Below are 42,269 nucleotides of genomic sequence, written 5' to 3' on the forward strand. Positions count from 1 at the left end.
TCGTGAAGTCAAGGAAAAAAATGTTACCTTTATCCGTCTCATGTTTTCAGATATTCTGGGAACCATGAAAAACGTCGAAATTCCTGCTACAGATGAACAGTTAGATAAGGTCTTGTCAAACAAAGCCATGTTTGATGGCTCTTCTATTGAAGGTTTTGTACGTATCAATGAGTCAGATATGTACTTGTACCCAGACTTGGATACGTGGACAGTCTTTCCTTGGGGAGATGAAAACGGAAGTGTTGCAGGTTTAATCTGTGATGTTTATACAACAGAAGGTGAACCATTTGCAGGTGACCCTCGTGGCAACCTCAAACGTGCTCTTCGTCACATGGAAGAAGTAGGATTCAAATCCTTCAACCTTGGTCCAGAGCCAGAATTCTTCCTATTTAAGTTGGATGAAAATGGGGACCCGACACTTGAAGTGAATGACAAGGGTGGCTATTTTGATTTGGCGCCTACTGACCTTGCGGACAATACGCGTCGTGAAATCGTTAATGTCTTGACTAAAATGGGATTTGAAGTAGAAGCAAGTCACCACGAGGTTGCGGTTGGTCAACATGAAATTGACTTCAAGTATGATGAAGTCCTCCGTGCCTGTGATAAGATTCAAATCTTTAAACTCGTTGTAAAAACCATCGCTCGTAAACACGGTCTTTATGCGACTTTTATGGCGAAACCAAAATTTGGTATTGCTGGATCAGGTATGCACTGTAATATGTCCTTGTTTGATGAGAATGGGAATAACGCCTTCTTTGATCCAAATGATCCAAAGGGAATGCAGTTGTCTGAAACAGCCTACCATTTCCTTGGTGGTTTGATCAAGCATGCTTACAACTATACTGCTATCATGAACCCAACTGTTAACTCCTACAAACGTTTGGTTCCTGGTTATGAAGCACCAGTTTACATTGCTTGGGCTGGTCGTAACCGCTCGCCACTAGTTCGTGTACCGGCTTCACGTGGTATGGGAACTCGTCTTGAGTTGCGCTCAGTAGACCCAATGGCAAACCCATACATCGCGATGGCAGTTCTATTGGAAGTTGGTTTGCACGGTATTGAAAATAAAATCGAAGCACCAGCTCCTATCGAAGAAAATATCTACATCATGACAGCAGAAGAGCGTAAGGAAGCTGGAATCACTGATCTTCCATCAACGCTTCACAATGCTTTGAAAGCTTTGACTGAGGATGACGTGGTCAAGGCAGCCCTAGGTGAACACATTTACACTAGCTTCCTTGAAGCTAAGCGTATCGAGTGGGCTAGCTATGCAACCTTTGTTTCACAATGGGAAGTTGATAATTACCTTGATCTTTACTAATATAGAAGAAAGATTGCCTGAGGGTGATCTTTTTTTGCATTTTATATCGAACTGTGATATAGTTTATATAACGAATCACGATATATCGAATTAAATAGGAGGTGTGGTTAAATGGAATTAACAGATAAGATTAGGCGTGTTTACCTTCCCATGACTGAAACGGGTTTTTATATCTTGTTTTGTTTACAGAAGGAGAACCATGGATATGGTATCACTCAAAAGGTCAAGGAGATGACAGATTCGCAAGTTTCGATTAGTCCTGGAACTATGTATGGGACCTTGTCAAAGATGGAAAAGGATGGCTTGATTTTCTTTGTCCGAGAAGAGGAAAAACGGAAAATTTATCAGATAACAGATTTGGGACGCAAAGTCTTAGATATTGAATTGAAACGTATTGAGCGGCTCTACAGAAACAGTCGGGAGGAAGGATGATGGGAAAGAAGGTTATTTATAGAATTGCTACCATTGCGGATTATGATAGAGAGGCTTTATATCTTAGAAAAATGCATGCTGAGGGATGGAAGCTCAAGGAAGTAACCTACTCTATCTTGTTGTTTGCAGTTAAGTATACCTTTGAAAAGTGCCAACCGGAGCAGGTGTCTTATCAGTTAGACTTTTATCCAATGAAAAAATCAGAGAGAGCCTCCTATTTGCAACTGTTTAAAGACTGTGGATGGGAGCATATTACAGACTTTAATGGTTTTTCCTACTTTAGAAAAGCACATTTTGAAATTGAATCGGATGCCGAGTTTGAAATTTATAATGACGCGGCCGGGAAGTTAGCTGTGGTCAAACGGATTTTAACGAGGCGGATGCTTCCTATTTTGCTTCTCTTTTTAGCTCTACTACCGGTTTTCTCAAAGTTTGTCAGTGGAGCTAGTTCTTTCAGTTGGGAATTGTTTTTGATTTTCATAATAGATTGTGTTTTATTGATTATTTTTGCGATTCAGATTTCTTATATTTTTTGGAGATTGTTTCAAAAGTGGAAAGAATTATCTGATAAATGAAACAATGCCTGTTTTCTAATTTGGAGGTAAGACAATGAATAGCAAGGTACAATTTCGGATGTTTGGCATTCTTGATTATGATAAGGAAGAAGACTATTTACGTGAAATGTATTTGCAAGGTTGGAGATATAAAACGAGTAGATGGTGGATTTTCTATTTTGAAGAAAGTGAGCCAGATGATGTGATTTACCTTGTGTGTGGTAAACAGTTTTTTAAGAAATATTATCATCAGCTAGAAAGTTTGAAAGATAGAGGTTGGGAGCTTGTAGAGGTTTGTCCGTCTTCTATTTTTCGGAAACCGGCTTCTGAGTTACTTCCGGAGGATCAAGTCTTCTATAGGAATCATCCTCTTAAATGGGAAATGGTGATCTCTAGACTTCGTCCTTCTATAGCTACCCTTTTGGGTGGGCTTGTTGTTTGCTTGGTTCTATATAGAGAAGATCTCTCTTCATCTTTCTTTCTTATTTTCGGTATTTACGGTCTCATGATTTCTTATCTAATCTATGGTTATTTCAGACTAAAAAGGAAATACCAAGTAGATAAAAAGTAAGATTCTAGGTCTTTAGACTGATTTTTAGCACTCTTGACAAAAGAGTGCTAATTTTTTGAGTTTTTGTCTTGACATTCTCTTCTAAGGGTGTATAATAGAATCATGAGTTAGCACTTGTGTGTATCGAGTGCTAATCAATCTGACAGAGAGGAGTGATGAGATGGTTACAGAACGTCAGCAGGATATTTTAAATCTGATTATTGACATCTTTACCAAAACGCACGAACCTGTCGGATCCAAAGCGCTACAAGAGTCTATTAATTCTAGTAGTGCTACCATTCGTAATGATATGGCAGCTCTAGAAAAACAAGGGTTGCTTGAGAAAGCTCATACTTCAAGTGGTCGGATGCCTAGTGTGGCTGGTTTTCAGTACTATGTAAAACACTCCTTGGCTTTTGATCGACTGGCTGAAAATGAGGTTTATGAGATTGTCAAAGCCTTTGATCAGGAGTTCTTCAAACTAGAGGATATTTTGCAAGAGGCTGCCAATTTACTGACAGACTTGAGTGGCTGTACGGTAGTGGCTCTGGATGTTGAGCCAAGTAGACAGCGCCTGACGGCTTTCGACATTGTCGTTCTAGGACAACATACTGCTCTTGCAGTTTTCACCTTAGACGAGTCACGAACGGTTACCAGTCAGTTTTTGATTCCAAGGAATTTCTTGCAGGAAGATTTGTTGAAACTGAAGAGCATCATTCAGGAACGTTTTCTCGGTCACACCGTTCTGGATATTCACTACAAGATTCGGACGGAGATTCCGCAGATTATCCAGCGTTACTTCACAACAACGGACAATGTCATGGATCTCTTTGAACACATTTTTAAAGAAATGTTCAACGAAAACATTGTAGTATCTGGCAAGGTCAATCTCTTGAATTTTGCCAATCTAGCGGCCTATCAGTTCTTTGACCAACCGCAAAAGGTGGCCCTAGAGATTCGTGAAAGTCTGCATGAAGATCAGATGCAAAATGTCCGTGTTGCGGACAGTCAAGAGTCTTGTCTAGCTGACCTAGCAGTGATTAGCAGTAAATTCCTCATTCCTTATCGAGGTTTTGGAATTCTAGCGATTATCGGTCCGGTCAATCTGGATTACCAGCAATTGGTCAACCAGGTCAATGTAGTCAACCGCGTATTGACTATGAAGTTGACAGATTTTTATCGCTACCTCAGCAGTAATCATTACGAAGTAAATTAATATTGGAATCATTAAAGGAGGCGAAAATGGCCCAAGATAAAAAAAACGAAGAAATGAAAGAAGAGGAAGTTGTGGAAGCAACTGAAGAAACAACTCCTGAGAAGTCTGAGTTGGACTTGGCAAATGAACGTGCAGATGAGTTTGAAAACAAATACCTTCGCGCTCATGCAGAAATGCAAAATATTCAACGCCGTGCCAATGAAGAGCGTCAAAACTTGCAACGTTATCGTAGCCAAGATCTGGCAAAAGCAATTTTACCATCGCTCGACAACTTAGAACGTGCACTTGCAGTTGAAGGATTGACAGACGATGTCAAAAAAGGATTGGAGATGGTGCAAGAGAGCTTGATTCACGCTTTGAAAGAAGAAGGAATCGAAGAAATCGCAGCTGACGGCGAATTTGACCATAACTATCACATGGCCATCCAAACTCTCCCAGCAGACGATGGACACCCCGCAGACACTATAGCACAAGTCTTCCAAAAAGGCTACAAACTCCATGACCGCATCTTACGCCCAGCCATGGTGGTGGTTTATAACTAAGATACAAAGCCCGTAAAAAGCTCACAGTAAAAATAGGAGATTGACGAAGTGTTCGATTAGGAAATTCTGACGGTAGCTAAAGCAACTCGTCAGAAAACGGCAATCGCTATGGCGTTTGCCTAGCCTCCTTACTAACTCGTAGTCGAAATAATATCGATTTCGACTCCTCGTGTCGTAACATAATAGGAAACTTGTCCGAAATGACAATAAACTATGAAGAAAGTTAAGAAAGTTGTTCAGCTTTGCAATAGTGAGCGAAGCGAACCAAAGGCGATACTCTTCGCCGTGGCGCTATTTGCGCAAACTTTGAGACCTTAGGCTCAAAGTTTAGTCAAAGAGATTGACGAGGTCAAGCTCTGACGGCGCCGCCACTTAAGAAGAGTATCAAAAAGAAAAAAGATAAATTTAAGGAGAAAAACACATGTCTAAAATTATCGGTATTGACTTAGGTACAACAAACTCAGCAGTTGCAGTTCTTGAAGGAACTGAAAGCAAAATCATCGCAAATCCAGAAGGAAATCGTACGACTCCATCTGTAGTATCATTTAAAAACGGCGAAATCATCGTTGGTGATGCGGCAAAACGTCAAGCAGTAACAAACCCAGATACAGTGATCTCTATCAAATCTAAGATGGGAACTTCTGAAAAAGTTTCTGCTAACGGTAAAGAATACACTCCGCAAGAAATCTCAGCCATGATCCTTCAATACTTGAAAGGCTATGCTGAAGAATACCTTGGTGAAAAAGTAACTAAGGCTGTTATCACAGTTCCAGCTTACTTTAACGATGCGCAACGTCAAGCGACTAAAGACGCTGGTAAAATCGCTGGTCTTGAAGTAGAACGTATCGTCAACGAACCAACTGCAGCAGCCCTTGCTTACGGTTTGGACAAGACTGACAAAGAAGAAAAAATCTTGGTATTTGACCTTGGTGGTGGTACATTCGACGTCTCTATCCTTGAATTGGGTGACGGTGTCTTCGACGTATTGTCAACTGCAGGGGACAACAAACTCGGTGGTGATGACTTCGACCAAAAAATCATTGACCACTTGGTAGCAGAATTCAAGAAAGAAAACGGTATTGACTTGTCTACTGACAAGATGGCAATGCAACGTTTGAAAGATGCGGCTGAAAAAGCGAAGAAAGACCTTTCTGGTGTAACTTCAACTCAAATCAGCTTGCCATTTATCACTGCTGGTGAAGCTGGACCTCTTCACTTGGAAATGACTTTGACTCGTGCGAAATTTGACGATTTGACTCGTGACCTTGTAGAACGTACAAAAGTTCCAGTTCGTCAAGCCCTCTCAGATGCAGGTTTGAGCTTGTCAGAAATTGACGAAGTTATCCTTGTTGGTGGTTCAACTCGTATCCCAGCCGTTGTAGAAGCTGTTAAGGCTGAAACTGGTAAAGAACCAAACAAATCAGTAAACCCTGATGAAGTAGTTGCTATGGGTGCTGCGATCCAAGGTGGTGTCATTACTGGTGATGTGAAAGACGTTGTCCTTCTTGATGTAACGCCATTGTCACTTGGTATCGAAACAATGGGTGGCGTCTTCACAAAACTCATCGAGCGTAACACAACAATTCCAACATCTAAATCACAAGTCTTCTCAACTGCAGCAGACAACCAACCAGCTGTTGACATTCACGTTCTTCAAGGTGAACGCCCAATGGCAGCAGATAACAAGACTCTTGGACGTTTCCAATTGACAGATATTCCAGCTGCACCTCGTGGAATTCCTCAAATCGAAGTGACATTTGACATCGATAAGAACGGTATCGTGTCTGTTAAGGCCAAAGATCTTGGAACTCAAAAAGAACAAACCATTGTCATCCAATCCAACTCAGGTTTGACAGACGAAGAAATCGACCGCATGATGAAAGACGCGGAAGCAAACGCTGAAGCCGATAAGAAACGTAAAGAAGAAGTAGACCTTCGTAACGAAGTAGACCAAGCTATCTTTGCGACTGAAAAGACAATCAAGGAAACTGAAGGCAAAGGCTTCGACGCAGAACGTGATGCTGCCCAAGCTGCCCTTGATGACCTTAAAAAAGCTCAAGAAGACAACAACTTGGACGAAATGAAAGCAAAACTCGAAGCTTTGAACGAAAAAGCTCAAGGCCTTGCTGTTAAACTCTACGAACAAGCCGCAGCAGCCCAACAAGCTCAAGCAGGAGCAGAAGGCGCACAAGCAACAGGAAACGCAGGCGATGACGTCGTAGATGGAGAGTTTACTGAAAAGTAAGATGCAAAGCCCGTTAAAACCTCACAGTGAAAATAGGAAATCTGACGCAGAAACTTTAGTTTCTAGGAAGATTTGTCTTTTTCACCAAGAGGTTAGGGAGTGCTCGATTTAGCATTACTAGTTTGATTTTTAAAACTCGAACGTCGTAATGATAGGAAGAAATCCAGAGGTTGCAACCCAGCCTCTGTTTTTCGGTAAAAAGAAACTGAACCTGATTTGTTGGGGTTTTGTCTCATCAATATAAAAGAAAGGAATTGAACCCGACCTAAATCGAGGTTTGATTCACAATATCAATAGAAAGGAACAAAGGTGTTCGCAACTGAACACGGGCTACGGACTGTGCCAAAAAGATAGTTTTTTCTAGGACGCACGCGTCCGTCGTTAAAACTCCTATTTTGGCTGTGTCCGTTTGACGCCCTTTGTATCTTGAATTATGAACAATACTGAATTTTATGATCGCCTGGGGGTGTCAAAAAACGCTTCGGCAGACGAGATCAAAAAAGCTTATCGTAAGCTTTCCAAAAAATACCACCCAGATATCAACAAGGAGCCTGGTGCTGAGGAAAAGTACAAGGAAGTTCAAGAAGCCTATGAGACTTTGAGTGACGACCAAAAACGGGCAGCCTACGACCAATATGGTGCTGCAGGTGCCAACGGTGGCTTTGGTGGTGCTGGCGGTTTCGGTGGCTTTGACGGAGCAGGTGGCTTCGGTGGTTTTGAAGATATCTTCTCAAGTTTTTTCGGGGGAGGCGGAGCTTCGCGCAATCCAAACGCTCCTCGTCAAGGGGATGACCTCCAGTACCGTGTGAACTTGACCTTTGAAGAAGCTATCTTCGGAACGGAAAAAGAAGTTAAATATAATCGTGAAGCCAGCTGTCGTACATGTAACGGATCTGGTGCTAAGCCAGGAACAAGTCCAGTCACTTGTGGACGCTGTCATGGCGCTGGTGTCATTAACGTTGATACGCAGACTCCTCTTGGTATGATGCGTCGCCAAGTAACCTGTGATGTCTGTCATGGTCGCGGAAAAGAAATCAAGGATCCATGTACAACTTGTCATGGAACAGGTCATGAAAAACAAGCTCATAGCGTACATGTGAAGATTCCTGCAGGTGTGGAAACAGGCCAACAAATCCGCCTCGCGGGTCAAGGTGAAGCAGGCTTTAACGGTGGACCTTACGGAGACTTGTACGTGGTGGTTTCAGTAGAAGCTAGCGATAAGTTTGAACGTGAAGGAACCACTATTTTCTACAAGTTAAATCTTAATATCGTCCAAGCTACTCTTGGAGATACTGTTGAAATTCCAACCGTGCATGGTGATGTTGAATTGGTCATCCCAGAAGGAACTCAGACTGGCAAGAAATTCCGTCTACGTGGCAAGGGAGCACCGAGCCTTCGTGGCGGTGCCGTTGGTGACCAATATGTTACAGTTAATGTCGTGACTCCGACAGGTTTGAACGACCGCCAAAAAGCAGCGCTTAAAGAGTTCGCAGCTGCAGGTGACTTGAAAGTCAATCCAAAGAAAAAAGGCTTCTTTGACCATATAAAAGATGCCTTTGAAGGTGAATAAAGTAAAAAGAGCCGTTGGGCTCTTTTTACTTATCCTCAAATTCCTGTGTTTCTTTTATCACAGCTAGTCTGGTTTGGAAATCCTTTTCCAAAACTTTGAATTTATAGGTCAAATCTTTTTGGTATTCCTTGATAAGGGCTTTTTGTTGGTCGATGATTTGTAGGCTGTTTTGGATGATATCTAAATCATCCTTGATAGCTTCGACACGGTCAGTTGTATCTAGCACTTCATCCTGAATGGCTTGGCGATTTTTTACGACAAAATAACTTCCAGCTGCAGCTCCTGCGAATAGCAGTAGATTTGATAGTTTCATGGCATCTCCTTAAGCGTTTCTAATGGTTTCAGCGACTTGGGCAAGTTTGTCAAAGTCAGGTTCGTGGGCGATAAAGTCAATCTTGAGGTCATCTTCTGCACCGTAGCGAGGTACGAGATGCACGTGAGTATGAAAGACTGTTTGACCAGCAACTTCCTCACAGTTGGCGATGATATTCATTCCGGCAGCCTTGGTAGCCTTCATGACTTTTTGAGCCACTGTTGGCACTGAGGCAAAGAGTTGGCTAGCGCTGGTAGCATCCATCTCCAAAAGATTGCGGTAGTGTTCTTTTGGTACGACTAAGGTGTGTCCAGGTGTTACTTGAGAGATATCAAGGAAGGCAAGAACCTGCTCATCCTCGTATACTTTGGAAGCAGGAATCTCCCCTGCGATAATCTTACAAAAAATGCAATCTGACATAAAATCCACCTCTACTGTATTGAATTTTGATATAATATAGCTACATTATACCAGATTCGGAGAAAATATGTTAGAAATTAAAAACCTGACAGGTGGCTATGTTCACGTCCCTGTCTTGAAAGATGTGTCCTTTACAGTTGAAAGTGGACAGTTGGTCGGTTTGATTGGTCTTAACGGTGCTGGGAAATCAACGACTATCAATGAGATTATCGGTCTTTTGACACCTTACAGTGGGGAAATCAAGATTAATGGTTTGACCCTGCGAGAAGATGCGACCAACTATCGCAAGCAGATTGGCTACATCCCAGAAACGCCTAGCTTGTATGAGGAATTGACCCTCAGAGAGCATATCGAGACGGTTGCCATGGCTTATGGTATCGATCAGAAAGTGGCTTTTGAGCGAGTAGAACCGCTTTTAAAAATGTTCCGTTTGGATCAGAAGTTAGATTGGTTCCCGGTTCATTTCTCCAAAGGGATGAAGCAGAAGGTCATGATTATCTGTGCTTTTGTGGTAGATCCGAGCCTCTTTATCGTTGATGAGCCTTTTCTTGGTCTGGATCCGCTAGCTATTGCAGACTTGATTCAGCTTTTGGAAGTGGAAAAGCAAAAAGGCAAGTCCATCCTCATGAGTACCCACGTGCTGGATTCGGCGGAAAAGATGTGTGACGCCTTTGTTATCCTCCACAAGGGAGAGGTGCGGGCTCAGGGGAACCTCCAGCAACTACGCGAGGCCTTTGACATGCCTGAAGCGAGTTTGAATGACATTTACTTGGCTCTGACCAAAGAGGAGGACCGATGAAAGACTTGTTTTTAAAGCGAAAGCAGGCTTTTCGTAAGGAGTGTGTAGGTTATCTGCGTTATGTTCTCAATGACCACTTTGTCTTATTCCTGCTGGTTCTCATCGGTTTTTTAGCCTACCAGTACAGTCAACTCTTGCAAGATTTTCCTGAAAATCATTGGCCCATCCTCTTGTTTTTGGGAATTGTATCTGCCTTGCTTTTGGCTTGGGGAGGAATCGCGACCTACATAGAAGTACCTGACAAGCTCTTTCTCTTAGTCAGTGAAGAGGAGGTCAAGTCCTATCTCAAAGGGCAGACGTCACGTTCACTGGTCTTTTGGCTCTTTGTCCAAACCCTTTTCTTGCTTTTATTTGCGCCCTTGTTTTTAGCCATGGGCTATGGTTTTCCAGTTTTTCTCATCTATGTGGTTTTATTGGGAGCTGGGAAGTACCTCCTCTTTCGCCAAAAAGCCAGCAAATTTTTCACTGAAACTGGCCTCGACTGGGACTATGTCATTGCCCAAGAAAGCAAGCGCAAGCAAATCTTACTTCGTTTCTTTGCCCTCTTTACTCAGGTCAAGGGCGTTTCAAATAGTGTCAAGCGTCGCGCTTATCTGGATTTCATCCTAAAGACTGTTCAAAAGGTGCCAGGGAAGATCTGGCAAAACCTCTATCTCCGCTCTTATCTGCGAAATGGAGACCTCTTTGCCCTCAGTCTCCGCCTCTTGCTCTTATCCTTGTTAGCTGTGATCTTTATCGAGCAATCTTGGATCGCGACGGCAGTAGTTGTCCTGTTTAATTATCTTATGCTCTTCCAGTTGTTGGCTCTCTATCGTGCCCTTGACTACCAGTACTTGACCCAGCTCTTTCCTTTAGAAAAGGGTGAAAAAGAGAAGGGTTTGAAACAGATAATGCTCGGTGTTGGAAGTGTCGTTCTTTTGTTGGAATTGCTAGTCGGAGCAGTAGTTTTGCAAGAAAAAATAGCCTTGTTGGCTCTTGTAGGAGCAAGTCTTGTCCTACAATTGTTTTATTTACCTTATCAAGTGAAAAGATTGGTTGACGAATAGACAAAAAACTAGTAGAATAGTAAGGAAACTTTATACGGAGGAAAGAAATGGACTTGGGTGATATTGAGCTAACGCTGACCCCGATACCAGGGAAGAGCGGCAAGGCTTATATGGGAAGCTACCCTGATGGGAAGCGCGTCTTTGTAAAAATGAACACCTCTCCAATCCTACCTGGCCTAGCCAGAGAACAAATCGCTCCTCAATTACTATGGACTCGTCGTTTAGCGGATGGTCGTGATATGTGTGCCCAAGAATGGTTGACGGGCAAAATCTTGACTCCCTACGATATGAATCGCAAACAAATTATTACAATCTTGAACCGTCTTCACCGCTCGCGTCCCTTGATGAAGCAGTTGAGTCGTTTGGGATATACCATGGAAAAACCGGTTGATTTATTGCGTTCTTGGCAACAAGAAGTACCAGAAATCTTGCAACAGAATCACTACTTGAATAGTGTGATTGCTGAGCTAGGTAAGACGGTTCCAAGTTTTAGAGAAGACCATGCAACGATTGTGCATGGGGATCTTCGCCATAGTAATTGGATTGAGACAGAGAGTGGACTCGTTTATCTAGTGGATTGGGATTCGGTTCGTCTGACGGATCGTATGTTTGATGTGGCGCATTTGCTATGCCACTACATTCCAGATCATCAGTGGCGTCAATGGTTGAGAGACTACGGCTATAAGTACAATCAGACAGTGTTAGATAAATTGTACTGGTATGGTCAGTATTCTTACTTGAACCAGATTGCCAAATACTGTGAAAATCAAGATTTAGACAATGTAAACCGGGAGATTTATGCCTTGCGTGTCTTCCGTGACAAGTATGGAAAGAAGAGATGAGAGTTAGAAATCGTAAAGGGGCGACAGAGTTACTAGAGGCTAATCCCCAGTATGTTGTCCTCAATCCCTTGGAAGCAAAAGGGAAATGGCGAGACTTGTTTGGAAATGATCATCCGATTCATGTTGAGGTTGGAAGTGGAAAAGGAGCCTTCGTATCAGGAATGGCCAAACAAAACCCTAACATCAACTATATCGGGATTGATATCCAAAAGTCGGTGTTAAGTTATGCCTTGGATAAGGTATTAGAAGTTGGAGTGCCCAATATCAAGTTGTTGTGGGTAGATGGTTCAGATTTGACAGACTACTTTGAAGACGGTGAGATTGATCGTCTCTACCTAAACTTTTCTGATCCCTGGCCTAAAAAACGCCATGAAAAACGTCGTTTGACCTACAAGAGTTTCTTGGATACCTTTAAGCGTATCTTGCCTGAGAATGGGGAAATCCATTTCAAGACAGATAACCGTGGCTTGTTTGAGTACAGCCTGGTGAGTTTTTCTCAGTATGGGATGAAACTGAACGGAGTTTGGTTGGACTTACATGCCAGTGATTTTGAAGGCAATGTCATGACGGAATATGAGCAAAAATTCTCCAACAAGGGTCAAGTGATCTACCGAGTTGAGGCAGAATTTTAAGAAATAGCTTAAAAACCAGCCGTTTGAGTGCTTATACTTTACATAAATTGACAAACGTGCTATACTGATAGTAAGAATATGAGAAAGAGAGGCGGGGAAATATCTTCGCCTCTTGCTTATGAGGAGGTGGACGCAATCGCAACAATCGTAGAATTAGTCAGAGAAGTTGTAGAACCTGTCATCCAAACGCCTTTCGAACTCGTGGATATCGAGTATGGAAAGATTGGCAGTGACATGATTCTCAGTATTTTTGTAGATAAACCTGAAGGAATTACCTTGAACGACACGGCAGACCTGACAGAAATTATCAGTCCTGTTCTAGACACCATCAAGCCTGATCCCTTCCCAGAACAATATTTCCTAGAAATCACCAGTCCAGGCTTGGAACGTCCTTTGAAAACCAAGGATGCCGTCGCTGGAGCAGTTGGAAAATACATCCATGTCGGGCTCTATCAAGCCATCGATAAGCAAAAAGTCTTTGAAGGAACCTTGCTGTCCTTTGAAGAGGATGAGTTGACTATGGAGTATATGGACAAGACACGTAAGAAAACCGTCCAAATTCCATACAGTTTAGTATCAAAAGCACGTTTAGCAGTAAAACTATAGAAAAGAAAGGATAGCTTTTGAGAATTCAAAAGTGAAGAAAACATGAGTAAAGAAATGCTAGAGGCCTTCCGCATTTTGGAAGAAGACAAGGGAATCAAAAAAGAAGACATCATCGACGCAGTAGTAGAGTCGCTTCGTTCCGCTTATCGCAGACGTTATGGTCAATCTGATAGCGTAGCCATCGACTTTAACGAAAAAACAGGTGACTTTACAGTTTATACTGTCCGTGAAGTTGTAGACGAAGTATTTGATAGCCGTTTGGAAATCAGCTTGAAAGATGCCCTTGCCATTAATTCAGCCTATGAGCTTGGTGACAAGATCAAGTTTGAAGAAGCACCAGCTGAGTTTGGTCGTGTAGCAGCCCAGTCTGCAAAACAAACCATCATGGAAAAAATGCGCAAGCAAACACGTGCCATCACTTATAATACTTACAAAGAACATGAGCAAGAAATCATGTCTGGTACAGTAGAACGCTTTGACAACCGCTTTATTTATGTCAATCTTGGCAGCATCGAAGCCCAATTGTCCAAACAAGACCAAATCCCTGGAGAAGTTTTTGCTTCCCACGACCGTATCGAAGTCTACGTTTACAAGGTTGAAGACAATCCTCGTGGTGTCAACGTCTTTGTTAGCCGTAGCCATCCAGAGATGATTAAGCGTTTGATGGAGCAAGAAATTCCAGAAGTTTACGATGGAACTGTTGAAATCATGAGTGTGGCCCGTGAAGCAGGTGACCGTACCAAGGTTGCTATTCGTAGCCACAATCCAAACGTGGACGCTATCGGGACAATCGTTGGGCGTGGTGGTGCCAATATCAAGAAAATCACCAGCAAGTTCCACCCAGCTCGCTACGACGCTAAGAGCGACCGTATGATTCCTGTAGAAGAGAACATTGACGTTATCGAGTGGGTAGCAGATCCAGCTGAGTTTATCTACAATGCCATCGCACCTGCAGAGGTTGACCAAGTTATCTTTGATGAAAACGACAGCAAACGTGCCTTGGTCGTTGTACCTGATAACAAGCTTTCTCTTGCTATCGGTCGTCGTGGACAAAACGTTCGCTTGGCAGCTCACTTGACGGGTTACCGTATCGATATCAAGTCTGCCAGTGAGTTTGAAGCTATGGAAGAAGCAGGTCAAATTGATTACGCAGTTGCGGATGAATTGATCGAAGAATAAAAGCTGCTAGAGGAGGGAAAGATGAAAACAAGAAAAATCCCTTTGCGCAAGTCTGTTGTTTCCAACGATGTGATTGACAAGCGAGATTTACTTCGTATTGTCAAGAACAAAGAAGGACAGGTCTTTATCGATCCGACAGGCAAGGCCAATGGCCGGGGCGCTTATATCAAGCTAGACAATGCAGAAGCCCTAGAGGCTAAAAAGAAAAAAGTCTTTAACCGTAGCTTTAACATGGAAGTTGAAGAAAGCTTTTATGACGAGTTGATCGCCTATGTGGATCACAAAGTGAAAAGAAGAGAGTTAGGACTTGAATAAGCAAAAGATAAGCAATCTCTTGGGACTGGCTCAACGAGCAGGCAGGATCATATCGGGTGAGGAATTGGTGGTCAAGGCCATTCAAGACCAGAAAGCCAAGCTAGTCTTTCTAGCCCATGATGCTGGCCCCAATCTAACCAAGAAGATTCAAGATAAAAGTGACTATTATCAAGTAGAAGTTATAACCGTGTTTTCAACACTGGAATTAAGCATAGCAGTCGGGAAATCGAGAAAGGTTTTGGCTGTGACAGATGCTGGATTTACAAAGAAAATGAGGTCTCTTATGGAATAGAAGAGGAGGACATGATTTGTCTAAGAAAAGATTGTACGAAATCGCAAAAGAACTTGGAAAAGAAAGTAAAGAAGTTGTAGCGCGTGCAAAAGAGTTGGGCTTGGATGTGAAAAGCCACTCATCGAGCGTGGAAGCTGCTGCTGCTGAGCAAATCGCGGCTAGCTTTAAACCTGCACCTGCTCCTAAGGCAGAAGCAAAACCTGCAGCACCAAAAGCAAGTGTAGAAAAGAAAGCAGAAAAGCCTGTATCAGCTAAACCAGTAGCCGCTAAGGAAGAAAGTAAACCAGCTGCACCTGCAGCTCCTAAGGAAGACAAAGTAGTGGCCGCAAGACCACAAAGTCGAAACTTCAAGGCGGAGCGTGAGGCGCGTGCCAAAGAGCAGGCAGAGCGACGCAAACAAAACAAGGGCAACAACCGTGACCAACAACAAAACGGCAACCGTCAGAAAAACGACGGCCGTAATGGTGGCAAACCTGGTCAAGGGAACCGCGATAACCGCCGTTTTAACGACCAAGGGAAGAAACCACAAGGTCAAGGAAATCGTGGCAATGATCGCCGTCAGCAACAGGACTTCCAGCCAAAACCAGCTGGACCACGTGTTGACTTTAAAGCCCGTGCTGAAGCCCTAAAAGCAGAGCAAAATGCAGAGTACGCACGCTCAAGCGAGGAGCGCTTCAAACAATCGCAAGCTGCCAAAGAAGCTTTGGCTCAAGCTAATAAACGCAAGGAGCCTGAAGAAATCTTTGAGGAAGCTGCTAAGTTAGCTGAACAAACGCAGCCAGCCGTAGCAGTAGCTCCTGTAGCGAAAGAAGCGCCAGTGGATACACGTCGTAAAAAACAAGCTCGACCAGACAAAGAACGTGACGATTATGATCACGAAGAAGATGGTCCTAGAAAACAACAAAAGAATCGAAGTAGTCAGAATCAAGTGAGAAATCAAAGAAATAGTAACTGGAATAACAACAAAAAGAATAAAAAAGGCAACAAGCAAAATAACCGCAATCAGGCACCAAAACCTGTTACAGAACGTAAGTTCCATGAATTGCCAAGCGAATTTGAATATACAGATGGTATGACTGTTGCGGAAATCGCAAAACGTATTAAACGTGAACCAGCTGAAATCGTTAAGAAACTCTTTATGATGGGTGTGATGGCCACACAAAACCAATCCTTAGATGGAGAAACCATCGAACTCCTCATGGTGGATTATGGTATCGAAGCCAAACAAAAGGTTGAAGTGGATAATGCCGACATCGAACGTTTCTTTGTCGAAGATGGCTATCTTAACGAAGATGAATTGGTTGAGCGTCCACCAGTTGTAACCATCATGGGACACGTTGACCATGGTAAGACAACCCTCTTGGATACCCTTCGTAACTCTCGTGTAGCGACAGGTGAAGCAGGAGGAATCACTCAGCATATCGGTGCCTACCAAATCGTGGAAAATGGCAAGAAGATTACCTTCCTTGATACACCAGGACACGCGGCCTTTACATCTATGCGTGCGCGTGGTGCATCTGTTACCGATATTACCATCTTGGTTGTAGCAGCCGACGACGGGGTTATGCCTCAAACTATCGAAGCTATCAACCACTCAAAAGCGGCCAACGTTCCAATCATCGTAGCTATCAACAAGATTGATAAACCAGGTGCCAATCCAGAACGTGTTATCGGTGAATTGGCAGAGCATGGTGTTATGTCAACAGCTTGGGGTGGAGATTCTGAATTTGTTGAAATCTCAGCTAAATTCAACCAAAATATCGATGAACTCTTGGAAACAGTTCTTCTTGTGGCTGAAATCCAAGAACTCAAGGCAGACCCAACAGTTCGTGCAATCGGTACAGTTATCGAAGCGCGCTTGGATAAAGGGAAAGGTGCGGTCGCAACCCTTCTTGTGCAACAAGGCACCTTGAATGTTCAAGACCCAATCGTTGTCGGAAATACCTTCGGTCGTGTACGTGCTATGACCAACGACCTTGGTCGTCGTGTTAAGGTTGCAGGTCCGTCAACACCAGTTTCTATCACAGGTTTGAACGAAGCGCCAATGGCGGGTGACCACTTTGCCGTTTACGAAGATGAAAAATCTGCGCGTGCAGCCGGTGAAGAACGTGCGAAACGTGCCCTCATGAAACAACGCCAAGCTACCCAACGTGTCAGCCTTGAAAACCTCTTTGATACGCTTAAAGCTGGTGAACTTAAGTCTGTTAACGTCATCATCAAGGCCGACGTACAAGGTTCAGTTGAAGCCCTTTCTGCCTCCCTTCAAAAGATCGATGTAGAAGGTGTCAAAGTTACCATTGTCCACTCAGCAGTCGGTGCTATCAACGAATCTGACGTGACCCTTGCGGAAGCTTCCAATGCCTTTATCGTTGGTTTCAACGTACGCCCTACACCACAAGCGCGTCAACAAGCGGAAGCTGACGATGTAGAAATCCGTCTCCACAGCATTATCTATAAGGTTATCGAAGAGATGGAAGAAGCCATGAAAGGGATGCTTGACCCAGAATTTGAAGAAAAAGTTATCGGTGAAGCAGTTATCCGTGAAACCTTCAAGGTATCTAAAGTGGGAACCATCGGTGGATTCATGGTTATCAACGGTAAGGTTACCCGTGACTCGAAAGTCCGTGTTATCCGTGACGGTGTTGTTATATATGACGGTGAACTCGCAAGCTTGAAACATTACAAAGACGACGTTAAAGAAGTTACAAACGGTCGTGAAGGTGGTCTCATGATTGATGGCTACAATGATATCAAGACTGATGATGTGATTGAGGCCTATGTCATGGAAGAAATCAAACGTTAAGATTTTTGCTCCTTTCTAGGTGGTGAGGGATGCAAGCAAACCGATGATTTCATTGCTTATTTTTGAGCCTAGAGTCTCAAAAATCCCCTGTGATGGGACTGATAAATTAGTCCCATCACTTTCACCACAGCGAAAGAAGCGGATGAGTTCAAATTGAACTTCGTTTCAATTTGAGCTGAAAATCAATAAATTTAAAAATAGCTAGGTCTGCTGGCCTAGCTTTTGGTTCAAAGTAGAGAAAGGAATATCATGGCAAATCATTTCCGTACGGATCGTGTGGGCATGGAAATTAAGCGCGAAGTCAATGAGATTTTGCAAAAGAAGGTCCGTGATCCCCGTGTCCAAGGTGTGACCATTACAGATGTTCAGATGCTGGGTGACCTATCTGTTGCTAAGGTTTACTACACCATTTTGAGTAACCTTGCTTCGGATAACCAAAAAGCTCAAATCGGGCTTGAAAAAGCAACTGGTACCATCAAACGTGAACTTGGTCGCAATTTGAAATTGTACAAAATCCCAGATTTAACTTTCGTCAAAGACGAATCCATCGAATATGGAAACAAGATTGACGCAATGCTACGCAATCTGGATAAGAACTAATACTCTTCGAAAATCAAATTCAAACCATGTCAGCGTCGCCTTGCCGTAGGTATGGTTACTGACTTCGTCAGTTCTATCCACAACCTCAAAACACTGTTTTGAGCAACCTGCGGCTAGCTTCCTAGTTTGCTCTTTGATTTTCATTGAGTATAAGAAAGAGGGGATACCCCTCTTTTTTCTTGTCAGAGTAGTCTGTTTGCTAATCATCAATATGTTGCCCTTGTAAAAGGTAGTTTAAAAAATTTGTATATTTCAAATAGTATGATATGATAAAGCTTGATATAAATGAAAAACGGAGAGACATATGCCTAAACAAGATATAGCTATGCAAGTGCTGCAACAAGTGGTGAAATTACCCGTAGTCAAAGTTGATCGAGAGAAATTTTTAGTAGAAAAGTTTTCAAAGGAACTAGACCGCAAGGATATTGCAACCTTATTAGAACAAGGGCCGACTTCTTTGTTGCCTCAGGAAAGCTTGGATCGAGTGGCCAAGGCCTGTATTAAGGACAATGTCCTGTTAGCCAGTGGGACATCGGTTTTGGCAGGTTTACCTGGAGGGATTCTCATGGCGATCACTATCCCGACAGACGTAGCTCAGTTTTATGGTTTTTCATTGAAATTAGCTCAAGAACTAGGGTATATTTACGGATTTGATGATCTCTGGGCATCGCGCAATGAGTTAAGCGAGGAAGCTAAAAACACACTCCTACTGTATCTCGGTGTCATGCTGGGAGTAAATGGTGCAGGTGCTCTGCTTCGATCAGGCGGAGTGACAGTAGCCAAACAAGTCATAAAAGTAGTGAATAAGAAAGCTTTGACAAAGACGCTCTGGTATCCTATCTTAGAGAAAATTTTGAAAATTTTTGGTGTTAATCTGACAAAAGGAGGTTTAGCTAAAGGAATGGGAAAAGTGATTCCTATCCTAGGCGGTATTATTTCAGGAGGATTAACCTTTGCGACCATGAAACCGATGGGGGAAAGCTTGCAACAGGAGTTATCTAAATTAGTTAACTATAATGAGGAGCAATATCAAGAAGACATAGAAACTATCCGAAAAGAAGCTGAAATCATCGAAGGAGAGTAACATGGGTCTCATAAAAATGTTAGCTAAAACTTACGGGAATTACTTTTTTACGATGCAGGGTTTAAAAGTGATGAAAACAATGAAAAAAGATGACAATCTTGTTGTTGGTCTAGGGAAGTTATTTCTTGTAGATAAGTTAATGGATACGGCTCACTGGTTCGCAAAACCAGATGATAAGGAATAACTTGAAATGAAAGAAACTAGCAGGAACTCCGCTGCTAGTTTTTTAATCTCTTCCCATATGGTATAATATAAGCAGTAAAATCATTTTATACTCTTCGAAAATCAAATTCAAACCACGTCAGCTTCACCTTGCCGTACTTAAGTACAGCCTGCGGCTAGCTTCCTAGTTTGCTCTTTGATTTTCATTGAGTATTAGAACATACATGGAGGTCGTAATGGACAATATCATCGATGTGTCAATTCCCGTTTCAGAAGTGGTGGACAAGCATCCAGAAGTCTTGGAAATTCTAGTAGAGCTCGGTTTTAAACCACTTGCTAATCCCTTGATGCGCAACACAGTCGGTCGCAAGGTATCGCTCAAACAGGGTTCTAAGCTTGAAGGAACTCCTATGGACAAGATTGTCCGCACACTGGAAGCGAATGGTTACGAAGTGATTGGATTAGACTAATGGCAGATGAACGGATTCATATCCTACGGGATATTTTGTTAGAATTGCACAATGGTGCCTCTCCTGAATCAGTTCAGGAGCGTTTTGATGCGACCTTTACAGGTGTGTCAGCCATCGAGATTTCCCTCATGGAGCACGAGCTGATGAACTCAGACTCAGGTGTCACCTTTGAAGATGTCATGGAGCTCTGTGATGTCCATGCTAATCTTTTTAAAAATGCTGTTAAGGGTGTTGAAGTAGAGGATACCGAGCATCCTGGTCACCCCGTTCGCATCTTCAAGGATGAAAACCTGGCCCTCCGTGCTGCCTTGATTCGCATTCGGAGACTGTTAGATACCTATGAGTCTATGGAAGACGAGGAAATGCTGGCAGAGATGCGTAAAGGCTTGGTTCGTCAAATGGGGCTTTTGGGGCAATTTGACCTCCACTATCAGCGCAAGGAAGAGCTTTTCTTTCCTATCATGGAGCGCTATGGACACGATTCACCCCCTAAGGTCATGTGGGGAGTGGATGATCAGATCAGGGAACTCTTTCAGACAGCTCTAACGACAGCTAAGTCACTACCAGAAGTGCCGATTTCCACTGTAAAGGAAACTTTCGAAGCTTTTGCGACAGAGTTTGAAAGTATGATTTTCAAGGAAGAGTCCATCCTTCTCATGATTCTCCTTGAGTCCTTTACTCAGGATGACTGGATTCAGATTGCGGAGGAGAGCGATGCTTACGGCTATGCCATCATCCGTCCGTCAGAGAAATGGGTGCCAGAACGCCAGAGTTTCGTTGAGGAAAAAAGTGCAGAAGAGCCCGTACAACTAGACACGGCAGAAGGTCAAGTGCAGCAAGTTATCGATACACCAGAAGGACAGTTCACCATTACCTTTACCCCTAAGGAAAAGGAAGCAGTCCTGGACCGCCATAGTCAACAGGTTTTTGGAAATGGCTATCTCTCCGTAGAGCAGGCCAACCTCATCCTCAATCACCTTCCCATGGAGATTACCTTTGTCAATAAAGACGATATTTTCCAGTATTACAATGACAATGCGCCAGCTGATGAGATGATTTTCAAACGGACTCCGTCCCAAGTTGGGCGCAATGTTGAACTCTGCCATCCGCCCAAGTACCTAGAAAAGGTGAAGGCTGTTATGAAAGGTCTTCGTGAAGGGGTCAAGGACAAGTATGAAATGTGGTTCAAGTCTGAGTCGCGAAGCAAGTTTATCCACATCACCTACGCTGCAGTACACGATGAGAACGGGGAATTCCAAGGCGTGCTAGAGTATGTTCAGGATATCCAGCCCTACCGAGAGATTGATACGGACTACTTCCGTGGATTAGAATAAGGAGAAGCAATGAGTTACGAACAAGAATTTATGAAGGAATTTGAGGCCTGGGTTAATACCCAGATCATGATCAACGACATGGCGCACAAGGAAAGTCAGAAGGTTTACGAAGAAGACCAAGACGAGCGTGCCAAAGATGCCATGATTCGCTACGAGAGTCGCTTGGATGCCTACCAGTTCTTGCTGGGTAAGTTTGAAAACTTCAAAGCAGGCAAGGGATTTCATGATCTGCCAGAAGGCTTGTTTGGTGAGCGAAACTATTAAAATTCAGATACTTTCTTGATTTTTTGCCAAAATCTTGATAGAATATCTTTATTAAATCCTTGTCAGAGCAGGGATTTTTTATTGAAAGGATTTTATCATGTCAAAGAAACTCCAACGTAAAAAACAATTACGAAATAGCCTTCGTCGTTCAGGTGCATTTTCAACTACAGTGACCAAGGTTGTCGAAGAGACCAAGAAAGTCGTGAAACACGCAGAAAAATCTGCCAGCCAAGCAGGAAAAGTTGTCTCTAAAAAAGTGGAACAAGCTGTAGAAGCGACCAAGGAACAAGCTCAAAAAGTAGCGAATTCAGTAGAAGATTTTGCAGCGACTTTGGGTGGCCTCTCAGTAGATCGTGCTAAGACTTTCTATGATGAAGGTATCAAGTCAGCTGCTGACTTCAAAAACTGGACTGAAAAAGAACTCCTTGCCTTGAAGGGAATCGGTCCAGCTACCATCAAGAAATTAAAAGAACACGGAATCAGCTTCAAGTAATTTTTCTTGAGCCTTGCATTTCCGTTAAAAACTTGCTACAATAAAGCCATTAGAGGTGTTTTGAATCCCACATTTTACAGAAAGTGGCGGCGCTGAGAAGTCCACAAATGTGTCAAAACTGGTTGCTGATGGATGAAAAATGAAATAATATTGTCTTTTTATTATAAAGACGAGAGTTGCGGGCTCTGCCCGAAATTGGGTGGTACCGCGGATAAACACATTCGTCCCTGTCATGTAGATGGCAGGGGCATTTTTTTATGGAAAGTGAGGGCTGAAGATGGAGCAAGCACAATTACCAGAACGATTAGAAACCGAACGGCTAGTGTTACGAGTCCGTACAGTGGCGGATGCAGTGGATATCTTTGACTATGCCAGTAGGCCAGAAGTTTCCTACCCAGCAGGCTTTCCGCCCGTCAAGACCTTGGAGGATGAGATTTATTATCTGGAGCATATCCTTCCTGAGCGCAATCAAAAGGAAAATCTCCCAGCTGGCTATGGAATAGTCGTCAAGGGGACCGATAAAATTGTTGGCTCTGTTGATCTCAACCATCGCCACGAAGATGATGTGTTGGAACTCGGCTATACCTTGCATCCAGACTATTGGGGCCGAGGCTATGTGCCTGAAGCAGCGCGAGCCTTGATTGATCTAGCTTTCAAAGAATTGGGTCTTCACAAGATAGAATTGTCTTGCTTTGGCTACAATATTCAAAGTCAACGAGTTGCAGAGAAACTTGGCTTTACCTTAGAAGCTCGAATCCGAGACCGCAAAGATGCTCAGGGAAATCGCTGTGACAGTCTGATATATGGCTTACTGAAGAGTGAGTGGGAGGTGAAACAGTAGTTAAACCGTTCGAAATTTTTGAACAGTTGAGATATATTGGAGTTAAAATAGGAGGTATTGAAAAATGGAGGTAGGTCATATTATTACTATACTTAGTGGAGCAGGTCTAGGAGCTATAATAAGTGCAATTTTAGTTTTTCTTAATAATAGTAAAAGAAATCAAATTGATTATATTACTAAGGAGAGAGCTGAGTGGCGAAAGCAACTTAAAATAATATTAGAAAATTTAAAGGATAATCAAAAGAAAGATTCTGCACTTATACAGTTAAAAAGCCAGATTAATCCATTTGGAAAAAATATGGATATTAAGTATTCTAAGCCTTATTATATGAAAGATGGTCACATTTGGGATATCTTGGATAATAATGTAATTGATTATGACAGATTGTCTTTGTATATAGCTTTACTCTTGAAATATGATTGGGAACGCTCAAAAAAGGAAATAAAATTCAATCCCTCAACATTGTTAAGAGGAATTATTTGGTTGACATTATTTATTCTATCTATTTATTCTTCAATTATTATATATAATAAAACTAATAATTTAAATAATGATTTATATGTAATACTGTTTATAATATCGATATTGTCAATTATATTTGTATCGTTACAAATATGGGTTACAAACTTAATTAAGTCAGTTCCTTCCAGACATAAAAAAGAGCAAATGTGGATATTCATTGTTTTTTATGCTTTTCCTTATGCGAATACTAGCCTAATTTTATTATTAAATATTCCGTTTTTAAATTCTCAACTTTTTGATATATTTGCACTAATAGGTTTGTTTGTGTACGAATTTTTCTATTTATCAACCATTGAATCATTAGAAGACGATTACGTTAAAGCAGTTGAACGAATTAGTGTCAAACGAAATTCTCATAGTGATAAAGTAAGCGCTGTATACAAATCAATAGATAGATTGGAGAAGAAACTTTATGAATACCCTTATAACCAAAATGATGTTGAGGCGTTGAAAAAAAAGCGTCGAAAATTACAGAAAAAGTTAATAAAAAAACTAAGACCGTCAGTCTTCATATTTCAACCGAATTTATATATTAGATATCGAAAGAAAAAATCTAGGATATCAAAGATTGTCAAATGTTTACTTACAAATACTTAAAGGAGAACACACATGTCTAAAGAACTTTCACCTAAATACAATCCAGCCGAGGTTGAGGCTGGTCGTTACCAAAAATGGCTTGATGCCGATGTTTTCAAGCCTTCAGGAGATCAAAAGGCTAAGCCTTATTCTATCGTGATTCCACCACCAAACGTAACCGGAAAACTTCACCTTGGTCATGCTTGGGATACAACTCTTCAAGATATTATCATCCGTCAAAAACGCATGCAAGGTTTTGATACGCTTTGGCTTCCAGGTATGGACCACGCTGGGATTGCCACTCAGGCTAAGGTTGAGGAGCGCTTGCGTGGTGAGGGCATTACGCGTTACGACCTCGGTCGTGAAAAATTCCTTGACAAGGTCTGGGAATGGAAAGACGAATATGCCACTACTATCAAGGAACAATGGGGCAAGATGGGGCTTTCTGTAGACTACTCTCGTGAGCGTTTCACGCTTGATGAAGGTTTGTCAAAAGCCGTTCGTAAGGTCTTTGTGGACCTCTACAAGAAAGGCTGGATTTACCGCGGTGAGTTTATCATCAACTGGGACCCAGCAGCTCGTACAGCCCTTTCTGATATCGAGGTGATTCACAAGGATGTCGAAGGTGCCTTCTACCACATGAACTACATGCTAGAAGACGGCTCACGCGCCCTTGAAGTGGCGACAACTCGTCCTGAGACCATGTTTGGGGACGTTGCCGTTGCGGTCAATCCAGAAGACCCACGCTACAAGGATTTGATCGGTAAAAACGTCATCCTTCCAATCGCTAATAAACTCATCCCAATCGTTGGAGACGAGCACGCAGATCCTGAGTTTGGTACAGGTGTCGTGAAAATCACGCCTGCCCATGATCCAAACGACTTCTTGGTTGGTCAACGCCATAACTTGCCACAAGTCAACGTCATGAACGACGATGGAACTATGAACGACTTGGCCTTCGAATTTGCAGGCATGGACCGTTTTGAAGCTCGTAAGGCAGTCGTTGCTAAATTGGAAGAAATCGGTGCCCTCGTTAAAATCGAAAAACGTGTCCACAGTGTTGGTCATTCAGAACGTACAGGTGTTGTGGTTGAGCCACGCTTGTCTACGCAATGGTTTGTCAAGATGGACCAATTGGCGAAAAATGCTATTGCTAACCAAGATACAGAGGACAAGGTAGAATTCTACCCACCTCGTTTCAACGATACCTTCCTCCAATGGATGGAAAATGTCCATGACTGGGTAATCTCTCGTCAGCTCTGGTGGGGTCACCAAATCCCTGCTTGGTACAATGCTGAGGGTGAAATATATGTCGGTGAAGAAGCTCCAGAAGGTGACGGATGGACTCAGGATGAGGACGTATTGGATACGTGGTTCAGTTCTGCCCTTTGGCCATTCTCTACCATGGGCTGGCCGGATGTCGACTCAGAAGACTTTAAACGTTATTATCCAACATCAACTTTGGTGACTGGTTATGATATTATTCCGTTCTGGGTGTCTCGGATGATTTTCCAAGGTTTGGAATTTACTGGCAAGTCGCCATTCAAAAATGCCTTGATTCATGGTCTCATTCGTGATGAGCAAGGACGCAAGATGTCTAAATCCCTCGGTAACGGGATTGATCCAATGGATGTTATTGATAAGTACGGAACAGATAGCCTTCGTTGGTTCCTTTCAAACGGTTCTGCACCAGGGCAAGACGTGCGCTTCTCTTACGAGAAAATGGATGCTTCATGGAACTTCATTAACAAGATCTGGAACATCTCTCGCTATATCCTCATGAACAATGAAGGTTTGACCCTTGAGCAAGCAACTGCCAATGTGGAAAAAGTTACCAACAAGGAAGCTGGAAACGTCACAGACCGCTGGATTCTCCACAACCTCAATGAAACGATTGGCAAAGTTACTGAAAACTTTGACAAGTTTGAGTTTGGTGTGGCTGGACACATCCTCTACAACTTCATATGGGATGAGTTTGCGGACTGGTACGTTGAGTTGACCAAGGAAGTCCTTTATAGCGATAACGAAGAAGAGAAAGTCATTACACGTTCTGTTCTCCTTTACACTTTGGACAAGATCCTTCGTCTCCTTCACCCAATCATGCCATTCGTGACAGAGGAAATCTTTGGACAAATTTCAGAAGGCTCTATCGTTACAGCGGAATACCCAACTGTTAACCCAGCCTTTGAAGACCTTGCTGCTCACACAGGTGTCGAAAGTCTCAAAGACTTGATTCGTGCTGTTCGTAATGCGCGTGCGGAAGTAAACGTAGCACCAAGCAAGCCTATCACCATCCTTGTTAAGACAAGCGATAGCGACTTGGAAGCCTTCTTTAACAGCAATGTCAACTACATCAAACGCTTCACAAATCCAGAACACTTGGAAATCGCGTCAACTATCCCTGCACCTGAACTGGCTATGTCAAGTGTCATCACTGGAGCAGAAATCTACTTGCCGCTGGCAGACCTCCTCAATGTCGAAGAAGAACTAGCTCGTCTCGACAAGGAACTCGCTAAATGGCAAAAAGAACTGGACATGGTAGGCAAGAAGCTCTCTAACGAACGCTTCGTAGCCAACGCCAAACCAGAAATCGTCCAAAAAGAACGCGACAAACAAGCCGACTACCAAGCGAAATACGACGCGACCGTCGCACGTATTGATGAGATGAAGAAGTTGGTGAAATAAACACAGAAACACGGTGATAAGCCGTGTTTTTTTGGTATAATGGAAAATAAATTAACAAAGGTAGATAAATATGTTTAAAAAGATTTTCAAAGGTTTATTGTATATACTTGTTATTGTGATTGCAATTCTTTTACCATTATTAAGTGGTCAGCATCCTATTATTACAGGTATATATAACTTTATATCCAAGGCAAATAAAGACTATTATCAAGTAGTTCTATCGGCTTTAGCAATTTTTACAACATTTTTGATTTTCAGTAGTCAAAATGAGAAAGAAAGAAACATACGTTATGAGGACGAGGAAAAAAGGAATGAACGTGAAGAAAAAGAATATCAAGCAAATCGAGAAAATCGATTTGCTTCTGCGCGTCCATATTTTATAGTCGAGAAGAATAATGCTAATTCAAAAGCAAAAATTAATATTTTTATGGAGAATGATGTTCCGTTAGAAAATATTCTTGTCTGTGAAAAAAAAATATCTGATAAAGAAGATGAAGTTAATCCTCAAATTATAGGCACAAAAAATTCTGGTGATACTATTTACGAATTTTCTTTAGGCGAAATAGAAATGATAGTCGTAAAATGTACAACTTATTTTGATGAAGATATCTATTTTCAATATTACACGGGAGATTTAACTGTTCACTATCGTATGATTCAAAATGCTGAGGATTTAGATTATAGTAAAAGTTTAAAACGCACATATCTTTCAGACTTTTTCATTGAACAAAATGAAAAAAATGAGGAAAAAAATGAAAATACTGAGATATACAAACAGAATATCTATAGTCTTTCCTGGGAAAAGATTGCAAAGAAGAGATTTTCTCAATATAGGTCTCAAATTTTAAAATCAATTGTAGAAAATAGAATTTTTACGGAGAATAAAAATTTAAAAATAATTGCTGTCATTGAGAAGGATAGAATTGGAGAAATTTTGAGTGGTTCAATTATTTACTTAAGAGCATACAAAAAAGATTTTTCAAATGAACTTATTATTGAATTATTAGAAGTGATTAAAGAATTCATTAATAATAAATGGTATACTACATGTGGAACGCTTAGTGGAGCGCAGAAAGATTATTTCATAGGAAATTTAACTGATCCTATTTTTCGAAAAAAGTATAGTCTTATTTTTGATAAATCAGTTGATGCTGAGATTATGATGAATTATATTGAAGATTTAAATTTGTTTACTAAAAAAGGAGGATTTAATGATTTTTTATTTAGAAATTTAGAAGTATATTTAGATGAAAGTGTTAGTATGGCCACTGGAAGAATTGGTTATGATACTGAAATTAATTTAGTGTATAACGATATTCGTTCAAAAATAAAACAAATACTTTTTAAAACATTATAAGATTTTAATAAAAAGGGGGCATCTTGCTTTTATAGTTACATCAAATAAAGTCGAATTATATTCTCTATTTCCAAACGATTAATTATGTTATGCTAGAAAAAGCAATATTTTTAGAAATCAATTCACTACATAACAAGTACTGTCAGTTCGAACCACCCTGAGAAGTACAGTATCAGAGCTTAATTTTCGGCATCGAATTCATCTGGATTGATACAGAAAACCCACCTAGCGACACCATCGGCTGGGTGGCAAAGAAATAAAAAGTCCTGCCACTTTCTCCCATTTAACCTTTGACTATTCCGCAAAATTATCGTACAATAAAGAGTACATGATAAAATGAGGTCAGAGTCTGTTCGCTCTGGCGATAGTAGTAAAAATGAGGAGAAACGCTTTGGAATTAGAAGTATTTGCTGGGCAAGAAAAAAGTGAACTATCTATGATTGAGGTAGCGCGTGCTATCTTGGAACTTCGTGGTCGCGATCATGAGATGCATTTTAGCGATCTTGTAAATGAAATTCAAAACTACCTTGGAACATCAAACAGCGATATCCGCGAAGCTTTACCTTTGTTCTACACAGAGTTGAACTTTGACGGTAGCTTCATCTCTCTTGGAGACAACAAATGGGGGCTTCGTTCATGGTATGGTGTAGACGAAATTGACGAAGAAATCATCGCTCTTGAAGAAAGTGACGACGATGAAGTCGCTCCAAAAGCTAAGAAAAAACGTGTCAATGCCTTCATGGATGGTGATTCAGATGCCATTGACTACAATGCAGATGATCCAGAAGACGAAGATGCATACGAAGCTGATCCAGCTCTTTCATATGATGATGAAAATCCAGATGATGAGAAAAATGAAGTTGAAGCTTACGATGCAGAGATCAACGAAATCGCTCCTGATGACTTGGGTGAAGACGTGGATCTCAACGAAGAAGACGACGAGTTTTCAGACGATGATGCTGAAACGAGTGAAGAAGAGTAAAAGACTTCACAGAGGAGATTATCTGATCTCCTTTTTTCTTACTTGGGTAGAGTGTTTAAGCGGGTCATACGTCTGGGTGCTGTCCTTTTTTGGTTTTCTGAAAACAATCTCCTTTTTTCATGTTTTACCAATTCGGGTTGACAAATGTTCTACTTTAAGGTATCATATTGTTCGGGCACCTCTTTTAGAGGTCGGGGCTCCCTAGTTACTAGGGAGCTATTTTTGTTTTTTCAGGAAGTTTTTCTTGAAAAGTCGTTATTCATAAGGGTCTTGTTTTCTATGTCCCCTCGTAGTTAACAAGACCTTGAGCATTTTAGAAAGAGGAATCTATGTCTACGAAATATATTTTTGTAACTGGTGGTGTGGTATCGTCTATTGGGAAAGGGATTGTCGCAGCAAGTCTAGGCCGTCTCTTGAAAAATCGTGGTTTAAAAGTAACCATTCAAAAGTTTGACCCTTATATCAATATCGATCCGGGAACCATGAGTCCTTACCAGCACGGGGAAGTCTTTGTGACTGATGATGGGGCTGAAACAGATTTGGACTTGGGTCACTATGAACGTTTCATCGATATCAACCTCAACAAATATTCCAACGTGACAACTGGTAAAATCTACAGTGAAGTTCTTCGTAAGGAACGCCGTGGCGAGTACCTTGGGGCAACTGTTCAAGTCATTCCTCATATCACAGATGCTTTGAAAGAAAAAATCAAGCGTGCCGCTCTAACGACCGACTCTGATGTCATTATCACAGAGGTTGGTGGAACCGTTGGAGATATAGAGTCCTTGCCATTTTTAGAGGCCCTTCGTCAGATGAAGGCAGATGTGGGTGCAGATAATGTCATGTACATCCATACAACCTTGCTTCCTTACCTCAAGGCTGCTGGTGAGATGAAGACCAAGCCGACTCAGCATTCTGTAAAAGAATTGCGCGGTTTGGGAATCCAGCCAAATATGTTAGTCATTCGTACAGAAAAACCAGCTGGTCAAGGAATTAAAAACAAACTAGCTCAGTTCTGTGACGTGGCACCAGAAGCTGTTATCGAGTCTTTGGACGTTGAACATCTTTACCAAATTCCACTGAACTTGCAGGAACAAGGCATGGACCAAATTGTTTGTGACCACTTGAAATTAGATGCGCCAGCAGCGGATATGACAGAATGGTCAGCCATGGTGGACAAGGTCATGAATCTCAAGAAACAGGTCAAGATTTCCCTCGTTGGTAAGTATGTGGAGTTGCAAGATGCCTACATCTCAGTGGTCGAAGCCTTGAAACACTCTGGATATGCTAACGACGCAGAAGTGAAGATCAATTGGATTAATGCCAATGATGTGACAGCAGAGAATGTAGCAGAAATCTTGTCTGATGCAGATGGAATCATCGTACCAGGTGGTTTTGGTCAACGTGGTACTGAAGGGAAAATCCAAGCCATTCGCTATGCGCGTGAAAATGATGTTCCAATGTTGGGTGTCTGCTTGGGAATGCAGTTGACTTGTATCGAGTTTGCTCGTCACGTTTTAGGGCTTGAAGGTGCTAATTCTGCAGAGCTTGCACCAGAAACAAAATACCCTATCATTGATATCATGCGTGATCAGATTGACGTTGAGGATATGGGTGGAACCCTTCGTTTGGGACTTTATCCATCTAAGTTGAAACGTGGCTCTAAGGCAGCAGCTGCATATCACAATCAAGAAGTGGTGCAACGCCGTCACCGTCACCGCTATGAGTTTAACAACGCCTTCCGTGAGCAGTTTGAGGCAGCAGGATTTGTCTTCTCAGGAGTTTCTCCAGATAATCGTTTGGTAGAAATCGTCGAAATTCCTGAAAATAAATTCTTTGTAGCTTGTCAGTATCACCCTGAACTTTCCAGCCGTCCAAACCGTCCAGAAGAACTCTACACTGCCTTTGTTACTGCAGCAGTTGAGAACAGCAATTAGCAAAATCAGAACCTTTGAGAACAATCTCAGAGGTTTTTTGCTTGCATATTTAGGATAAGACTTGTAAAAAAACAACATAGTGATATAATGAATTTAATAAATCCAAAAGGAGGATATGCGATGAAAAAAATCACACTATTTGTTTTGTCTCTAGCAGGTCTAGCTTTACTGACTTTTCCTCATTCAGGGCAGGCATTTGAGCTTAAAGAAGAATGGGTTATTAAGTGTGGAGTGCAGTATCAAGATGGCAAGATTCTTCGTTTTAACAATGGTCATGAAGTGGATATCAAAGTCTTGGATTTGCCAAAAACCGAGAAAATCGAGTGGACGGTTAGTCTCAATGGTCAAGATCAGACTGTCAATTTCCTAGGTCAAGAAAAGGACAAGTCTATGATTGGTGTAGAGGGGCGTTACCTGAATTTCTATGTTCCATATGGCTATAGAGGAGATATCAAGGTAGAAGCCAAGAGCGGAAATGAAGTAAAGACCTGGTCAACGAAAGTGGTTGACGATGTACATCATGAAGGTGGAAAGAGAGGCTACTACCGTATTAACGAATCAAATGATCAATACACTTACCTTGATGCTAAATGGGACTATCAAACCAAGACTTACACTGCCACCTTACCAGAGACTGTCAATGGTCAAAAACTCTTTGCTTGGGCAGACTATGATAATGGTGAGTTGAAGCTTGAAAAACTAAGAACTATCAGTCATAAATATGATAATGGAGGATCTTTCAAAGAACTTTATCCGATTGTAAAAGCAGAAGGATGGCTAAAATCAAACCAAAACTGGTACTATCAAAAACAAGGTCAATTAGTGCAGAGCGATTGGGTTTATGATAAGGGAACTTGGTACTTTATGAATGATAAAGGAGTCATGTTCAATCAAACTTGGCTTTATCAAGGTAGCAACTGGTATGCCTTTAAATCATCAGGAGCTATGATTGCTAGTGATTGGCTTTATGATCAAGGTAAGTGGTACTATTTATCAACTTCAGGAGCTATGAAAGCAAGCACTTGGGTTTATGACAAGGGAGAATGGTATTATGTAAGTTCTTCTGGTGCCATGCTAGCGAATGATTGGGTCAAAGATAATGGCAAGTGGTATTATCTAGCTTCATCAGGTAAGATGCTTCGCAATACCTACACACCTGATGGTTACTACGTTGGCAACTCAGGCGCCTGGCAATAAGAATCAGAAGTTCACTTTCCTCACCGAGGGAGGTGATTTTCCTTGCTCCTATACGGCTTCCCTATTTGTCCTAGAGCCCTTTTTGTGTTACAATGAATGGTATGAAAGCTAAGAAATTATGGATGACTGGCTTGACTGTGGCTGGTCTAAGTGCCCTCGTTTTGGGTGCCAAAAAAGCAGCAGATAACCACAAACTGATGAAGACTCAAGAAGAGTTGACCGCTATCGTGCGCGAACTTTTCTCAGATATGGGTGAGATTGCGACTCTCTATGTTCAAGTCTACGAAAGTAGTCTAGAGCGACTTGTCGGAGGAGTCATTTTCGAGGATGGTCGTCATTACACCTTTGTCTATGAAAATAAAGATCTGGTCTATGAGGAGGAAGTCTTATGATACAACCTACAAGTTTAGAAGAATTGGCATCTTTAGTAGAAAAAGATGGCAAGAAAGTCTTCCTTTTTGTGGCAGACTGGTGTGGCGATTGTCGTTATATCTATCCATCCTTGCCAGAGATTGAGGAGACCAATCCAGAGTTCACCTTTATTCGAGTGGACCGAGATCAGTACATGGATTTAGCCAAGCTCTGGGATGTTTACGGGATTCCTAGCCTTGTTGTTCTAGAAAAGGACAAGGAAATCGGCCGATTTGTCAATCGTGACCGTAAAAGCAAGCAACAAATTAATGACTTTTTAGCAGGACTGAAATAGGAGAAAAAGGAAACAATGATTTTTACATATAATAAAGAGCATGTCGGCGATGTCCTTATGATCATCGTGAAAAACAGCGGAGATGCCAAGTTGGACGTGGAGCGCAAAGGCAAGGTAGCCCGTGTTTTCCTCAAAGAAAATGGAGAAACAGTAGCTTGGAATATTTTCGAAGTTTCAAGTTTGTTTGAAATTGCAGAGCGCGGTCAAGTCTTTTTATCAGATGAGCAAGTGGAACGTTTGAACCAAGAATTGCAGTCGGAAGGCTTTGCAGAAGAGATTGTCAATGACAAAGAACCTAAGTTTGTCGTCGGTGAGATTGTTGAGATGGTAGCTCACCCAGATAGCGATCACCTTAACATCTGCCAAGTTGCAGTCGCAAGTGACAAGACAGTGAAAATCGTTGCAGGGGCTCCTAATGCGCGTGTTGGGTTGAAAACTATTGTCGCTCTTCCTGGAGCAATGATGCCAAAAGGCAATCTCATTTTCCCAGGCGAACTTCGTGGCGAAAAGAGTTTTGGAATGATGTGCAGCCCTCGTGAATTGCATCTGCCAAACGCTCCGCAAAAACGTGGGGTTATTGAATTATCAGAAGACCAAGTTGTTGGAACTCCATTTGACCCAGCCAAACACTGGACTGCCTAGGAAGTTGTCAGTATCTGTCTCGCTAGTATAGAAGGAAATAAGATGGCAAAAAATGTTGTGATTACAGGGGCGACCTCAGGAATCGGTGAAGCGATTGCGCGTGCTTATCTGAATCAGGGTGAGAATGTCGTCCTAACTGGGCGACGGACAGACAGACTAGAAGCCCTCAAGTCAGAGTTTGCAGAAACGTTTCCAAATCAAACAGTTTGGACCTTTTCACTAGATGTGACGGATATGACCATGGTGAAGTCTGTCTGTTCCGATATTCTAGAAACGATAGGTCAGATTGATATCTTGGTCAATAACGCTGGACTAGCTCTTGGCTTGGCTCCCTATCAAGACTATGAGGAGTTGGATATGCTGACCATGTTGGATACCAATGTCAAAGGTTTGATGGCAGTCACTAGTTCCTTCTTGCCTTCCATGGTTGCAGCAAATCAAGGTCATATCATCAATATGGGCTCCACTGCAGGAATCTACGCTTACGCTGGTGCAGCAGTTTATTCAGCCACCAAGGCTGCTGTCAAGACTTTTTCAGATGGGCTTCGGATTGATACGATTGCAACGGACATCAAGGTGACAACCATTCAACCGGGGATTGTTGAAACAGATTTTTCTACAGTACGTTTTCATGGTGACAAAGAGCGAGCTGCTACCGTCTATCAGGGAATTGAGGCCTTGCAAGCTCAGGATATTGCAGATACAGTGGTCTATGTGACCAGTCAGCCCCGTCGTGTGCAGATTACAGATATGACCATTATGGCCAATCAACAGGCGACTGGATTTATGGTTCATAAAAAGTAAAAAATTTTCCTCGAAAGTTACAAATTTCTGTAACTTTTTTTGATTTCCTGCGAATAGATAAGTAGGAGGATGAAAAATGTATAATAAAGTTATCATGATTGGGCGCTTGACGTCTACACCAGAATTGCACAAAACCAACAATGACAAGTCAGTAGCGCGTGCAACGATTGCTGTGAACCGTCGTTACAAAGACCAAAATGGGGAACGTGAAGCCGACTTTGTCAATCTGGTTCTTTGGGGGAAATTGGCTGAAACCTTGGCAAGCTACGCAACCAAAGGTAGTCTCATTTCCGTTGATGGGGAGTTGCGTACCCGTCGCTTTGAGAAAAATGGTCAGACCAACTATGTGACCGAAGTTCTCGTGACAGGATTCCAACTCTTGGAAAGTCGTGCCCAACGTGCCATGCGTGAAAATAACGCAGGTCAGGATTTGGCGGATTTGGTTTTGGAAGAGGAGGAATTGCCATTTTAAGCATAGAAAAGCCTGAGTCAATCTTAGGCTTTTTTATCTTGAGAAAGTCAGACTTTTTTCTTGACTATTTCTGACCAAGTGATACAATAGAACTATGATTTAGCACTCAGATATAAAGAGTGCTAATAATATGTATTTCATCATGGAGGAAAGCAAATGTTGAAACCATTAGGAGACCGTGTGGTCTTGAAAGTCGAAGAAAAAGAACAAACTGTTGGAGGTTTTGTCCTCGCAGGCTCAGCCCAAGAAAAAACCAAAACAGCCCAAGTTATAGCTACAGGACAAGGTGTTCGTACCTTGAATGGTGACTTGGTTGCTCCAAGCGTTAAGGCTGGAGACCGTGTCTTAGTTGAAGCACATGCAGGTCTTGATGTCAAAGATGGAGATGAAAAGTATATCATCGTTGGTGAAGCTAACATCTTGGCAATCATTGAAGAATAGAAGGAGAAAGTAAGTATGTCAAAAGAAATTAAATTTTCATCTGATGCTCGTTCAGCTATGGTTCGTGGCGTTGATATTCTAGCAGATACTGTTAAAGTAACTTTGGGACCTAAAGGTCGTAACGTTGTGTTGGAAAAATCATTCGGTTCACCGCTCATCACCAACGACGGGGTGACTATTGCCAAAGAAATCGAGTTGGAAGACCATTTTGAAAATATGGGTGCCAAGTTGGTATCAGAAGTCGCTTCAAAAACCAATGATATCGCAGGTGACGGAACGACAACTGCAACAGTCTTAACTCAAGCCATCGTACGTGAAGGAATCAAAAACGTTACTGCAGGTGCCAATCCAATCGGTATCCGTCGGGGGATTGAAGCAGCGGTTGCCGCAGCTATAGAAGCTTTGAAAAACAATGCCATTCCAGTTGCCAATAAAGAAGCTATTGCTCAGGTTGCTGCCGTATCTTCTCGTTCTGATAAAGTCGGCGAGTACATTTCTGAAGCTATGGAAAAAGTTGGTAAAGACGGAGTCATTACTATTGAAGAGTCACGTGGTATGGAAACAGAACTTGAAGTTGTTGAAGGAATGCAGTTCGATCGTGGTTACCTTTCACAGTACATGGTGACAGATAGCGAAAAGATGGTGGCTGACCTTGAAAATCCATACATCTTGATTACCGACAAGAAGATTTCCAATATCCAAGAAATCTTGCCGCTTCTAGAAAGCATTCTCCAAAGCAATCGTCCGCTCTTGATTATTGCAGATGATGTGGATGGCGAAGCTCTTCCAACCCTTGTCTTGAACAAAATTCGTGGAACTTTCAATGTCGTAGCTGTCAAAGCTCCTGGCTTCGGTGACCGTCGTAAAGCCATGCTTGAAGACATCGCTATTTTGACAGGTGGAACTGTTATCACAGAAGATCTTGGTCTTGAGTTGAAAGACACGACGATTGAGGCTCTAGGTCAAGCCGCTAGAGTGACTGTGGACAAAGATAGCACTGTTATCGTAGAAGGTGCTGGCAATCCTGAAGCCATTTCCCACCGTGTTGCGGTTATCAAGTCACAAATCGAAACCACAACTTCTGAATTCGACCGTGAAAAACTCCAAGAACGCTTGGCTAAATTGTCAGGTGGTGTCGCAGTCATCAAGGTCGGTGCAGCAACTGAAACTGAGTTGAAGGAAATGAAACTTCGTATCGAAGATGCCCTCAACGCTACTCGTGCAGCTGTTGAAGAAGGAATCGTTGCTGGTGGTGGAACTGCTCTTGCCAATGTCATTCCAGCCGTTGCTGATTTGGAATTGACAGGTGATGAAGCAACAGGACGCAATATTGTTCTCCGTGCCTTGGAAGAACCTGTTCGTCAAATTGCCCACAATGCAGGATTTGAAGGGTCTATCGTTATCGATCGCTTGAAGAATGCTGAGCTTGGTACAGGTTTCAACGCAGCAACTGGTGAGTGGGTTAATATGATTGAAGAAGGAATCATCGACCCAGTTAAGGTTAGCCGTTCTGCCCTTCAAAATGCAGCATCTGTAGCTAGCTTGATCTTGACTACAGAAGCAGTCGTAGCCAATAAACCTGAACCAGTAGCACCTGCTCCAGCCATGGATCCAAGCATGATGGGCGGAATGATGTAAGCTGTTTATACTAAACAATTCATAAGAAACACAAAAGGAGGGAATGAGCATCCCTCCTTTTATGGTTCCCTCTTCTAAATAGATTTGAGCTCTCCTAACTTATATGATAAAATAAGACTAGAAGAAGGAGAAGAACATGATTGATGTAGAAGAAATTCTGAGCAAGATGAATCCCCATCAGAAGATTAATTATGACCGTGTTATGCAGAAAATGGTTCAGGTTTGGGAGAAAAATGAGCAACGTCCAACTATTCTCATGCATGTTTGCTGTGCTCCTTGTAGTACCTACACCCTAGAGTATCTGACCAAGTACGCTGCTGTGACCATCTATTTTGCCAATTCCAATATCCATCCTAAGGCAGAATACCACAAGCGGGCTTACGTTACAAAAAAATTTGTCAGTGATTTCAATGAGCGAACAGGCAATACGGTTCAGTACCTAGAAGCTCCCTACGAACCAAATGAATACCGGAAGTTAGTCAGAGGACTGGAAGAAGAACCCGAAGGTGGCGACCGTTGCAAGGTTTGTTTTGATTACCGTTTGGACAAAACAGCGCAAGTGGCTATGGATTTGGGCTTTGACTACTTTGGTTCAGCCTTGACCATCAGTCCCCATAAGAATTCTCAAACCATCAACAGCATCGGAATTGATGTGCAAAAGATTTATACAACCCACTATCTCCCAAGTGATTTCAAGAAAAATCAAGGCTACAAGCGTTCGGTGGAGATGTGCGAGGAGTATGATATTTATCGTCAATGTTATTGTGGATGCGTCTATGCAGCTCAAGCCCAGAATATTGACCTGGTTCAGGTTAAGAAGGATGCCACGGCTTTCTTGTTGGATAAGGATGTTGAAAAAGACTATTCCCACATCAAGTTTACTGTGACTAAATTAGATATATAGAAATCAACCCAGCTGAAAAGCTGGGTTTTTCAAATAAAAAAACCAGGGCTCTCACCCCGGATTGACAACTTTACCGATTCTTTAGTTCTATGTAGCGTTTGTACCAAATGTTGACATAGGCCTCTGAGAAAGGTCCGCGTCCATTGTTAATCCAATCAACAAGGATTTTAACATGCTCTTTCAAAATATAGTCTATATCATCAGAATACTTCATTTTGCGTTTATGGCGCTCATACTCTTCAACGTCCAAGAGACGCTTTTCACCATCAGTGAAGACCTTTACATCCAAATCGTAATCAATGTATTTCAGGGCTTCCTCATCTAGATAGTAAGGGCTGGCCATATTGCAATAGTAGGAAATCCCATTATCGCGAATCATAGCAATGATATTAAACCAATATTTTTTGTGAAAGTAAACAATAGCCGGTTCTCGAGTTACCCAACGACGACCGTCACTTTCGGTAACAAGTGTGTGGTCGTTGACGCCAATAATAGCGTTCTCTGTTGTTTTTAGTACCATGGTGTCCCGCCAAGTACGGTGAAGACTCCCATCATGCTTATAACTTTGAATTGTAATAAAGTCGCCTTCTTTTGGAAGTTTCATAACTAACCAACTTTCTACAATTTATAAGTTTATCGTTTACTATTATATCATAAATCGGTCTAATTTTTTTGAATTTTACACGAAAATATTAAAGATATTCTCTGAGAGCGCTAGCTATATCCGAAAAATCATAGCCTTTTCGAGCTAAAACTTGGGTTAAACGCTGTTTAAGTTCGTATCCTTCATACTTTCGAGCATACTTAGCATATTGTTTGTCTAGCTCTTTAAAAATGAGTTCTTGAGTCGTTTCTTGGTCGACTTGACTATCCAAGTCATCAAAGGCACTTTTAGCATCAGCATAGGAGAATCCCTTGTTCGTCAAGTTTTGGATAATCTTTTCCTGCAAAGCACGAGCAGGAAGCTTTCCGGTGTATTTTTTAAGCAGTTTCTCAGCTACACGTTGAGCAACTTCTGTATAGTCAAAATCCTTTAGAACACCTTCAATAGTTGATTTAGCAACTCCTTTTTGAGTTAGTTTTTGAGTTAGTAAATAGGGTCCTTTATTTCCAGAAAGTTGATTGGCATTTATGATGGAATAAGCATACTGATGGTCATTAATCCAGTTATCTTCTTTTAGATTAGCGATAACTTGACTAGCGATTGTATCTTCAATATCATACTTGTCCAGATACTCTCGCACTTCTTTTTCAGTACGGGCCTTGAAGGATAGATGGTAGAGAGCAAGATTCTTACCATAAGAAAACTGGGAAAAATCCTGAATCTCGGTCAGTTCCTCTTTACTAATGACCTTATCTCGAGATAGCATAAAACGCACAATGGTATCTTCAGTGATATAAGAGGTTTGCTGATGATCTAGCTCCATCAGGTAGAGGCGTTTTTTCTTTTCAAGTTTTGTGATTTTCATGGTTTACCTTTTATCCAAATGCTTCAAAGGCAGCAACGAGTCGAAGTTTGTTTGTGTCGACCTCTTCTCTGCCGTAATAGTCAAGAAACAGTTCAGCGTATTTAGGGTTATCTAGGTTATAGTTGAGAGACCAAACTACCCAAAAGAGATCGATATGACGATCACTAAAATCAGCCAAGCCCAGATCAATAAAGCAAGAGAAGTGGTCCGCATCTTTGAGAATAAAATTCGGTAGACAGGCATCACCGTGAATAAAGGCATCAGTCTTTAAAAGGTGTCCTTGTTCTTGGATGAGTTGGAAGGCCTCTTCGCGACTATTAATCTGAAATTGGGGTAGGAGGGCCTTGGAATAGAACTCGCCTTTTTCATAGTTTTTCAAAGCTCTATCTTTATAGGTTTGTATATGATTTTCTGATGGAAAATTGTGTGGGTGTAAGTTGTGAAGTTTTTTAAGGGCATGTGCCATGGTTCGACAAATTGTTTTTGGCTGATCCAGAAAGGCAAGGGCATCTTTGCCAGGCGCTTCTTTTGTTAAAAGGTAGTCTTTATCTGTAGATAAGTAGTCGATAACTGGAGTTCCCAGTCCTTTAGTTTCAAACCACCTTGCAATGGCAGCTTCTCGCTCTAATCTTCTCTTTTGATCAATTTTCAAATAGTAACCTGAATCAAGATAGAGAACCGTTGCGCCTGAATGAGAAGAGCTGTCAGAAAGGGTTGCTCCCTCTATATAAGTTCGTAATTGCTCAGGAAAATCCAATGGGGAAAAATGAGATGTCTTTGTATTCATGGTTTTATTGTAACATATTCTTAACCATTGAGAAACTACGTGGTATAATAGACTTATGAATCTAAAAGTCAAACAAAAAATTCCATTAAAAATTAAGCGTATGGGCATCAATGGTGAGGGAATCGGTTTTTACCAGAAAACCCTCGTTTTTGTGCCAGGTGCTCTCAAGGGAGAAGATATCTATTGTCAGATTACTTCTATTAAACGTAACTTTGTAGAAGCAAAGTTACTCAAAGTAAATAAAAAGTCCAAGTTTCGAGTCGTACCAGCATGTACGATTTATAATGAATGTGGTGGTTGCCAAATCATGCATCTCCACTATGATAAACAGTTAGAGTTCAAAACAGATTTTCTCCACCAAGCCTTGAAAAAATTTGCTCCTGCAGGATATGAAAACTATGAAATCCGTCCAACTATCGGAATGCAGGAACCAAAGTACTACCGTGCTAAGTTGCAATTTCAGACTCGAAAATTCAACAATCAGGTCAAGGCGGGTTTGTATGCGCAAAATTCTCATTACCTTGTCGAGTTGAAAGACTGCTTGGTGCAAGATAAGGAAACCCAAGTGATTGCGAATCGCCTAGCTGAGCTTCTCACTTACCATCAAATCCCCATCACCGATGAGAGAAAAACGCTAGGTGTTCGCAACATCATGGTACGTCGAGCGAGAAAAACTGGACAAGTCCAGATTATCATTGTCACAAATCGCCAGCTTAATTTGAATCAACTAGTCAAAGACCTAGTTAATGATTTTCCAGAAGTTGTCACGGTTGCTGTCAATACAAATACAGCAAAAACAAGTGAAATCTATGGTGAAAAGACGGAAATTATCTGGGGCCAAGAGTGTATTCAAGAAGGAGTACTCGACTATGAGTTTTCTCTCTCCCCCCGCGCCTTCTATCAGCTCAATCCTGAGCAGACCGAGATTCTCTATAGTCAAGCGGTTAAGGCCCTAGATGTTAGTGAAGAAGATCATTTGATTGATGCTTATTGTGGAGTCGGGACAATTGGTTTCGCATTCGCGAAGAAGGTCAAAAGCCTTAGAGGGATGGACATTATCCCAGAGGCCATTGAAGATGCCAAGCGAAATGCCCAGAGAATGGGATTTGATAACGCCTATTATGAAGCTGGGACTGCAGAAGAGATTATTCCACGTTGGTACAAAGAAGGATACCGAGCAGATGCCTTGATTGTAGATCCTCCGCGAACTGGTTTAGACGACGAGTTGTTAGAGACAATCCTAACCTATGTTCCAGAAAAGATGGTCTATGTATCTTGTAATGTTTCAACATTAGCACGAGATTTGGTTAAACTTGTGAAAGTATACGACCTCCACTACATCCAGTCAGTCGATATGTTTCCTCACACTGCACGGACAGAAGCGGTCGTGAAGTTGGTTAAGAGAAAAGCATAGAAGTTCTACGACCTAAAAATTATAAACGAATCAAAACAAAAACGTATAATGGATAATTAATTAGCAAAGGAAAATTGTTATATAGCAGTGATAGAGTACAGAGGAGTAAGTAAAATGTCAGTAGAAGAAAATCTAAATAAATATGACTATTTAAAAGAAATTTGTAAATTCTCAGATTTAAGAAATGAAGATATAAGAAAATTGATAAAAGGGGTGTCAAGTGACGAGAAAAAATTGTGGGCAATGTTTGCTCGGAAAAAGAAAGATTTGGATAACGATAACTCAGATATGACACAAATTTGCATACAAGTTGGGAGTAGTAAAAACATATACTCAGAGTTAAGAGGGATATTAAGGTGTATGATTTCTGAACCGAAAAAAGAAAAAGTTTCTACAGAATTTTTCGTTGAAGCATATATATTCACTACATTCATGGATAAAGACAGTGTCAAATACAGATCTATTTATGAAAAATTCGAAGAATTTATTATTTATGAAATTATTGTTGAAAAATATTTAGCTAATATAGATTATGAAAACTATGATAAGATCAATTATTCGGAAGTGAAATTTGCTCTTGAACATCATGCTTATTTATGGAATCCAGCCCCACCAACATATGGAAATAAAGAACGAGAAATACTCCAAATTTTAAAACAAGAAAAGAAAACAATTAGCAATTAGATAGAAGTTAAAAATTTTGTTGTAGAATGTAAAAAAAGTTCTTGACAAAGGGAGAAAAGAAGGTATAATAGAAAGAGTCGAAAAGCTCAGGTCCGTTGGTCAAGGGGTTAAGACACCGCCTTTTCA

Annotated in this window: 46 protein-coding genes (1 of these 46 only partly in view); 41 read left to right on the forward strand and 5 right to left on the reverse strand. The window is 41.6% G+C overall.

From position 1 onward, the window contains the following. The 8 genes from glnA to dnaJ form a co-directional block, all read left to right on the forward strand. Nucleotides 1-1,321 carry the 3' portion of a type I glutamate--ammonia ligase gene (gene glnA / locus ACUW6H_RS08480; RefSeq protein ID WP_454364099.1) on the forward strand. It extends 26 nt beyond the left edge of the window, so 1,321 of the gene's 1,347 nt are visible here — the last part of the coding sequence; its start codon lies beyond the left edge, outside the window; the stop codon is at nucleotides 1,319-1,321. Between the two features lie 111 nt (nucleotides 1,322-1,432). Next, nucleotides 1,433-1,753 carry a PadR family transcriptional regulator gene (locus tag ACUW6H_RS08485; protein WP_000423976.1) on the forward strand — a complete coding sequence of 107 codons (321 nt, stop codon included), beginning with the start codon at nucleotides 1,433-1,435 and terminating at the stop codon, nucleotides 1,751-1,753. Next, nucleotides 1,753-2,328, forward strand: a complete 576-nt coding sequence (locus ACUW6H_RS08490) for a DUF2812 domain-containing protein (RefSeq protein WP_061853069.1) — start codon at nucleotides 1,753-1,755, stop codon at nucleotides 2,326-2,328. Before ACUW6H_RS08485 ends, ACUW6H_RS08490 begins: the two co-directional genes overlap by 1 nt. Before the next feature lie 34 nt (nucleotides 2,329-2,362). Continuing rightward, nucleotides 2,363-2,878 carry a DUF2812 domain-containing protein gene (locus ACUW6H_RS08495; RefSeq protein WP_096406083.1) on the forward strand — a complete coding sequence of 172 codons (516 nt, stop codon included), beginning with the start codon at nucleotides 2,363-2,365 and terminating at the stop codon, nucleotides 2,876-2,878. Nucleotides 2,879-3,038: 160 nt separating this feature from the next. Next, on the forward strand, nucleotides 3,039-4,073 hold the full coding sequence (gene hrcA / locus ACUW6H_RS08500; RefSeq protein WP_454364101.1) for a heat-inducible transcriptional repressor HrcA: 1,035 nt from the start codon (nucleotides 3,039-3,041) through the stop codon (nucleotides 4,071-4,073). 26 nt (nucleotides 4,074-4,099) lie between these two features. Continuing rightward, complete coding sequence (gene grpE / locus ACUW6H_RS08505) at nucleotides 4,100-4,615, forward strand: nucleotide exchange factor GrpE (protein ID WP_454364103.1); 516 nt, start codon at nucleotides 4,100-4,102, stop codon at nucleotides 4,613-4,615. A 421-nt stretch (nucleotides 4,616-5,036) separates the two neighbouring features. Next, nucleotides 5,037-6,860, forward strand: coding sequence for a molecular chaperone DnaK (dnaK, locus tag ACUW6H_RS08510; RefSeq protein WP_268705819.1), 1,824 nt, complete (start codon nucleotides 5,037-5,039; stop codon nucleotides 6,858-6,860). A 433-nt stretch (nucleotides 6,861-7,293) separates the two neighbouring features. Further along, on the forward strand, nucleotides 7,294-8,430 hold the full coding sequence (dnaJ, locus tag ACUW6H_RS08515) for a molecular chaperone DnaJ (RefSeq protein ID WP_001066315.1): 1,137 nt from the start codon (nucleotides 7,294-7,296) through the stop codon (nucleotides 8,428-8,430). Nucleotides 8,431-8,455: 25 nt separating this feature from the next. Here dnaJ and ACUW6H_RS08520 read toward each other — a convergent pair whose 3' ends face one another. Next, nucleotides 8,456-8,743, reverse strand: coding sequence for a hypothetical protein (locus tag ACUW6H_RS08520; RefSeq protein WP_268725940.1), 288 nt, complete (start codon nucleotides 8,741-8,743; stop codon nucleotides 8,456-8,458). Between the two features lie 9 nt (nucleotides 8,744-8,752). After that, the gene (locus ACUW6H_RS08525) at nucleotides 8,753-9,163 is read right to left on the reverse strand and encodes an HIT family protein (protein ID WP_308689892.1); all 411 of its coding nucleotides are present in this window, start codon (nucleotides 9,161-9,163) and stop codon (nucleotides 8,753-8,755) included. 67 nt (nucleotides 9,164-9,230) lie between these two features. On the opposite strand from ACUW6H_RS08525, the gene ACUW6H_RS08530 reads away from it, so the two are divergent. The 31 genes from ACUW6H_RS08530 (at nucleotide 9,231) to ACUW6H_RS08680 (ending at nucleotide 37,789) form a co-directional block, all read left to right on the forward strand. After that, nucleotides 9,231-9,962 carry an ABC transporter ATP-binding protein gene (locus ACUW6H_RS08530; RefSeq protein WP_454364107.1) on the forward strand — a complete coding sequence of 244 codons (732 nt, stop codon included), beginning with the start codon at nucleotides 9,231-9,233 and terminating at the stop codon, nucleotides 9,960-9,962. After that, entirely contained in the window at nucleotides 9,959-11,008 is a 1,050-nt protein-coding gene (locus tag ACUW6H_RS08535; RefSeq protein WP_454364109.1) for an ABC transporter permease, read from the forward strand. Before ACUW6H_RS08530 ends, ACUW6H_RS08535 begins: the two co-directional genes overlap by 4 nt. Nucleotides 11,009-11,055: 47 nt before the next feature. Next, nucleotides 11,056-11,850 (forward strand): cell cycle regulator CcrZ, encoded by a 795-nt coding sequence (ccrZ, locus tag ACUW6H_RS08540; protein ID WP_096406096.1) that lies wholly within the window; start codon nucleotides 11,056-11,058, stop codon nucleotides 11,848-11,850. Beyond that, the gene (gene trmB / locus ACUW6H_RS08545) at nucleotides 11,847-12,482 is read left to right on the forward strand and encodes a tRNA (guanosine(46)-N7)-methyltransferase TrmB (RefSeq protein WP_096406098.1); all 636 of its coding nucleotides are present in this window, start codon (nucleotides 11,847-11,849) and stop codon (nucleotides 12,480-12,482) included. The genes ccrZ and trmB overlap by 4 nt, the downstream gene beginning before the upstream one ends. Nucleotides 12,483-12,608: 126 nt before the next feature. Continuing rightward, nucleotides 12,609-13,088: a ribosome maturation factor RimP gene (gene rimP, locus ACUW6H_RS08550; RefSeq protein ID WP_096406101.1), complete on the forward strand. Its 480-nt coding sequence runs from the start codon at nucleotides 12,609-12,611 to the stop codon at nucleotides 13,086-13,088. Nucleotides 13,089-13,130: 42 nt separating this feature from the next. Continuing rightward, nucleotides 13,131-14,267 (forward strand): transcription termination factor NusA, encoded by a 1,137-nt coding sequence (nusA, locus tag ACUW6H_RS08555; RefSeq protein ID WP_454364112.1) that lies wholly within the window; start codon nucleotides 13,131-13,133, stop codon nucleotides 14,265-14,267. A 21-nt stretch (nucleotides 14,268-14,288) separates the two neighbouring features. Further along, nucleotides 14,289-14,582, forward strand: a complete 294-nt coding sequence (gene rnpM, locus ACUW6H_RS08560; protein WP_096406104.1) for an RNase P modulator RnpM — start codon at nucleotides 14,289-14,291, stop codon at nucleotides 14,580-14,582. Next, the gene (locus ACUW6H_RS08565; RefSeq protein WP_001041396.1) at nucleotides 14,575-14,874 is read left to right on the forward strand and encodes a YlxQ-related RNA-binding protein; all 300 of its coding nucleotides are present in this window, start codon (nucleotides 14,575-14,577) and stop codon (nucleotides 14,872-14,874) included. The genes rnpM and ACUW6H_RS08565 overlap by 8 nt, the downstream gene beginning before the upstream one ends. 16 nt (nucleotides 14,875-14,890) lie before the next feature. Further along, on the forward strand, nucleotides 14,891-17,677 hold the full coding sequence (gene infB / locus ACUW6H_RS08570; protein ID WP_454364115.1) for a translation initiation factor IF-2: 2,787 nt from the start codon (nucleotides 14,891-14,893) through the stop codon (nucleotides 17,675-17,677). A gap of 249 nt (nucleotides 17,678-17,926) precedes the next feature. Continuing rightward, nucleotides 17,927-18,277, forward strand: coding sequence for a 30S ribosome-binding factor RbfA (gene rbfA / locus ACUW6H_RS08575; protein WP_001273599.1), 351 nt, complete (start codon nucleotides 17,927-17,929; stop codon nucleotides 18,275-18,277). Nucleotides 18,278-18,581: 304 nt separating this feature from the next. Then, complete coding sequence (locus ACUW6H_RS08580) at nucleotides 18,582-19,361, forward strand: hypothetical protein (protein ID WP_454364117.1); 780 nt, start codon at nucleotides 18,582-18,584, stop codon at nucleotides 19,359-19,361. Between the two features lies 1 nt (nucleotide 19,362). Further along, the gene (locus ACUW6H_RS08585) at nucleotides 19,363-19,545 is read left to right on the forward strand and encodes a hypothetical protein (protein ID WP_454364119.1); all 183 of its coding nucleotides are present in this window, start codon (nucleotides 19,363-19,365) and stop codon (nucleotides 19,543-19,545) included. Nucleotides 19,546-19,759: 214 nt separating this feature from the next. Further along, nucleotides 19,760-19,993, forward strand: coding sequence for a DUF1858 domain-containing protein (locus ACUW6H_RS08590; protein ID WP_454364121.1), 234 nt, complete (start codon nucleotides 19,760-19,762; stop codon nucleotides 19,991-19,993). Next, nucleotides 19,993-21,327, forward strand: a complete 1,335-nt coding sequence (locus ACUW6H_RS08595; RefSeq protein ID WP_454364123.1) for a DUF438 domain-containing protein — start codon at nucleotides 19,993-19,995, stop codon at nucleotides 21,325-21,327. Before ACUW6H_RS08590 ends, ACUW6H_RS08595 begins: the two co-directional genes overlap by 1 nt. A gap of 9 nt (nucleotides 21,328-21,336) precedes the next feature. Beyond that, nucleotides 21,337-21,591 (forward strand): DUF1912 family protein, encoded by a 255-nt coding sequence (locus ACUW6H_RS08600; RefSeq protein ID WP_000119707.1) that lies wholly within the window; start codon nucleotides 21,337-21,339, stop codon nucleotides 21,589-21,591. A gap of 97 nt (nucleotides 21,592-21,688) precedes the next feature. Next, nucleotides 21,689-22,084 carry a helix-hairpin-helix domain-containing protein gene (locus tag ACUW6H_RS08605; protein ID WP_049489719.1) on the forward strand — a complete coding sequence of 132 codons (396 nt, stop codon included), beginning with the start codon at nucleotides 21,689-21,691 and terminating at the stop codon, nucleotides 22,082-22,084. Nucleotides 22,085-22,361: 277 nt separating this feature from the next. Beyond that, entirely contained in the window at nucleotides 22,362-22,925 is a 564-nt protein-coding gene (locus ACUW6H_RS08610; protein WP_454364155.1) for a GNAT family N-acetyltransferase, read from the forward strand. 64 nt (nucleotides 22,926-22,989) lie between these two features. Beyond that, nucleotides 22,990-24,045 (forward strand): hypothetical protein, encoded by a 1,056-nt coding sequence (locus tag ACUW6H_RS08615; protein WP_096406119.1) that lies wholly within the window; start codon nucleotides 22,990-22,992, stop codon nucleotides 24,043-24,045. A gap of 12 nt (nucleotides 24,046-24,057) precedes the next feature. Continuing rightward, nucleotides 24,058-26,709 (forward strand): valine--tRNA ligase, encoded by a 2,652-nt coding sequence (locus ACUW6H_RS08620; protein ID WP_454364158.1) that lies wholly within the window; start codon nucleotides 24,058-24,060, stop codon nucleotides 26,707-26,709. 70 nt (nucleotides 26,710-26,779) lie between these two features. Further along, nucleotides 26,780-28,066, forward strand: a complete 1,287-nt coding sequence (locus ACUW6H_RS08625) for a hypothetical protein (protein ID WP_454364160.1) — start codon at nucleotides 26,780-26,782, stop codon at nucleotides 28,064-28,066. 391 nt (nucleotides 28,067-28,457) lie between these two features. After that, complete coding sequence (gene rpoE / locus ACUW6H_RS08630; protein ID WP_000418415.1) at nucleotides 28,458-29,048, forward strand: DNA-directed RNA polymerase subunit delta; 591 nt, start codon at nucleotides 28,458-28,460, stop codon at nucleotides 29,046-29,048. 329 nt (nucleotides 29,049-29,377) lie between these two features. Then, nucleotides 29,378-30,985: a CTP synthase gene (locus tag ACUW6H_RS08635; protein WP_454364162.1), complete on the forward strand. Its 1,608-nt coding sequence runs from the start codon at nucleotides 29,378-29,380 to the stop codon at nucleotides 30,983-30,985. Nucleotides 30,986-31,105: 120 nt separating this feature from the next. After that, nucleotides 31,106-32,182: an N-acetylmuramoyl-L-alanine amidase family protein gene (locus ACUW6H_RS08640; RefSeq protein ID WP_454364164.1), complete on the forward strand. Its 1,077-nt coding sequence runs from the start codon at nucleotides 31,106-31,108 to the stop codon at nucleotides 32,180-32,182. A 92-nt stretch (nucleotides 32,183-32,274) separates the two neighbouring features. Continuing rightward, nucleotides 32,275-32,574 (forward strand): DUF4651 domain-containing protein, encoded by a 300-nt coding sequence (locus tag ACUW6H_RS08645; protein ID WP_454364166.1) that lies wholly within the window; start codon nucleotides 32,275-32,277, stop codon nucleotides 32,572-32,574. Further along, entirely contained in the window at nucleotides 32,571-32,888 is a 318-nt protein-coding gene (locus ACUW6H_RS08650) for a thioredoxin family protein (protein WP_261045465.1), read from the forward strand. Before ACUW6H_RS08645 ends, ACUW6H_RS08650 begins: the two co-directional genes overlap by 4 nt. A gap of 15 nt (nucleotides 32,889-32,903) precedes the next feature. Then, entirely contained in the window at nucleotides 32,904-33,530 is a 627-nt protein-coding gene (gene ytpR, locus ACUW6H_RS08655; protein ID WP_454364168.1) for a YtpR family tRNA-binding protein, read from the forward strand. A 42-nt stretch (nucleotides 33,531-33,572) separates the two neighbouring features. Then, nucleotides 33,573-34,334: an SDR family NAD(P)-dependent oxidoreductase gene (locus tag ACUW6H_RS08660; protein WP_001107798.1), complete on the forward strand. Its 762-nt coding sequence runs from the start codon at nucleotides 33,573-33,575 to the stop codon at nucleotides 34,332-34,334. Nucleotides 34,335-34,410: 76 nt separating this feature from the next. Next, on the forward strand, nucleotides 34,411-34,806 hold the full coding sequence (locus ACUW6H_RS08665) for a single-stranded DNA-binding protein (protein ID WP_000282462.1): 396 nt from the start codon (nucleotides 34,411-34,413) through the stop codon (nucleotides 34,804-34,806). Between the two features lie 156 nt (nucleotides 34,807-34,962). Then, on the forward strand, nucleotides 34,963-35,247 hold the full coding sequence (gene groES, locus ACUW6H_RS08670; RefSeq protein WP_000917336.1) for a co-chaperone GroES: 285 nt from the start codon (nucleotides 34,963-34,965) through the stop codon (nucleotides 35,245-35,247). Nucleotides 35,248-35,262: 15 nt separating this feature from the next. Beyond that, the gene (groL, locus tag ACUW6H_RS08675; RefSeq protein WP_454364171.1) at nucleotides 35,263-36,885 is read left to right on the forward strand and encodes a chaperonin GroEL; all 1,623 of its coding nucleotides are present in this window, start codon (nucleotides 35,263-35,265) and stop codon (nucleotides 36,883-36,885) included. A gap of 136 nt (nucleotides 36,886-37,021) precedes the next feature. Then, entirely contained in the window at nucleotides 37,022-37,789 is a 768-nt protein-coding gene (locus ACUW6H_RS08680) for an epoxyqueuosine reductase QueH (protein WP_454364173.1), read from the forward strand. 70 nt (nucleotides 37,790-37,859) lie between these two features. On the opposite strand, the gene ntdP is transcribed toward ACUW6H_RS08680, so the two are convergent. From ntdP to ACUW6H_RS08695, 3 genes are all read right to left on the reverse strand, one after another. Continuing rightward, a complete protein-coding gene (ntdP, locus tag ACUW6H_RS08685) occupies nucleotides 37,860-38,393 on the reverse strand; it encodes a nucleoside tri-diphosphate phosphatase (protein ID WP_454364175.1) in 534 nt (177 codons plus the stop codon). 88 nt (nucleotides 38,394-38,481) lie between these two features. After that, nucleotides 38,482-39,258, reverse strand: coding sequence for a recombination regulator RecX (gene recX / locus ACUW6H_RS08690; protein WP_454364177.1), 777 nt, complete (start codon nucleotides 39,256-39,258; stop codon nucleotides 38,482-38,484). Nucleotides 39,259-39,268: 10 nt separating this feature from the next. Then, nucleotides 39,269-40,045 carry an aminoglycoside 3'-phosphotransferase gene (locus ACUW6H_RS08695; protein ID WP_454364179.1) on the reverse strand — a complete coding sequence of 259 codons (777 nt, stop codon included), beginning with the start codon at nucleotides 40,043-40,045 and terminating at the stop codon, nucleotides 39,269-39,271. 55 nt (nucleotides 40,046-40,100) lie between these two features. Here ACUW6H_RS08695 and rlmD point away from each other — a divergent pair, with 55 nt between their 5' ends. Both rlmD and ACUW6H_RS08705 read left to right on the forward strand, forming a co-directional pair. Beyond that, nucleotides 40,101-41,459, forward strand: a complete 1,359-nt coding sequence (gene rlmD / locus ACUW6H_RS08700; RefSeq protein WP_454364181.1) for a 23S rRNA (uracil(1939)-C(5))-methyltransferase RlmD — start codon at nucleotides 40,101-40,103, stop codon at nucleotides 41,457-41,459. 114 nt (nucleotides 41,460-41,573) lie between these two features. Then, nucleotides 41,574-42,143 (forward strand): hypothetical protein, encoded by a 570-nt coding sequence (locus ACUW6H_RS08705; RefSeq protein WP_454364183.1) that lies wholly within the window; start codon nucleotides 41,574-41,576, stop codon nucleotides 42,141-42,143. Nucleotides 42,144-42,269 lie beyond the last annotated feature (126 nt).

This window comes from Streptococcus sp. 151470009-6 (genome assembly GCF_053628175.1).

What these genes read in the sequence shown, in the direction of transcription:
- ACUW6H_RS08660 (WP_001107798.1), top strand. Translation starts at nt 33,573, where the DNA reads ATGGCAAAAAATGTTGTGATTACAGGGGCGACCTCAGGAATCGGTGAA.
- ACUW6H_RS08650 (WP_261045465.1), top strand. Translation starts at nt 32,571, where the DNA reads ATGATACAACCTACAAGTTTAGAAGAATTGGCATCTTTAGTAGAAAAA.
- trmB (WP_096406098.1), top strand. Translation starts at nt 11,847, where the DNA reads ATGAGAGTTAGAAATCGTAAAGGGGCGACAGAGTTACTAGAGGCTAAT.
- groL (WP_454364171.1), top strand. Translation starts at nt 35,263, where the DNA reads ATGTCAAAAGAAATTAAATTTTCATCTGATGCTCGTTCAGCTATGGTT.
- ACUW6H_RS08495 (WP_096406083.1), top strand. Translation starts at nt 2,363, where the DNA reads ATGAATAGCAAGGTACAATTTCGGATGTTTGGCATTCTTGATTATGAT.
- ACUW6H_RS08665 (WP_000282462.1), top strand. Translation starts at nt 34,411, where the DNA reads ATGTATAATAAAGTTATCATGATTGGGCGCTTGACGTCTACACCAGAA.
- ACUW6H_RS08615 (WP_096406119.1), top strand. Translation starts at nt 22,990, where the DNA reads ATGGAGGTAGGTCATATTATTACTATACTTAGTGGAGCAGGTCTAGGA.
- grpE (WP_454364103.1), top strand. Translation starts at nt 4,100, where the DNA reads ATGGCCCAAGATAAAAAAAACGAAGAAATGAAAGAAGAGGAAGTTGTG.
- ACUW6H_RS08640 (WP_454364164.1), top strand. Translation starts at nt 31,106, where the DNA reads ATGAAAAAAATCACACTATTTGTTTTGTCTCTAGCAGGTCTAGCTTTA.
- hrcA (WP_454364101.1), top strand. Translation starts at nt 3,039, where the DNA reads ATGGTTACAGAACGTCAGCAGGATATTTTAAATCTGATTATTGACATC.
- ACUW6H_RS08625 (WP_454364160.1), top strand. Translation starts at nt 26,780, where the DNA reads ATGTTTAAAAAGATTTTCAAAGGTTTATTGTATATACTTGTTATTGTG.
- rbfA (WP_001273599.1), top strand. Translation starts at nt 17,927, where the DNA reads ATGGCAAATCATTTCCGTACGGATCGTGTGGGCATGGAAATTAAGCGC.
- ACUW6H_RS08525 (WP_308689892.1), bottom strand. Translation starts at nt 9,163, where the DNA reads ATGTCAGATTGCATTTTTTGTAAGATTATCGCAGGGGAGATTCCTGCT.
- ACUW6H_RS08520 (WP_268725940.1), bottom strand. Translation starts at nt 8,743, where the DNA reads ATGAAACTATCAAATCTACTGCTATTCGCAGGAGCTGCAGCTGGAAGT.
- ACUW6H_RS08485 (WP_000423976.1), top strand. Translation starts at nt 1,433, where the DNA reads ATGGAATTAACAGATAAGATTAGGCGTGTTTACCTTCCCATGACTGAA.
- groES (WP_000917336.1), top strand. Translation starts at nt 34,963, where the DNA reads ATGTTGAAACCATTAGGAGACCGTGTGGTCTTGAAAGTCGAAGAAAAA.
- ACUW6H_RS08610 (WP_454364155.1), top strand. Translation starts at nt 22,362, where the DNA reads ATGGAGCAAGCACAATTACCAGAACGATTAGAAACCGAACGGCTAGTG.
- ACUW6H_RS08580 (WP_454364117.1), top strand. Translation starts at nt 18,582, where the DNA reads ATGCCTAAACAAGATATAGCTATGCAAGTGCTGCAACAAGTGGTGAAA.
- ntdP (WP_454364175.1), bottom strand. Translation starts at nt 38,393, where the DNA reads ATGAAACTTCCAAAAGAAGGCGACTTTATTACAATTCAAAGTTATAAG.
- ACUW6H_RS08590 (WP_454364121.1), top strand. Translation starts at nt 19,760, where the DNA reads ATGGACAATATCATCGATGTGTCAATTCCCGTTTCAGAAGTGGTGGAC.
- ACUW6H_RS08490 (WP_061853069.1), top strand. Translation starts at nt 1,753, where the DNA reads ATGGGAAAGAAGGTTATTTATAGAATTGCTACCATTGCGGATTATGAT.
- ACUW6H_RS08595 (WP_454364123.1), top strand. Translation starts at nt 19,993, where the DNA reads ATGGCAGATGAACGGATTCATATCCTACGGGATATTTTGTTAGAATTG.
- rnpM (WP_096406104.1), top strand. Translation starts at nt 14,289, where the DNA reads ATGAAAACAAGAAAAATCCCTTTGCGCAAGTCTGTTGTTTCCAACGAT.
- rlmD (WP_454364181.1), top strand. Translation starts at nt 40,101, where the DNA reads ATGAATCTAAAAGTCAAACAAAAAATTCCATTAAAAATTAAGCGTATG.
- ACUW6H_RS08585 (WP_454364119.1), top strand. Translation starts at nt 19,363, where the DNA reads ATGGGTCTCATAAAAATGTTAGCTAAAACTTACGGGAATTACTTTTTT.
- ACUW6H_RS08680 (WP_454364173.1), top strand. Translation starts at nt 37,022, where the DNA reads ATGATTGATGTAGAAGAAATTCTGAGCAAGATGAATCCCCATCAGAAG.
- ACUW6H_RS08530 (WP_454364107.1), top strand. Translation starts at nt 9,231, where the DNA reads ATGTTAGAAATTAAAAACCTGACAGGTGGCTATGTTCACGTCCCTGTC.
- ACUW6H_RS08605 (WP_049489719.1), top strand. Translation starts at nt 21,689, where the DNA reads ATGTCAAAGAAACTCCAACGTAAAAAACAATTACGAAATAGCCTTCGT.
- ytpR (WP_454364168.1), top strand. Translation starts at nt 32,904, where the DNA reads ATGATTTTTACATATAATAAAGAGCATGTCGGCGATGTCCTTATGATC.
- ACUW6H_RS08705 (WP_454364183.1), top strand. Translation starts at nt 41,574, where the DNA reads ATGTCAGTAGAAGAAAATCTAAATAAATATGACTATTTAAAAGAAATT.
- ACUW6H_RS08645 (WP_454364166.1), top strand. Translation starts at nt 32,275, where the DNA reads ATGAATGGTATGAAAGCTAAGAAATTATGGATGACTGGCTTGACTGTG.
- recX (WP_454364177.1), bottom strand. Translation starts at nt 39,258, where the DNA reads ATGAAAATCACAAAACTTGAAAAGAAAAAACGCCTCTACCTGATGGAG.
- ACUW6H_RS08535 (WP_454364109.1), top strand. Translation starts at nt 9,959, where the DNA reads ATGAAAGACTTGTTTTTAAAGCGAAAGCAGGCTTTTCGTAAGGAGTGT.
- dnaJ (WP_001066315.1), top strand. Translation starts at nt 7,294, where the DNA reads ATGAACAATACTGAATTTTATGATCGCCTGGGGGTGTCAAAAAACGCT.
- ACUW6H_RS08600 (WP_000119707.1), top strand. Translation starts at nt 21,337, where the DNA reads ATGAGTTACGAACAAGAATTTATGAAGGAATTTGAGGCCTGGGTTAAT.
- ccrZ (WP_096406096.1), top strand. Translation starts at nt 11,056, where the DNA reads ATGGACTTGGGTGATATTGAGCTAACGCTGACCCCGATACCAGGGAAG.
- ACUW6H_RS08695 (WP_454364179.1), bottom strand. Translation starts at nt 40,045, where the DNA reads ATGAATACAAAGACATCTCATTTTTCCCCATTGGATTTTCCTGAGCAA.
- ACUW6H_RS08635 (WP_454364162.1), top strand. Translation starts at nt 29,378, where the DNA reads ATGTCTACGAAATATATTTTTGTAACTGGTGGTGTGGTATCGTCTATT.
- ACUW6H_RS08620 (WP_454364158.1), top strand. Translation starts at nt 24,058, where the DNA reads ATGTCTAAAGAACTTTCACCTAAATACAATCCAGCCGAGGTTGAGGCT.
- nusA (WP_454364112.1), top strand. Translation starts at nt 13,131, where the DNA reads ATGAGTAAAGAAATGCTAGAGGCCTTCCGCATTTTGGAAGAAGACAAG.
- dnaK (WP_268705819.1), top strand. Translation starts at nt 5,037, where the DNA reads ATGTCTAAAATTATCGGTATTGACTTAGGTACAACAAACTCAGCAGTT.